The sequence below is a fragment of the Flavimobilis sp. BM9 genome (assembly GCF_058313055.1).
Genome location: NZ_JBZEMO010000005.1, coordinates 56350 through 114020 on the forward strand (window position 1 = coordinate 56350; position 57671 = coordinate 114020).

Sequence of the window (57671 nt, forward strand, 5' to 3'; positions counted from 1 at the left end):
CGCCGAGCTGCTCGAGGGCCGCTTCACGGGCCTGCGCGACACGACTGCCCGGTACGGCCACCTGCTGCGTTCCCTGCGTCCCGTCACGGTCGCGTCGCCGACGCTCGTGCCGCACGTCCTGCCCCCGACCCGGACGGTCGACCTCGTCGTCCTCGACGCGGTCCAGCACCTCCCGGCCGAGCTCCTCGTCCCCGCGCTCGCGCGTGGCCGTCAGGTCGTCGTCATCGGTGACGCCCGCTCGGCGTCGGGCGCGGCCGTGCGCGACCTCGCTCGCATTCTCCCGACGGTGCCGCTGCGAGCACAGGTGTCGTCGCGTGACCAGGAGCTCGTCGAGTTCCTCACGACGCACGGCTACGGCGACGTGCTCCGACCCACGCCGCTGCCCGTCTCGCGTGACCTGGTCGACTTCCAGACCGTCGACGCGTCGGGCATGCCCGACGCCGCGACGGGCACGGTCCAGACGACGCAGGGCGAGGTGGACCGGGTCGTCGAGCTCGCGATCGAGCACGCGCTCGTCCGGCCCGAGGAGTCGCTCGCGATCATCACGCTGAGCGAGCTGCACGCGGACCGGGTCCGCGAGGCGCTGCTCGGTGAGGTCCGCCGCAACCCGGCGCTCTCGTCGTTCTTCGACCCGGCGGCCCACGAGCCGGTCGTCATCGCGGACCTGTCCGCGGTCGCAGGTCTCTCGCGCGACGCCGTCGTCATGTCGGTCGGCTTCGGCCGCACCCCGCACGGTCGGGTCCTGCACCGCTTCGGTGCGGTGTCCGAGCCGTCGGGCGAGGCGATGCTCCTCGACGCGCTCGGCGTCTCGCGCGCCCGGCTGACCGTCGTCTCGTGCTTCGGGTACGAGGACCTCGACCCCGAGCGTCTGCGCAGCCCGGGTGCGCGTCTCCTCGGCGACCTCCTCGAGTTCGTCGAGCGGCGTGCGGCCGAAGGGCCGCGCTCGATGCTCGCCGGAGGCATCGAGACGGACCTCAACCCTGACCGCCTCGTCATCGACCTCGCCGAGCGCCTGTGGCGTGCTGGGCTCCTCGTCGAGACGGACTTCGGCATGCGTGGCGGAGAGCGGATCCCGCTCGTCGTCGGTCACCCGGACCTCCCGGACCGGATGCTCGTGGCCGTCCTGACCGACGACGCCGCGTACGTCGCGGAGCCGTCCGTCCGCGTGCGCGACCGTCAGCGTGCCGAGCGGCTCGAGGCGCTCGGGTGGACGGTCGTCCAGGTGTGGTCGGCTGCCGCGTTCCTCGACCCGGTCAAGGAGGCGAGCCGTATCCGGCAGGTCGTGCTCGACGTGGCCGCGAGCATGTTCGAGCAGCCGATGTTCGGTGGCCGTGATGCTGCGAACGTCCCGGTGACGCTCCCGGCGATCGTGGACCCGATCGAGCTCGAGACGCCCGTGGCGGCTGCGCCGGCCGCGGCCGTAGCACCGGGTGCCCTCGACTCTGTCCAGCCCGGGACCCTGGAGCCGGAGCGCGCCGAGGCTGAGCCGGTCGAGCCGGCGGAGCTGGGAGCCGAGGGAGCGCCCGAGGCGCCCTCCGCCCCGCACGTGGACGATGCCGCCGGGGCGGGACCCGTGTCCGGACCCGCCGACGGGATCGTCACGCCGTCGTTCGCCGCCGCGGTCTCCGGGGAGATCCCGCGCGCGAACCCGTACGCGCCCGGCTGGGCCACCCCGGCGTGGGCGCCCGTCTCGGGAGAGACAGCTGCCGACGCGTCGAGCGCGGCCTCCGCGCACGACGTGCCCGGCGGCGCCGCGCGCCCGGCTGACCCGGTGCTGTCGGCGGGTTCCGTCCGTTCGAGCGTGTCGGGGCGCAGCGCCGTGTCCGCGCTCTCGGCTGCGTCGACCGTGGCCGACGAGACGCCCGTCGCAGAGGCGCCAGCCCCTGTCGAGGCCGACGCCGCGTCGCCCGGCTCGGCGTCCGAGGTCGTCGAGGGTGCTCGGCACACCGGTCCGGACGCGGTGATGCAGGGCGGGTTCGCGATGGTCGGCGGGGTCCAGGTCGACCTCGTGACGGCGGCGTCAGACACGGCTGTCGAGTCCGTGCGCACCCCTCGCCCCGACGTGCAGCCTGGCCTGCCGATCAACGCGTACGGCGACAACGAGATCGACGAGCTCGCCGCATGGATCAGGTCGGACGGTATCGAGCGCGACGCCGAGCAGCTCGCGGGCGCCCTGCGCGCCGAGCTCGGGGTCGTGCGCCGGTCGAACCGTGTGGACGCGGCCGTGAACGCCGCTGTTCGTCGCGCGCTCGGCTCCTGACCCGCGAGGGCTGGGATGATGGGGGCGTGAGCCCGCACGATCCTCGACCTGACCAGCCTGTGCCCGTCCCACCTCCGGGGGGCGAGGGTGCCCGTCGCAAGCCCCGCCGCGTCGTGCGGAGGGGGACCGAGACGGCTGAGGTCTCAGGGATCAGCGCCGACGAGCGCGGCGAGGGATGGTCCGAGGGTGCCGGGCGCGAGAGCGACGACGCCCATCTGTTGCGAGACCTCCCGCCCCACTGGGGTGGCGCCGGCTACCGCGACTGAAGGTCGCGCGACGCGCAGCCCCGAGACATGACGAAGGAGCGAGCCGACCCCGCGCGGGGGCGGCTCGCTCCTTCGTTCGTGCTGTGTCCCTCAGAGGGAGGGCAAGTTCCCCGGCGTGGTGCTGGTCCCGCCACCGTTCTGCTGCTTGAGCAGGTCGCGGATCTCCTGGAGCAGCAGGATGTCCTCGGACGGAGCGGCCGGCTCCGCGACCTCGCCGCGCTTGCGGGCTGCCGCCAGCTTGTTGATGGGCAGGATGATCACGAAGTAGATGACGGCCGCGACGATGAGGAAGTTGATGATCGCGTTCAGCACGAGGCCGGGCATGAACACCGAGTCGTTGATCGTGAAGGAGCCGACCGACGACAGGTCAGGAGCCGCGAAGAACGCCGCGATGAGCGGGTTGATCACGCCTTCCTGGATCTTCGCGACGATGCCCGAGAACGCGGTGCCGATGATCACGGCGACGGCCAGCTCGATCACGTTGCCGCGGAGGATGAACTCCTTGAAACCGTTCAAGGTCTCCTTCATGCGTCGTCTCCCTCTGGGGTTCGTCAAGCCTTGGTGCGTCCTCGTGGACGTCCCTCTCGTCAGCATCATTGCACGATGACCGCGCCGACGTAGCCCGAGACGGAGGCGTCCACGAGGGCGAGGCCCTCGTCGGGTCGGACGGCGACGAGCACGGTCGTCGTCGCCGAGCCCGTCCCGGTCGCTGGCCCCAGGAGCCCGCTCCCGGACGAGGTCTCCCCGCCCGCGCGAGAGGGCAGCACGAGGGCGCTGCGGGCCACGATGCGCGTCTGCCCGTCGCCGTCGGCCGTGCGACCGCGCACGAGGTTCACCCGGTCGCCGGGCTTGAGCGCGGCCGCCACCGCGGGGTCGGTCAGGGTGACCGGGACGACGACGTCCCCATCACGTGCGAGCCCGTGCGCTGGCGAGCTCGCGAGCATCGACGGGCACAGGAGTGTCCCCGCAGGCAGGGCGACGACGAGGGTCTCGTCCTCGATCTCGCCGGGCGTGGTCACGGCGCAGGCCGGGCCGAGGTGCGTCGGCAGGCGGGCGATGGTCAGGGCGAGGCGCTCGCCGGGCGCGGTGTCCCGGGCGAGGGCGACGGCGGGACGCGTCGGTGCGTCGGGGACGCGCAGGGCGCCGACGACCGCGGCGGTCGTCGCGCCGAGCGCGAGGCACGTCGCGACGACGCGCCACCGCCACAGACGGGTGCGCAGGAGCTGCTGGCGGCGGGCTCTCTGTGCTGTTCGGTCAGGTCGGGGCGTGGCGTGCGGAGGCATGCGGCGACGCTAGGGCGGCGATGGTGTGCCGTGTCCGCCAGGCCACGGACGTGGGGACGACGGTCCCCGTGGGTCACCCTGTGGGCGACCGCGGGCTCAGGACGCAGCGGGCGTCGAGGACGAGCCGCCGGAAGGCTTCGACGGTGCCGCAGGCACCGAGCTCTTCGAGCCCGACCGCGAGTCGGTGCGGTAGAAGCCCGATCCCTTGAACGTCACGCCGACGGTGCTGAAGATCTTGCGCAGCCTGCCCGAGCACTCCGGGCACACGGTCAGGGCGTCGTCGCTGAACGACTGCTGGATGTCGAAGCTGTGACCGCACGCGGTGCAGGTGTACGCGTAGGTGGGCACTGGCGGAACTCCTCAAGGACGGCGACGTGTCGTGCTCCGAGCGGGGTGCCGGCGGGACCTCGGCTGCGCGCCGACCGGTCGGCCGCCTCTGGCACTCCAGCTCTCCGAGTGCTGATTCTAACGTGCCGGGCCCACGCCCGTTCTGACGGCTTCCTCACACCTCGATCGAGGCCACGGGCTAGGCTCGGCCTGTGCCCAGTCGTGCCCGCGTCCTTCGTCGTTCGCTCATCGCCCTCTCGGCGCTCGTCGTGATCGCCCTGGTCACCGCGAGCGTCGTCGTCGTCGGCGCCGTGCGCCGACCGTTCCCCGCCACGTCGGGAGAGGTGCCGATCGCCGGGCTCCAGGCCGAGGTCACCGTCGAGCGGGGACAGCAGGGCGTCCCGCAGATCACCGCGACGTCGAGCGCCGACCTCTTCCGCGCCCAGGGCTACGTCCACGCGCAGGACCGCTTCTTCGAGATGGACTACCGGCGGCACGTCACCTCGGGCCGGCTCGCGGAGCTCGTCGGGGACAACCCCGACGCGATCGCCGCCGACCGCGTCATCCGCACCTTCGGCTGGCGGCACGTCGCCGAGCAGGAGTGGGCGCTCCTCGACGAGACGACGCGTGCCAACCTCACCGCCTACGCGGCGGGCGTCAACGACTACCTCGCCGGGCGCGGTACGTCGTCGATCGCGCTCGAGTACACGGTCCTCGGCATGCAGGTCGACGTCTCGGCACCTGAGCCCTGGGACCCGATCGACTCGGTCGCGTGGCTCAAGGCGATGGCCTGGGACCTGCGCGGCAACTACGACGAGGAGCTCGACCGGGCGGCCACCTTCGGCATCGTCGGTGACGTCGATCAGGTCGAGCAGCTCTTCCCCCGCTACGCGAGCACCGGCAACGCACCGATCCTCGACCGTGACGAGCTGACTGCGCAGCACGCCGCCCGCACCGCGGGCCAGGGCCAGGCGCAGGGCAGCACGGGAGCGCGCACCGCTGCGGAGGGCGCCGCTGCGCACGACGACGTGCCGTGGGGCGACGCGTCGCTCCAGGACGCGGTCGCGACGGCCGCAGCCGCGCTCGCGGCCGTCCCGCAGACCGTCGCGCGCGGCGAGGGGACCGGCTCCAACTCGTGGGTCGTCTCGGGCGACCTCACCGCGACGGGCAAGCCGCTGCTCGCGAACGACCCGCACCTCGGGCTCGCGGCGCCCAGCATCTGGCACCAGGTCGGCCTGCGGTGCGCACCTGTGTCCGACGCGTGCCCGTACGACGTCTCCGGGTTCTCCTTCGCGGGCTTCCCAGGCGTCATCATCGGCCACAACGCCTCGCTCGCGTGGGGCCTGACCAACCTCGGCGCGGACGTCACCGACTTCTTCATCGAGGCGATCAAGGACGACACGTACCTGCGCGACGGCGAGTGGCAGCCGCTCACCCTGCGCGAGGAGACGATCAAGGTCAACGGTGGTGACGACGTCGTCATCACCGTGCGCGGCACCGCGCACGGACCCGTCGTCTCCGGCGAGCTCGGTGACGTCGTCGCCGCGCTGCGGACCCCGACCGGCACCGCACCCGGATCGGGCCAGACGTACGGCGTCGCCCTCGCCTGGACCGCCCTGTCGCCCGGCCGGACCGCAGACGCGGTCTTCGCGCTCAACCGCGCCGAGGACGCGGCCGACGTCGCCGCAGCCGCAGCACTGTTCGCCGTGCCCTCCCAGAACATCGTGTTCGCGACGGTCGACGGGCACATCGGCTACCAGGCGCCGGGGCAGATCCCCGTGCGCGCCACCGTCCCCGGGTCTGCCGCCTCCGACGGCACGTGGCCGCGACCCGGCTGGGACTCGCGCTACGACTGGACGGGATTCGTCGCCCCGGAGGACATGCCGGCCGTGCTCGACCCGGCCGAGGGGTTCATCGTCGCGGCCAACCAGGCTGTCGCCGAGCGCGGCGTCGGGCCGTTCCTCACCTCCGACTGGGACTACGGCTACCGCTCCGAGCGGATCCGCGCCCTCATCAAGGGACAGGTCGAGTCGGGCTCGCCCGTCACGGTCGAGGCGATGGCTGCGCTGCAGTCCGACGTGTGGAGCCCGTACGCCCACCTGCTCGTGCCGGCGCTCCTCGACGTCGATCTCGCGCCGGGCTTCCTCTCCGAGGGCCAGGACCTGCTGCGCGGCTGGGACCACGAGATGGACGCCGACTCGGCCGGCGCCGCGTACTTCGCGGCGGTGTGGTCGCACCTCCTCGAGCGGACGTTCGGCGACGATCTCCCCTCCTCGATGCAGTCGGCGGGCGGGAGCAGGTGGCTCGCGGTCGTCGACAGCCTCATGGCCGACCCGACGTCGCCGTGGTGGGACGACCGGCGGACGGTCAACGTCGTCGAGACACGCGACGAGATCCTCAAGGACGCGCTCGAGGGCGCACGCCTGGAGCTGACCACGACGCTCGGCAAGAACCCTGCCGAGTGGCAGTGGGGCAGGCTGCACCAGCTTCGCCTCGCCCACCCCGTGCTCGGCGGCGACAGCGTCCCTGCGCCCGTGCGCATGCTCGTCAACCCCGGCGCCGAGCAGCTTGCAGGAGGCTCGTCGATCGTCAACGCGACCGCGTGGGACGCCTCGGCGCGCCACACGGTCACCGGCGCGCGCGACTTCTCCGTGACGGCGGGCCCTTCCATGCGCATGGTCGTCGACCTCGCCGACCTCGACGCGTCACGGTGGGTGGTCGTCACGGGCGTCTCGGGTCATCCCGGGCACACGCACTACGCCGACCAGCTGGGCGCGTGGGTACGCGGGGAGACGTTCGCGTGGCCGTTCACCCCGGCTGCAGTCACAGGTGCGGCAGCATCGACCCTGGTGCTCGAGCCCGTCGAGTAGCCGGGGCAGGCGCCCAGGGGCACGGCGCGGGGCCCGGGCGGGCTCCGCGGCCGTCGGCGACGGGAGCGGACCGCTCCCGCGACCCACGAGGGTGCGAGCCTCCCGCTAGACCTGCGACGTCGCGGCGATCGCCGTCCAGCCCGACGGCGTCGCGATCGCGTCGACAGGGACGTCGTGCGGCTCGTGGGGGATCGGCCGCTCGGCGGCGTCGTAGATCTCCTCCGGGAACACCATCGCGACGACGAGCGCGTCCGGACGCTTGTGGCTCAGGGCGCGGTCGTACCACCCGCCGCCCTGGCCGAGCCGCATCCCCGTCGTGTCGACCGCGAGCGCGGGCGCGATCACGACGTCGGCCTCCTGGAGGGCCTCCGGGCCGTGCGACTCGGTTCCCGGCTCCGGCGGGCGGCCGGGCGCCCGCTCCTGGAGGTCGTCGGCCCCCGCGTAAGGTGCCCAGCCTCGCTCGAGCCCAGCGCCCAGCACGGGCAGCAGTATGCGCACCCCACGCTCGGCAAGACGCTCGATCAGCGGCAGCGTGCCGGGCTCGTGCGGGCGCGCGACGTATGCCGCGACGCACCTCACGTCGGCGAGCTCGTCGGCGGACGCGAGGACGTCGGCGAACGACTCTGCGGCCTCCTGCCGCAACCGCGGGGACCGCTGCTGACGGTTCGAACGGATGGCAGCCCGCAGCGCGTTCTTCGCGTCCTCGATCTCGAGGGCCGCGTGGATCGGGTAGGGCTGTGTCGCTCCGTTCATGCCTCCAGTGTCTCAAAGTTCTGTGTGCATCCGGTCAACTGCGGATCCCGAGGACCGCGGCTAGGCTCTCGGCATGGCGATCACCAAGGCAGTCATCCCTGCAGCAGGACTCGGCACCCGGTTCCTCCCCGCGACCAAGAGCACCCCCAAAGAGATGCTCCCGATCGTGGACAAGCCGGCCATCCAGTACGTCGTCGAGGAAGCCGTCGCAGCAGGTCTCGACGACGTCCTGTTCATCACCGGGCGGTCCAAGCGCAGCCTCGAGGACCACTTCGACGGGGTCCCCGAGCTCGAGGCCAACCTCGAGGCCAAGGGGGACGACACGCGGCTCGAGGCGGTCCAGGAGTCGACGCGGCTCGCGGACATCCACTTCGTACGCCAGGGCGAGCCGCTCGGCCTCGGGCACGCCGTGCTGCGAGCCAAGCACCACGTCGGCCGCCAGCCGTTCGCAGTTCTCCTCGGTGATGACCTCATCGACGCGCGCGACCCGATCCTCCCCGTGATGACGGCGATCGCCGAGCGCACCGGCGGGTCCGTCGTCGCGCTGCTCGAGGTCGACCCGGCGCAGATCTCCATGTACGGGTGCGCGGCCGTCTCGCCTGTCGCCGAGGTGGGCGACGGCCTCGACGTGCCCCCGGCCGACGTCGTCCGCATCGACGCGCTCGTCGAGAAGCCCGCGCCCGAGGACGCGCCGAGCAACCTCGCGATCATCGGGCGCTACGTCCTGAGCCCCGCCGTGTTCGAGGTCCTCGAGCACACGAAGCCTGGCCGAGGCGGCGAGATCCAGCTGACCGACGCGCTCGCCGAGCTCGCCCGCATGCCTGCTGACCAGGGCGGCGGCGTGTACGGCGTCGTGTTCCGGGGGCGGCGCTACGATACGGGCGACCGCCTGGACTACCTCAAGGCCGTGGTGCAGCTCGCGTGCGACCGTGAGGACCTGGGCGGCGACTTCCGTGACTGGCTCGAGGGCTACGTGAGGACGCTGCAGCCGTGATGCGATCGTGAGACCGGTCCAGACCCACCTCTCGGAGGCGCTCGCCGCGCTGCGCCCCGTGCCACCGCTCGACGTCGTGCTCGCGGACGCGGCGGGGTGCATCCTCGCCGAGGACGTCCTGGCGCCCGCGGACGTGCCCGCGCGCGACGTCGCGCTCCACGACGGATACGCCGTCCGGCACGACGACGTCTACGGCGCTGCCGACGGCGGCGCGGTGTCGCTGCCCGTCGTCCAGGACGTGTGGTCGGGTGCGGTCGAGCCCGTGCGGCTCGTGCCGGGGCAGGCGATCCGGGTGAGCACGGGCGTGCCCGTGCCGCTCGGCGCGGACACGGTCCTCCCGCTCGAGGTGACGGACCGCGGCACGGCGACCGTGCGCGTCCTGCGCCCCTCGCCGGCAGGCGCAGGGGTGCGCCACGCCGCGGCCGACGTCGTCGCGGGCCAGGTCGCGATCGCGGCAGGGGTGCGCCTGGGCGCCCGGCAGATCTCCCTCGCCGCGGCGCTCGGCCGCCAGCGGCTGCGGGTGCACCCGCGTCCGCGCGTCGTGATCCTCCCCGTCGGGTCCGAGCTCATCGAGCCTGGCCGCCGCGGCGACGGCGTCTACAACGCGAACGGGCAGGCGCTCGCGATCGCGGTGCAGGACGCGGGCGCGGTCGCGATCCCCGTCGCGGCGGTCTCCGACGACCGCGCGACGCTGCGAGAGATGATCGAGGACCAGCTCGTGCGCGCCGACCTGCTCATCACGACGGGCGGCCTGTCCGAAGGGACGCACGACACGCTCAAGGACGTGCTGGGGCCGCTCGGCACGGTGCGGTTCGACCACGTGGCCGTGAGCCCCGGCCGCCACCAGGGTTTCGGGATGCTCGGCGAGGGCGAGGGCCAGGTCCCGATCTTCGCGCTGCCCGGCCAGCCCGTCGCCGCCCAGATCTCGTACGAGGTGTTCGTGCGGCCCGCGCTGCGCGCGATGGCGGGCAAGGCCGACCTGTTCCGGCCGTCGGTCGCCGCGTACGCCGACGTCGCGTGGAGCAGCCCGGCCGACGTGCGGCAGTTCGTGCCCGCGCACCTCGTGGGGAGCCCCGACGAGGGATACCGCGTGACGCCGGTCGGCGACCCGGCGACGCTCGACCAGCTCTCGCTGTCGGCGCTCTCCGACGCGAACGCCCTCGCGGTCGTGCCCGAGCACCAGACGTTCGTCCAGCTCGGCGAGCGCGTCAACTGCCTGGTGCTCGAGGGATGACCCGCGGCTGGCCCGTGGTCCTGCGGGACGACGGCCCTGCGGGCAGCGTCGTCCTGCGCCCCCTGCGTCGTTCGGACGCCGCGGCCTGGACGGACATCCGCCTGCGCAACACGGCGTGGCTGACCCCGTGGGACGCGACCACCCCCGAGGGCCACTCGACCCCGCCCGGCACGTTCGCGTCCTACGTCGCCGCGCTGCGCCGGCTCGCGCGGTCGGGCACGACCCTGCCCTTCGGCCTCGAGGTCGACGGCGAGCTCGTCGGCCAGCTCACCGTCTCGAGCATCACGTACGGCTCCCTGTGCTCGGCGAGCATCGGGTACTGGATCGCGCGCGAGGCTGCAGGTCGCGGCGCCGTGCCGACCGCCGTCGCGCTCGCCGTCGACCACTGCTTCTCCGTGCTGCAGCTGCACCGGATCGAGGTCAACATCCGCCCCGAGAACGGACCGAGCCTGCGTGTCGTCGAGAAGCTCGGCCTGCGGGACGAGGGCCTGCGTGAGAGGTACCTCCACATCCAGGGGCGGTGGTGCGACCACCGCACGTTCGCCCTCACCGCGGAAGAGGTCCCGGGCGGGCTGCTGGCGCGCTGGCAGGCCGCGCGCGAAGGGCGTTAATGACAACGGTGTAAGACACGCCGCGCCGCGTGCGCGGCCAGCCGAGCGCCCTCGCATACCGTCTCAATGGTGGAACCAATTCCAGGCGGGGCCGGGATCCTGGCCCTTGTCGGGTTGTGGGTCGCCTACCTGCTGCCGCAACGGACGCGTCACCGCGACCTGCTCCTCGAGGCGAGGTCGGACGACCGCTTCTCGGGTGCGATGCGGATCCTCGCGGTCGCACGACCGGCTCGGACCTTCGTGACCGAGACCCGGGACTGCGGACCGGGACAGCTCAAGCACGATCAGCTGCTCACGGGCTCGATGCCCGCGGTCAGCGCAGCACAGATCGCCGGACGCGCGAAGGGAGCGCAGGACATGGATCGACCCACCACGGGTGCTCAGCGCGCGGTGTCGCCGGCCGGGCGTACCCGACCTGTGTCCGCACGCCCCGTCACGACCCCGCGCAGCAGCGACGCCGCCCGCGAGGCCGCGGCGATGCGCGCACGGCGCGCGGCCGTCGCCGAGCAGCGCGCTGCCGCTGCGAAGCGCCGTCTCGCCCTCACGCTCACGCTCCTGTCCGCCTCCGCGATCGCCTGGACCGCGGTCTCGGCGTTCTCGATCCACGTCGCGATCCCGTCGGTGCTGACGGCGATGCTCGGCGGCGTGCTCGTGCTCGGCCGCCGCGCGGTCGTCGCCGGGCGCCGAGCCGACGCGACCGTGGCGGTGAAGGCGCGCTCGGCGTCCTCCCCGGCGCAGGCGCGACCGTCCGTCACGGGGCGCGCCGTCCACGCGAGCGACGTCAGCACCCAGATGATCTCCTCGGACGCGGTCCGCGCGGTCGTCGCGCGCAGTGCCGAGGCTGCTGCGACGGCGTCAGCGACCGAGGTTGTCGCTGCCCCTGCGTCCGCAGAGGACGCTGCGACGACCACGGCGGTCGAGGTCGACGCTGCTCCCGCGCCCGAGAACGTCGTCGCGGAGGGCGGCGAGCTCGCAGGGTTCTCGCTGCCGCGCCCGACCTACACGATGAAGGCCGCGGCTCCGCGCCGCGAGCCGGCACCGCTCCACGAGGACGACGTGACGACGCCGAGCAACGCGTCCGAGCGGGCGAGCAGCGCGAGCGTCGCGAGCGCGGAGGAGTCCGAGACTGTCTCGACCGAGGGTCTCGGGCTCGACCTCGACGCGATCCTCGCTCGTCGGCGCGCGTCGGGCGAGTGAGTCGGAGCCACCCGGACGGGCGGCTCCTGCAGCCCGACGCGGATGTGCAAAGCACGTGGTGCAGGTGCTAACCTAGGTAACGCTTCACGGGGCTATGGCGCAGTTGGTAGCGCGCTTCGTTCGCATCGAAGAGGTCAGGAGTTCGAATCTCCTTAGCTCCACCGGAAGCCCAGAGGGACCGTCTCACCGAGACGGTCCCTCTGGCGTTCTCCGGCCACGTGGCCCCGGGACCGCGCCGTCAGAGGCGGTGGGCGCGGGCGACCACCTCGTTGCGCACCTCGCCCCCGTGCGTCGTCAGCCCGGCCCTGAGGCCCGCGAGGAGCGCCGCCCGCCGCGGGTGCAGGCCGTGCGCGGGATCGCGGCCCTCGACGATCGTGTCGCCCACGTTCGCGAGCTCGTGGAGGTACGGGAGGGTCGCGTTCGTGAGCGCACGTGTCGACGTGACCGGGACGGCGCCGGGCATGTTCGTCACCGCGTAGACGGTCGTCCCGTGGACGCGGTACGTGGGTGACTCGTGCGTCGTCGGGCGGGAGACCTCGGAGCAGCCGCCCTGGTCGATCGCGACGTCGACGAGCACCGACCCGGGGCGCATGCGTGCGACGAGCCCCTCGGAGACGAGGTGCGGCGCGCGAGCGCCCGGCACGAGCACGGCGCCGATCACGAGGTCCGCCTCGAGGAGCAACGGCTCGATCTCCCACGGGTTCGACATCGCGGTGCGCACGTGGCCCGACAGCTCGGCGTCGATCGCGCGCAGCGCCGCCGCCGAGATGTCGACGACGCACACGTCGGCGCGCATGCCTGCGGCGACCTGCGCGGCGTTGCGGCCCACCGTCCCGCCGCCGAGCACGACGACCTTGGCGGGCGGCGTCCCCGGCACGCCGCCCATGAGCGTGCCGCGACCGTGCGGCCGCATGAGCTCGACCGCGCCGACCTGCGCGGCGATGCGACCCGCGACCTCGCTCATGGGGGCGAGCAGGGGCAGCGAGCCGTCGGGCGCGGTCACCGTCTCGTACGCGACGGCGGTGACCTTGTGGTCGATCAGGGCGCGCGTCCCCGCGAGGTCAGCGGCTGAGTGCAGGTAGGTGAACAGGAGGAGCCCGTCGCGCATGAGGGGGTACTCCTGGGGCAGCGGCTCCTTGACCTTGCAGATCAGGTCGGCGCGGGCCCACACGTCGGCCGCGCCCGCGACGACGGTTGCGCCGGCCGCACGGTACTCGTCGTCGGAGAGAGCCGAGCCGACGCCAGCGCCCGACTGCACGACGACCTGATGGCCTGCGCTCGTCAGCGAGTGGACGCCGGCCGGCGTCACGGCGACGCGGTACTCGTGGACCTTGATCTCGGTCGGAACTCCGATGCGCACGCCAGTCCTCCGCTCACAGGAACCGCTCTTGCTCACACGGTAGACCTGCGTGGACGGACGCGGACAGCACGGAGGGCGGAACGCCGCAGCGCACCGCCCTCCGTACCTGTGCTCAGGCCGACGCTCCCTCGGGGGCGTTCGGGTCGCCGGTCGTCGACCCCTTGAACTGGCTCTCGTACAGCGCGTGGTAGACCCCGCGCCGCTCGAGCAGCTCGGTGTGCGAGCCCTGCTCGACGATCGCGCCGTGCTCCATGACGAGGATCGTGTGAGCGTCCCGGATCGTCGAGAGCCGGTGCGCGATCACGAACGACGTGCGGTCTGAGCGCAGCGCCGCCATGGCGTGCTGGACGAGCAGCTCGGTGCGCGTGTCGACCGAGGACGTCGCCTCGTCGAGGATGAGCAGCGACGGCTGCGCGATGAAGGCTCGGGCGATCGTGATGAGCTGGCGCTCGCCCGCCGACACGCTGCCGCCGTCGGCGTCGATGACCGTGTCGTACCCGTCCGGGAGCTGCCGGACGAAGCGGTCGACCATCGTCGCCCTCGCCGCCTCGACGACCTCCTCGTCGGTCGCGTCGAGCCGGCCGTACCGGATGTTCTCCCGGATGGTGCCCTCGAAGAGCCACGCGTCCTGGAGGACCATGCCCGTGCGTCCGCGCAGCTCGTCGCGCGAGAGGTCCCGGATGTCGACGCCGTCGACCAGGATGCGGCCGCCACCGAGCTCGTAGAAGCGCATGACGAGGTTGACGAGGGTCGTCTTGCCCGCGCCGGTGTGCCCGACGATCGCGACCGTCTGTCCCGGCTCGACCGTGAAGGACAGGCCCTCGATGAGGGGCTCCTCGGGGTCGTAGCTGAAGGACACGTCCTCGAAGACGACCCGGCCGTGGGCAGCCTCGGGGAGCGTGGCGCGCACGTCCTCCGGCTCCTGCTCGTCGGCGTCGAGCAGCTCGAACGTCCGCTCCGCCGACGCGACGCCGGACTGGAGCATGTTGGCGATCGAGGCCATCTCGCTCACGGGCTGCGTGAACTCGCGCGAGTACTGGATGAACGCCGTCGCGTCGCCGAGCGTGATGCTCCCCGATGCGACCCGGAGCCCACCTGCGACCGCGACGAGCACGTAGGACAGGTACGAGATGAAGGTCATCGCGGGCATGATCATGCCCGACACGAACTGCGCCCCGAACGACGCGGAGAACAGCTTGTCGTTGCGCGAGTCGAACTCCTCGAGCATCTCCTCGCCGCGGCCGTACGCCCGGATGAGCTCGAGGCCCGAGTAGGACTCCTCGACGTGCCCGTTGAGGGCGCCGGTGTGCTTCCACTGCGCTGCGAAGAGCTTCTGCGACCGCACACCGATCACGCCTGCGACGATCCCCGAGAGGGGCAGCGCGACGAGCGCGATGAGCGCGAGCTGCCAGGAGACGACGAACATCATCACGGTGATGCCCAGGACCGTCATGAGCGACGACACGAGCTGGGAGAACGCCTGCTGCAGCGCGGCCTGGATGTTGTCGACGTCGTTCGTCACGCGGGACATGAGGTCGCCGCGCTGGCGGGTGTCGAAGTAGCTCAGCGGGAGCCGGTTGAGCTTGCGCTCGATGTCCTCGCGGAGCCGGAAGACGACCCGCATGACGAGCCGGTTGAGCAGGAACCCGTTCGCCCACATGAGGAAGGACGCCACGACGTACATCGCGAGGACCAGGACGATCAGCTCGGCGAGCCGGCTGAAGTCGATGCCCTGTCCCGGGATCACGTCGGTCGCGGCGAGCATGTCCGCCTGGCGGGTCTCCCCGGTGGCGCGGAGCTGCTCGACGAGGACGTCCTTGGGGACGCCGGCAGGCAGCGACTTGCCGAGGAAGCCGTTGAAGATGACGTCCATCGCGCGCCCGAGGATGCGCGGGGCGACCACCGTGAGCACGACCGACCCGACGACGAGCACCATGACGATGCTCATGAGGACCTTCTCGGGAGCGAGCAGGCCGATGAGCCGCTTCGCGGAGGGCCAGAAGTGCTTCGCCTTCTTGGCAGGCGGCCCGTCGCCGAACATCCCGCCGTCGGCCTCGCCCGGCTGGAACTCCGTCTCGTCCTGGACTGCGACGTTCTCGTCAGCCATCAGGCCACCTCCTCCGCACTCATCTGGGACTCGACGATCTCGCGGTACGTGTCGTTGCTCTCGAGGAGCTCGTCGTGGCTGCCTGTACCGACGACCCTGCCGCCGTCGAGCACGACGATCTGGTCGGCGGAGCGGATCGTGGCGATGCGCTGCGCGACGATGATGACCGTCGTGTCCGCCGTCGCGTCCGCGAGCGAGGCCCGCAGGCGGGCATCGGTCGTGACGTCGAGCGCGGAGAACGAGTCGTCGAACAGGAGCACGCGAGGCTGTCCCACGAGCGCCCGGGCGATGCAGAGGCGCTGGCGCTGGCCGCCGGAGACGTTCGTGCCGCCCTGGGCGACGTTCTCCTCGAGCACGTCGGACTTCTCGCGGACGAAGTCCGCGGCCTGGGCGACGCGCAGCGCCTCCCAGAGCTCGTCCTCGGTGGCGTCGGGCTTGCCGAACCGAAGGTTCGAGGCGATCGTCCCGGAGAACAGGTAGGGCTTCTGCGGGACGTAGCCGACGAGCGTCGCGATCTGCTCGCGGGACAGGTCCTGGACCCGCGTGCCGCCGATCGACACGGTGCCTGACTGCGCGTCGAACAGGCGCGGGATCAGGGAGAGCAGGGTCGACTTGCCGGAGCCGGTCGACCCGACGATCGCCGTCGTGCGGCCCTGCGGGGCCACGAAGGACACGCGGTCGAGGACCGGCAGCTCGGCGCCGGGGTAGCCGAAGGTCACGTCGCGCAGCTCGACGTCGCCGCGCGAGGGCGTGGGCGCGTTCCCGGTCGCGACGAGCATCGTCGGCGCGGTGACGAGGAGCTCCTGGACGCGCTCGGCGGAGACTGCGGCACGCGGGATCATCATGACCATGAAGACGCCCATCATGACGGCGACCAGGATCTGCAGGAGGTACTGGAGGAACGCGGTGAGCGCACCGACCTCGATCAGACCCGCGTCGACGCGGTGGCCGCCGAACCACAGGACCGCCGCGGTCGCGAGGTGCAGGATCATCATGATCACAGGGAACATCAGGACGAACAGGTTGCCGACCCGCACCGAGACGTCGGTCAGCCGGAGGTTCGCCTCGCGGTAGCGCTCGGACTCGAAGGTCTCTCGGACGAACGCGCGGATGACGCGGATGCCGACGATCTGCTCGCGCAGCACGCCGTTGATCCCGTCGATGCGCTCCTGCATGACGCGGAACAGCGGGAGCAGCTTGACGACGAGGAACGTCACGACGACGAACAGGAGGGGCACGGAGACCCACACGAGCCACGAGAGCCCGGGGTCTTCACGGAGCGCCATGACGATCCCACCGACGCACATGATGGGCGTCGAGACCATGAAGTTGAGCGTCATCAGCACGAGCATCTGCACCTGCTGCACGTCGTTCGTGTTGCGGGTGATGAGGGTCGCGGTGCCGAACCGGCTCACGTCGAGCGTGCCGAGCGAGTCGACCTTGCGGAAGACGTCGCGGCGAAGGTCGCGGCCCACAGCCATCGCTGCGCGCGCACCGAAGTAGATGCCGGCGATCGCAGCGGCGACCTGGACCAGGCACACGAGGAGCATGCGCACGCCGGTCGACCAGATGAAGTCGGTGTCGCCCTGGGCGACGCCCTGGTCGATGATCCGAGCGTTGAGGCTCGGCAGGTAGAGCGACGCGATCGTCGCGACGGACTGGAGCACGACGACGGCCGCGACCCAGGCGTAGTAGGGGCGCAGGTACGCCAGCGCGAGGCGGAGCAAGGACACGAGGGCCTCCGGCAGGTGGCGGGGGTGGGGCTTTCGAGCGGCCCGGAAAGGCTACCTTCGAGCCTCCCACGAGCACCCGACATTTATCCCCGACCCAGGTATGGACCTAGGTTGTTCGTCCCGCGTCGCGTCCGGACGCAGGCGAGGTGGCCGCCGAGCGCGTCAGACCCAGGTGGGGAGCCACATGTGCGCACGCCAGAACCACGTCGGCACGTTCGCTGCGGTCCAGATCGGGTAGAAGAACAGGGAGACGACGCCGATGGCGATCGCGAGCCCCACGGCCGTGCGCCGAACGACCACCCGGCGTGAGGGTTGCCCCTCGGACCATTCCCACGCGACGACGAAGACGTAGGTGAGCGCGAGGTACACGAACGGCGCGAACGCGATCGAGTAGAACGTGAAGATCGTGCGGTGCGCGTAGCCGAGCCACGGCACCCATCCCGCGACGAGCCCGACGAGGACGGCGGTCGCGCGCCAGTCCTTGCACCGTAGGAGGATGACGACGGTCGCGGCCACGGCCAGCGCACCGAGCCACCAGATCAGCGGGTTGCCGATCGACGTGATGGCCTGGGTGCAGTGCTCCCAGCCGCACGTGCCGCCCGTCGGTACAGCCTCGCCGTACGCCTGGTCCTCGTAGTAGAAGGACGTGGGCCGCCACTGGATGATCCAGCCGAGCGGGTGCGCCTGGTAGGGGTGCGGTGACGTGAGCCCGTTGTGGAAGTCCCACATCCTCGAGTGGTACTCGAGCAGGGACCGCCACGACTCAGGCAGCCAGCCGACACCCTGACCGGGGTTGTCCTGCGCCCAGTGGCGCATGTAGGACGACGGGTTGCGGAACCAGCCGGTCCAGGACGCGAGGTAGGTCACGATCGCGATCGGCACCATCGTCACGGCGGCGGGGATCGCGTCGCGCAGGAGGGTCCCGATCGGCCAGCCGGTCACACCGACCGCGCGTCGCGCCGAGGCGTCCCACAGCACGACGAGGACGCAGTACGCGGCGAGGAAGTACATGCCGGACCACTTGGTCCCGATGCAGAGGCCGAGGGCGACCGCGGCCGCGAGCCGGTACCAGCGCACTCCGAGCCACGGCCCGCGCCGACCGAGCGGGCGTCGTGCGTCGAGCAGCGCGGCTGCTCGCGCGGCGAGCCGTCGCCTCGAGTCGAACCGGTCGGCGACGATCAGCGCGAACGCGACGACCGCCCAGAACATGACGAAGCTGTCGAGCAGGCCCGTGCGCGCGTGCACGATCCCCACGCCGTCGACGGCGAAGAGCCCGCCCGCGACGACGCCCGCGAGGGTCGAGGAGAACAGGCGGCGCGCGGCGCGCGCGAGCAGGAACACCGCGATCACGCCGACGACGGCGGTCGCGAGCCGCCACGCCCACGGGTTCTGCGAGCCGCCGACGCGCAGCCCGAGCGCGATCATCCACTTGCCGATCGGCGGGTGGACGACGTAGTCGGCCTTGTCGAGCCAGACGTCCTGGTTCCCCTGCTCGAAGAACGCGTTCGGGTCCTCGGGCCACTCGGCGTCGAACCCGGCGACGAGCAGGGTGTACCCCTGCTTGACGTAGTACGTCTCGTCGAAGACCAGCGTGCCCGGCCGGCCGAGGTGCCAGAAGCGCAGCACCCCTGCGGCGACCGCGACGAGGAGCGGGCCGAGCCAGCCCCAGAGGCGGTCGGACGCCGTCGTCCCGAGGCGCAGCGCGCGCTCGCCCAGCAGGATCGCCAGCAGCCGCTCGTGCGTCGACCGGGTCTCCTCCGGCGCGTCGGGGACGGGGTCCCACGTGGGGGGAGGGGCGGCTGCGCTCACGGACGCCATCGTAGGGGAGGGGCCGACGCCGTGGCAGGCTTGGCGCATGACCGGATCCCTCGTCCTCGCGGCCACCCCGATCGGCGACGTCGAGGACGCCTCCCCGCGCCTGCGCCGCCTCCTCGTCGAGGCGGAGGTCGTCGCGGCGGAGGACACGCGCAGGCTCCTCGCGCTCGCGGCGCGCCTCGAGCTCAGGGTCGCCGGCCGGATCGTCAGCTATCACGAGCACAACGAGACGGCGCGCGCCGACGAGCTGCTCGACGTCGTCGAGGGTGGCGGCACGGTCCTCGTCGTGACGGACGCAGGCATGCCGACGGTCTCGGACCCGGGCTACCGCGTCGTGACCCGCGCGGTCGAGCGCGGGTTGCGCGTCACGGCCGCGCCCGGGCCGTCCGCGGTGCTCACCGCGCTCGCAGTCTCCGGGCTCGCGACGGACCGTTTCTGCTTCGAGGGCTTCGCGCCGCGCAAGGCGGGCGACCGCGCCCGGACGTTCGGTGCGCTCGCGGACGAGCGGCGCACGATGGTGTTCTTCGAGTCGCCGCACCGGGTGCACGACACGCTCGCGGCGATGGCGGAGGCGTTCGGCGCCGACCGCCCGGCCGCCGTCTGCCGCGAGCTGACGAAGACGTACGAGGAGGTGCTGCGCGGCAGCCTCGCCGAGCTTGCCGCGCGCGCGGGCGAGGAGCAGCTGCGCGGGGAGATCTCGATCGTCGTGGCAGGGGCGCAGGAGCAGGCGCCACCCTCGGTCGAGGACCTCGTCCCGGCCGTGGTGACGCAGGTCGACGCCGGCACACGGCTCAAGGAGGCGGTCGCGGCGGTCGCGCAGCGCGCCGGGGTGCCCAAGCGAGACCTCTACGAGGCCGTGCTCGCCGCCCGCGCCCGCTGACCCGCGCGTCCCGCGGTGCGAGCGGGGCGCAGGTCGCGCCCGCCGCACTGCTGGACCAGACTGGGAGGACCGGAGTCTCGGCGGGAGGAGCGGGGTCATGCCGTTGTCAGGTTCGATCGCGGGCGGCACCGGTCGCCCGCTCGGGTTCTGGGTCAAGCTCGTCGACTCGCTGCTCGAGGAGTCGCTCGATGCGGATGCCGAGGAGTGGGGCGGGCTCTCGCGGAGGCACTGGCAGGTGCTCTCCGTGATCCGTGACGGTGCGAGCAGCACGGTCCAGGTCGATGCGGTGCTCGCACCGTTCGTGCACGCACCTGGCGGTACGGGCACGACGTCGTTGCTCGTCGACGACCTGCGGCACCGTGGCTGGGTCTCGGGTCAGGAGCACCTCGAGGGAGCGCCTGACGACGTCGGCTCGCTCGGCGTCACCGTCGTGGGCGAGGCGGCCTACGCGGAGCTGCAGGCGGTCATCGCGCACCGCCGAGACCTCGTGAGCAAGGGCATCGCTGCCCGCGACTACGAGGTGACGGTCGCGACGCTCGAGCGCGTCGCCCGCAACCTCGGGTGGCAGGGAGAGTCCCGGTGACGGACCGGGCAGCTCGGCGCGCCGTCCCGACGCGCGTGCGCGTCGGAGTCGCGGTGGTCGCGGGCCTGGTCGCGGTGGGCCTGCTCGTGGCTGCGCTCGCGGGCGCGTTCGGCAAGGACGCGGCCCCGCGCAGGCCGGTGGCTCCGGTGCCGGGTGCGGCGTCGTCGCCGCCCGTCGACGAGACGGGCACGCCGGCCGACCCGGAGACCACGCCCGAGCCGAGCCCGTCGCGGTCGACCGCGACGGCCGCCGACGTGCAGGTCGTCGCGACGGGGCTCGACGTCCCGTGGGGCGTCGCCGTCCTCCCGGACGGAGACCTCCTGGTGTCGTTGCGCGACTCGGCGAGGCTCGTGAGGGTCACGCCCGACGGGGAGCGCGCACGGGTCGACGGTCCGGGTGCCGACGAGCTGCGCGAGACGACCGTGCCTGGCGGCGAGGGCGGCCTCCTCGGCGTCGCCGTCGCGACGACCTTCCCGGCGGACGGATACGTGTACGTCTACCGGACCGGGGAGGAGGACAACGCGATCCTGCGCGGTGTCCTCGACGGCACGACCCTCGGTCCGCTCGAGATGCTCGTCGACGGCATCCCCCGGGCGGGCAACCACGACGGAGGCGCGCTCGCGTTCGGCCCCGACGGCCGCCTGTACGCCGGCACGGGGGACGCGGGCACCCCTGAGCACGCGCAGGACCTCGACAGCCTCGGCGGCAAGATCCTCCGGCTCGAGCCCGACGGCGCGGTGCCCGGCGACAACCCGCTGCCCGGCTCGCTCGTGTGGACGTCCGGGCACCGCAACGTCCAGGGCCTCGGGTGGGACGCGGACGGGCGCATGTACGCGTCCGAGCTCGGGCAGGACGCGTTCGACGAGCTCAACGAGATCGTCGCGGGCGCGAGCTACGGCTGGCCCGACGTCGAGGGCACCGGCGGCGAGGCTGCGGGCTTTGCTGACCCGCTCGTGACGTGGTCCACCGACGAGGCGTCGCCGAGCGGTATCGCGGTGACGGCCGACGGCGTCTACGTCGCCGCGCTGCGCGGCCAGCGCGTGTGGCGCGTCGACCTCGGCACCCTCGTGCGCGGCGAGCCTGCGACGCCGACCGTCCTGCTCGACGGCGTCGGCCGGGTCCGCAACGTCGTCGCGCTCCCCGGCGGGGACCTCCTCGTCGTCACGGGCAGCACCGACGGCCGCGGGGACCCGGGCGACGACGACGACCGGCTGCTGCGCGTCCGCCTCCAGGTCACCGAGGTTCCCTGACCCGTCGCTGCGCGGTCCGTGCCGCGCGCTCCGGTGCGCGGGACGCGGTCCCGCCCCGCGCCCGCCGGGTTCTAGGATGACGCCATGGCGCAGACCAAGTCCTTCTACCTGACCACGCCGATCTACTACGTCAACGACGCCCCCCACATCGGGCACGCGTACACGACGGTCGCGGCGGACGTCCTCACCCGCTGGCACCGTCAGCGGCAGGAGAGCGTCTGGTTCCTCACGGGCACCGACGAGCACGGGCAGAAGGTCATGAACACCGCCGAGGCGAACGGCGTCACTCCGCAGGAGTGGGCAGACCGCCTCGTCGAGTCCGCCTGGAAGCCGGTGCTCGAGACGCTCGACGCGCGCAACGACGACTTCATCCGGACGACGCAGGAGCGGCACGTCGACCGCGTTCAGGCGTTCATCCAGCGTCTCTTCGACGCGGGCGAGATCTACGAGGGCAAGTACGAGGGCTACTACTGCGTCGGCTGCGAGGAGTTCAAGCTCGAGGGCGAGGTCCTCGCGGGCGAGGGCGAGTACGCGGGCCAGAAGGTGTGCCCGATCCACTCGCGTCCCGTGGAGTGGCTCGAGGAGGACAACTACTTCTTCCGGATGAGCGCCTACACCGACCGGCTGCTGGCTCTCTACGAGGAGCACCCGGAGTTCGTGCAGCCCGCGTCCGCGCGCAACGAGGTCGTCTCGTTCGTCAAGAGCGGCATGAAGGACCTCTCGATCTCCCGCAACACGTTCGACTGGGGCATCCCGATCCCGTGGGACTCGTCGCACGTGCTCTACGTGTGGTTCGACGCGCTGCTCAACTACGCGACCGCCGTCGGCCTCGGCGACACCGAGGGGGAGGGCGCCGAGCGCTTCGCGCAGGTGTGGCCGCCGGACGTGCACCTCGTGGGCAAGGACATCCTGCGCTTCCACGCGGTCATCTGGCCCGCGATGCTCATGGCGGCAGGCCTGCCGCTGCCTACGACCGTGTTCGCGCACGGATGGCTGCTCGTCGGTGGCGAGAAGATGAGCAAGTCCAAGCTCACGGGCATCGCGCCGAGCCAGATCATCGACCACTTCGGCTCGGACGCGTTCCGCTACTACTTCATGCGCGCGATCTCGTTCGGCTCCGACGGCTCGTTCTCGTGGGAGGACATGTCCGCGCGGTACGCGGGCGACCTCGCCAACGGGCTCGGCAACCTCGCGTCGCGTGTCGCCGCGATGGTCGGCAAGTACTTCGGCGGCGTGCTGCCGGCGGCGGGCGAGCCGACCCAGCTCGAGCTCGACCTCGCTGCGGTCGCCGCGAAGGCAGCCGCGGACGCGGACGCCGCGATCGACCGCATCGCACCGCACGAGGCGATCAGCGCCGTCTGGACGCTCGTCGACGCCGCGAACCACTACATCACCGACACCGAGCCGTGGAAGGTCGCGAAGGACGAGACGCAGACCGGCCAGGGCGGCCGTCTCGCGACGATCCTCGTGACCGCGGCCGAGGCGCTGCGCTCGCTCGCCGTCCTGCTGCACCCGGTCATCCCGCAGGCGACCGAGCGGCTGTGGGAGTCCCTCGGCGCTGCGGAGAGCCTCGGCGCGCTCGACGCGCAGCCGGTGAACGGTGCGGGCACGTTCGGCACCCTCGTGGCGGGCACCACGATCACCAAGGGGGCGGTGCTCTTCCCGCGCCTCGACGAGCCTGAGGTCTGAGTGGGACGTCGCCGGGAGCGGGACCGGAGCTGGCCGCCGGACCCTGAGCCGCTCGGCGTCGAGGTCGTCGACAACCACACGCACCTCGAGTCGATCCATCACGTCCTCGACGGCTCTCAGCACGTGCCGACCGTCGCGGAGCACGTCGCCCGCGCGGCCGCGGCCGGGGTGACGCGCATGGTCCAGGTGGGCTGCGACCTGCCTGCGGCGCGCGAGACCGTCGCGATGCTCGACGAGCACCGCGAGCTGCTCGGCGCCGTCGCGCTGCACCCCAACGAGGCGCCGCTCCATGCCGGGATCCGCGAGGTCGCTCCCGACGGCCTCGACCCGCTGGCGCGCGAGCACCACGCGGTGCCGCTCGACGACGCGCTCGCGCAGATCGCGGCCCTCGCCCGCCACGAGCGTGTCCGCGCGATCGGCGAGACGGGTCTCGACTTCTTCCGGGGTGGGGAGCAGGCGCGCGAGGTGCAGCGCGCGTCGTTCCGTGCGCACGTCGCGCTCGCGAAGGAGCTCGGCCTCGCGCTGCAGATCCACGACCGCGACGCGCACCGCGAGGTGATCGAGCTGCTCGAGGCTGACGGCGCGCCCGAGCGCACGGTGTTCCACTGCTTCTCGGGTGATGCCGAGATGGCGCGGGTGTGTGCCTCGCACGGGTGGTTCCTGTCGTTCGCCGGGCCGGTGACGTACCCGGCGAACGAGCACCTGCGCGCGGCGCTGCGTGCCGTACCTCTCTCGCTCGTCATGGTCGAGACGGACGCGCCCTACCTGACCCCGCACCCCGTGCGGGGCCGCCCGAACGCGCCCTACCTGCTCCCGCACACGGTGCGCGGGATGGCGGCGGCGCTCGACAGCCCGGCTCACGACGTCGCGCGCGCGACGGCAGAGACGGCTGTGCGTGTCTACGGCGACTGGTGACACGTCGTGCCCGTGCTCAAGTTGTCCACGTTTGTGCCGATAGGACTCACGTCACGTGCGGGACGTGTGTTGCCCTGACCCCGGCCGCCGGGGTTGAATCGTCGGAACGTCCCCGTCCGCACGCGGGACCGACTGCCGCGCGAGGAACGAGAAGGAGAGCGACGACCGTGCCACTTGCCCCTCGACGTGCCCGGCGCGCGCGCCGCGCTAGCAGGAGCGGAGCGGGCCTCAAGGTCGTCGCGCAGGCGGGCGTCCTCACGTTCCTCGTCACCGGGACCGTCGCGTTCGCGCAGGCCTCCGGCAGCGCTCCGGAGCCGTCCGACGCCGAGACGATCGCCGCTGTCACCGACCTGACCGAGCGCTCCCGCGAGGTCGCCTCGCGTTCGTCGGCGCGTGCGCAGACCTTCACGGTCGTCGTGCGGGGCGAGAAGACCGTGGCCACCACGTCCGCGGCGACGGTGGGCGCTGCACTCTCCGAGCTCGGTGTCGTCCTCGCCGACGACGAGGGAGTGTCGGTCGACCCGACGACTCCTGTCTCTGCGGGGATGGAGGTCGTCGTCGACAAGGTCGTGCGCTCGACCGTCACCGAGGTCGAGGTCGTCGAGCACGACTCCGAGGAGCAGCCGGACGACGCGCTCGTCGAGGGCACGAAGATCGTCGAGACGACGGGGCGCGACGGTCGCTCGTCCGTCACGTACATCGTCGAGGAGGTCGCGGGGACCGTCGTGTCCCGCACCGCGGTGACGAGCGTCGTCGAGGCCGAGGTGCGCGACGAGGTGGTGCGTGTCGGCACCCTTGAGATCCCCGATGCCGGTGCGAAGGTCCTCAGCCCGTCGCAGGCTCGTGCGCTCGCCAAGTCGATGGTCGCCGACCGCGGCTGGGACGGTGAGCAGTTCGCGTGCCTCGACAAGCTCTGGAAGAAGGAGAGCGGCTGGCGCGTCACCGCGGCCAACTCGAGCTCGGGCGCGTACGGGATCCCGCAGGCGTACCCCGGCACGAAGATGGGGTCCGTCGCGGCGGACTGGCGGACGAACGCGAAGACGCAGATCACCTGGGGCCTGAACTACATCTCAGGACGGTTCGGTACGCCGTGCGGCGCCTGGAACCACTCGCAGGCACGCGGCTGGTACTGATCCTTGACCCGTTCGACCCGTCCGCTCGTCTCGGGCGCCATCGTCCTGGGCGTCTGCGCCCTGACGGTCGGCAGCCTCCAGCTGCTGTCGCCCCTCGGTGACCTGGCCTGGGGCGACCCACCGCCCGCCGTGGTCGCGTCCGACGACGCGCTCGTGGGTGAGGGCGCCGGGCTCGGCCGCTCCGACGGTGCGGTTTCCCGCGCCGAGGTGCGCGGCGCCGCGCCGGTCGACGTGACCGTCTCTCTCGACGGTGCCGAGCTCCCGGTCTCGACGACGGCGACGACCGTCACCGACCTCCTCGTCTCGCAGGGCATCGTGCTCGACGGCTACGCGACGTCGCACGACCTCGACGCGCCTGTCGAGGCCGGCATGCGCGTCGTCGTCGCCAAGGTCGAGTGGGGCGACGAGACCCTGGAGACGGAGGTCCCGTTCGAGACGGTCGAGGTGGAGGACTCCAGGCTTGCGGAGGGTGAGCGGGTCGTGCGCACCGCAGGTCGCGCGGGCACCGCCGTGACGACGTTCCTCGTCTCGCGGATCGACGGCGTCGAGGTGTCCCGCAGCGAGGTCGTCTCGCTCGTCACGTCGGCGCCGGTCGACGAGGTCGTCCGCGTCGGGACGGCCACGAGCCCGTCGCCGACGCGCACGCCGGCTGCGACGCGTGAGCCGACGCCGACCGAGGGTCCTGCGCCGTCGGCCGCGCCGCCGTCGGACCCGGAGCCCGCCGCGGACCCGACGTCTGAGCCGAGCGCGAAGCCCACCTCGAAGCCCAGCGCGAAGCCGGCTCCGACGCCACCCTCGTCCGACGCCCCCTCAGGCACGCCCGGCACCACCGCGGCGAGCGCCAAGGAGCTCGCGCGCGGCATGGCCGCCGACCGTGGCTGGACGGGCGACGAGTACGCGTGCCTCGTGAGCCTCTGGCAGAAGGAGAGCCGCTGGAGCTACAAGGCGGCCAACCCGAGCAGCACGGCGCGAGGTATCCCGCAGGCGATCATGAGCCTGCACTTCGGCGCGGGCTGGCGCGAGAGCGCCGCTGCGGAACGCTACCTGTCGACCCCGAGCGTGCAGATCGCGTGGGGCTTGAGCTACATCGCGAACCGCTACGACGGCCCGTGCGGCGCCTGGAAGCACTCGCAGGCGAAGAACTGGTACTGAGACTCTCGTCACCTCGGTCTTGACCTGCGCGGACGTCGTGCGGTGCGCTTCCGGCGGATTCCTGGGGGTTGGCGCATGATCACGAATCGGTTACGTTAGATCGTCCGCACGTCGTGGACGGGGCCCCGCAACAGCGCGCAGGCCACGTAGACGACCTGCCGCCGAGAGGGCGCCAGGAGCGACAGCGGACCCGGGACGACGCCCACGGGCTACCCGGAACGGCCGGATCAGCAGCCGACCGTCGAGACAGCGTGCGCGTGGCGCACCGGACGTCGCCCCCCACACAGAAGCCCCCAGCAGGGGACGGCTGTGCTGCGGCGTCCGCCTCCGGGGCATCGACGGCCGCGCTCCTGTGCCCGGGGAGCTCGACGTCTGGAACCTGATGCACAACCCCTACCTCCGGTCCGCTGACGCGGCCGACGCCACGACCGCCCCCCTGCAGGTCGTCGACAGCACTCGTACCGCCCGCGCGCGACGACGCCACCGACGCCGCGGAGCCGCGCTCGTCGCAGGCGTCGCGGCGCTCGCGGTCATGGGGGCGGGAGCCGCGGTCGCGAGCGACGCCCACAAGAGCGTCACGCTCGACATCGACGGCGACGTCACGAAGGTCTCCACCTGGAGCGGCTCGGTCGCCGGCGTCCTCGCCGAGCGCGGCCTGACGCTCGGTGAGCACGACATCGTCGCCCCCACGCCGGAGGCGGCCCTCAACGACGGGACCGAGGTCACCGTGCGTCTCGCGCGCCAGGTCACGATCTCCGACGGTGACACCGAGAGCACCGTCTGGGCGACCGGCACGGACGCGGGCGAGGTCCTCGACACGCTCGCCGCGCGCGGCGAGGACGTCCACCTCGTCGCCTCGCGCTCGTCCGACCGCACCGCGCTCCCCGTCGAGCTTCCCTCGGACGAGGCCGTCAACGTGGTCGCAGACGGCAAGGTCGTCGCGCTGGCCGCAGGTCCGTCGAACGTCGACGAGGCGCTCGCCGCTGCGGGCATCACCCTCGGTGACCTCGACACCGTCGCGGTCGACGAGCGCGAGGACGACGGCAGCGAGCTCGAGCCGGGCGTCGTCGGGACGGTGTCGGTCGTCGTGACGCGGCATGCCGTCGAGGAGCGCACCAAGGTCTCCACGATCGAGCACGAGACCAAGACCGTCGAGGACTCCGCGCGCTACGAGGACCTCCCGGTCGTCGTCCGCACGAAGGGCAAGGACGGCGAGCGCACGCGGACCTACACGGTCACGCTCGTCGACGGCGAGGTCGTCGACCGCGTCAAGACGGGCGACGAGGTCACGCGGAAGCCGGTGACCGAGGTCCGCGTCAAGGGCACGAAGGACCGCCCGGCCGAGGAGCCGACGAGCTCTGGCGACGGGAAGTCCACGAAGTCGCAGGGCAAGGCGCCGACCTCGGGCGTGTGGGCCAAGCTCGCCGCGTGCGAGTCGGGCGGCCGCCCGAACGCCGTCTCGGCGAGCGGGGCGTACCACGGCCTCTACCAGTTCTCCGTCGCCACGTGGCGCTCGGTCGGCGGCTCTGGCCTGCCGTCCCAGGCGACCGCCGCGGAGCAGACGAAGCGCGCCAAGATCCTCCAGGCCCGCTCGGGCTGGGGCCAGTGGCCGCACTGCTCGTCGAAGCTCGGCCTGCGCTGAGCGAGCACGACCTCGGCCGGGGCCGCACGGGACACCGTGCGGCCCCGGCCCTTTTTTCTGCCGTCGCCGTACCGCGTAGGCTCGTGCCCATGACCGAGACCCCTGCCGCGCTGCTCGGCCCCGCACAGATCAGGGCCCTCGCGGAGCGTCTCGGCGTCCGCCCGACCAAGACCCTCGGGCAGAACTTCGTGCACGACGGCGGCACGGTCCGCAAGATCGTGCGTGCGGCCGGGGTGCAGGTGGGGGAGCGTGTCGTCGAGATCGGTCCCGGTCTGGGCTCCCTGACGCTCGGGCTGCTCGAGACGGGCGCCTCGGTCGTCGCGGTCGAGATCGACCCCGTGCTCGCGGCCGAGCTGCCCGCGACGGTCGCGGCCCACCAGCCTGACGCCGTCGAGCGGTTCGACCTTGTGCTCCAGGACGCGATGACCGTCACGGAGCTGCCGGGGCCGCCTCCCGTCGCGCTCGTCGCCAACCTCCCGTACAACGTCTCTGTCCCGGTGCTGCTGACGTTCCTCGAGCGGTTCGACTCGCTCGAGCGGATCCTCGTCATGGTCCAGGCGGAGGTCGCGGACCGTCTCGCGGCGCCGCCTGGCTCGCGGACCTACGGGGTGCCGTCGGTCAAGGCGGCCTGGTCCTGCAGCGCGCACCGCGCCGCGACGGTCGGCCGCACGGTGTTCTGGCCCGTGCCGAACGTCGACTCGGCGCTCGTGTCGATGACGCGACGCGAGCCCCCGACAACGCGTGCCTCGCGTGCGGAGGTGTTCGCCGTGGTCGACGCCGCGTTCGCGCAGCGCCGCAAGACCCTCCGCTCGGCGCTCGGCGCCGTGACGGGCGACGCTGCTCGCACGGAGGAGGCGATCCGCGCGGCCGGGGTCGACCCGACGGCGCGCGGCGAGCGCCTCGACGTGACGGACTTCGCTCGGGTGACGGAGCAGCTGATCGATCACGGTCTGACCGTGTCCGGTCCGCGCGAGAGGCAGCGGTGACCTGGCGGGGTGGCCTGCGTGCGGCCGACGAGCCGGGCGGCACCGTCTCTCGCCCGGAGGGTCGCCCGGTCGTGGTGCGGGCCCCGGGCAAGGTGAACCTGGCGCTGCAGGTGAGCCCGCTCGGTGACGACGGCTACCACCGCGTCCTGTCCGTGTTCCAGGCGGTGTCGCTCGTCGAGGAGGTCGAGGCGAGCCTTGCGGAGGGACTGTCGCTGACCGTGACGGGACCACAGGCGGACCTCGTCCCGACGGACGACACCAACATCGCGTGGCGTGCCGCACGGCTCGTGGCAGAGCGTGCCGGGGTGGACCCGGACGTGCACCTGCACCTGCGCAAGGGAGTCCCGGTCGCGGGTGGCATGGCGGGCGGTTCGGCTGACGGGGCGGCCGCCCTCGTGGCGTGCGACGCCCTGTGGGGCACGGGCCTGAGCCGGGACGAGCTTCACGAGCTCGCGGGCGAGCTCGGCTCGGACGTGCCGTTCGCTCTCCTCGGGCACACGGCGGTCGGTACGGGGCGCGGTCACCTCGTGACCCCGGCGATGACGCGCGGCGAGTTCTGCTGGGCGTTCGGGCTGCGGCACGCGGGCATGTCGACGGGTGCGGTCTACTCGACGTTCGACGATCTCCAGCGCGCGGGGACGATCACCGACTCGTTCGACGAGGAGCCTGCGACGGCGATGATGCACGCCCTGCGTGCGGGCGACGCGCACGCGCTCGGCGCGTGCCTGCGCAACGACCTCGAGCCGGCGTCTCTCGAGATCGCGCCCGAGCTCGGCGAGACGATGGAGGTCGCGCGCGCTGCTGGTGCGCTCGGCGTCGTCGTCTCCGGGTCAGGGCCGACGGTCGCGGCGCTGGCTCGGTCGCGTCAGCACGCGCTCGCGATCGCGGCGGCGATGACGGCGGCCGACGTCGTGGACGACGTCGCGACGGCGGTCGGGAACGTGCCCGGGGCGCGGGTCGTGTCCGCGGGCGTCTGATCAGTCGACGAGCTCGGAGAGCTCGAGCCAGCGCGCCTCGAGCTCCTCGATCTCTGCCTCGAGCGCGCGCAGCTTCTCGGAGTGGACCGCGAGACCGGTGAAGTCGCTCTGGTCGTGCTTCGCCATCGTCGCGTGGACCTGCTGGACCTGGCTCGCGAGCTTGGTCAGGCGGCGGTCGATCGCGCCGATCTCCTTCGTCACGGCGCGCAGGTCTGCGCCCGACAGCCCACCGCCGGATCCCTCGGACGGCGCGGCCGTCGTGGCGGTGCGGGGCCGGGCCGCGTCCTGAGCCTTGCGCAGCTCGAGGTACTCGTCGACGCCGCCGGGCAGGTGGCGCAGGCCGCCGTCGATCACCGCGTACTGCTGGTCCGTGACGCGCTCGAGCAGGTAGCGGTCGTGCGAGACGACGAGGAGGCAGCCGGGCCAGGAGTCGAGGAGGTCCTCGATCGCGGCGAGCATGTCGGTGTCCATGTCGTTCGTCGGCTCGTCGAGCACGAGGACGTTCGGCTCGTCGAGCAGGATGAGCAGAAGCTGGAGGCGGCGCCGCTGCCCGCCGGAGAGGTCCTTGACGGGCGTCGAGAGCTGGGCGTTCGTGAAGCCGAGGCGCTCGAGCAGCTGGCCTGGCGTCATCTCCTTGCCGCCGGCGAGGTAGGTCGTGCGCTTGGTCGCGACGACGTCGCTCACGCGGTCCTCCCACACGTCGGCCAGCTCGGCGAGCTCCTGCGTGAGGGTCGCGAACTTGACCGTCTTGCCGTGCTTGACGCGCCCCGAGGTCGGCGTCAGCTCGCCCGTGACGAGCTTGAGGAGCGTCGACTTGCCTGCGCCGTTGACGCCGAGCAGCCCCGTGCGCTCGCCGGGCGCGATGCGCCACTCGACGCCCTTGATGACCGGGGTGTCGCCGTAGGCTAAGCCGGCGCCGACCAGGTCGACGACGTCCTTGCCGAGGCGTGACGTCGCCATCCGTGCGAGCTCGACCGAGTCGCGCACGGGCGGTTCGTTCGCGATGAGCTGGTTGGCGGCCTCGATGCGGAACTTGGGCTTGGAGGTGCGCGCGGGAGCGCCGCGGCGCAGCCAGGCGAGCTCCTTGCGCATGAGGTTCTGGCGCTTGGACTCGGTCGCGGCGGCCATGCGGTCCCGCTCGACGCGCTGCAGGACGTACGCCGCGTAGCCGCCTTCGAAGGGCTCGACGATCCCGTCGTGGACCTCCCACGTCGCCGTGCACACCTCGTCGAGGAACCAGCGGTCGTGCGTGACGACGAGCAGCCCGCCCGCGTTCGCGCTCCAGCGGCGGCGCAGGTGCGCGGCCAGCCACGTGATGCCCTCGACGTCGAGGTGGTTGGTCGGCTCGTCGAGGAACAAGACGTCGTCGTCGCCGGTCAGGAGCGCGGCGAGCGCGACGCGGCGGCGCTGACCGCCCGAGAGGTCTCCGACGCGGCCGTCCCAGGGGAGGTCGCCGAGGAGCCCGGAGATGACGTCGCGCACCTTCGCGTCGCCGGCCCACTCGTGCTCGGGGGTGTCGCCGACGACGGCGTGCGCGACCGTGAGGTCGGGGTCGAGGGTGTCGGACTGGTCGAGCATGCCGATCGTCACGCCGCCGCGGACGGTGACACGTCCTGAGTCCGGGGTGGCGATGCCGGCGAGGAGCCGCATGAGGGTCGACTTCCCGTCGCCGTTGCGCCCCACGACGCCGATGCGGTCGCCCTCGTCGAGGCCGAGGCTGACCGACTCGAGGACTGTGCGGTGGGGGAAGGCGATGCGCAGGTTCTCTGCGCCCAGGAGATGAGCCACCCCGGTAGCCTACGTGGCTCGCGCGGGCCCCTCGGTGTCCTCGAACTGGGCCAGGACGACGCGCAGGAGGCCGGCGAGACGCGCGCGTCCGGCGGGGTCGAGGTCGCTCAGGAGCTCGTTCTCCTCGGCGAGGAGGGCGGCGAACGCGGAGTCGACGAGCGTGAGGCCGTCCGTGGTGAGCCGCACGATCACCCCGCGGCGGTCCTCGGCGGAGCGGTGCCGCTCGACGAGGCCGCGTGCCTCGAGCCGGTCGATCCGGTTCGTCATGGTGCCGCTCGTCACGAGCGTCTGCGTGATGAGGGCACCGGGGGAGAGCTGGTAGGGCGCGCCTGCGCGGCGGAGGGCGACGAGGACGTCGAACTCCCAGTGCTCGAGGCGGTGAGCAGCGAAGACGGCGCGGCGGGCGCGGTCGAGGTGCCTGGTGAGGCGGGCGACGCGCGAGAGGACCTCGAGCGGGCCGACGTCGAGGTCGGGGCGCTCGCGGTTCCAGGCGGCGACGATGCGGTCGACCTCGTCGGGGCGGTTCGTGCTCGAGGCGTTGCCGGGCACCTCGGCACGGTCGAGCTCGCGTGCGCGGGTCTCGCGGGAGGTGTCCATCCCGACAGATTACCTTGACGTCGAGATATCTCGGAGGGCGCCGGGACAGCTCGCGAGAAGCGTCTGTCCATCAGGCGGGATCCCTGTCCTAGCCCTTAGTCCCAGGGAATGTGACGTACTCCTCAGTAACGTCTTGGTCAACGGCAAGTCAGGCCCCTGGGTCGGGCTGGAGCCGACAACCGAGCGCGCACGCCTCCTAGGCCCCGCTCGGCGCGACCAAGGAGGACGTAGTGAAGGACTTTCTGGACCAGCTGACCCTGCCGCCCGCGGTGGAGGCAGCCCTGAGGGCGTGCAAGAACATCACGGTGCCGGCGACGCGTGCCGACCTGTTCGCGATGTCCATGGGCCCCGACGAGGGTGTCGACACGTTCGACGTCGTGTTCCAGGTCCCCGGGAACGGTGTGGTCAAGGAGGCGGACGTCGTCCGCTGCACCAACGGCATCGCCGTGAACTACCCCGAGGACTACATGCGGCGTCGTGACCCCGACTGCATGCGCATCGCGGACGACCGCCCCACGGACAAGCCGCGCTTCCGCGACGTCTACGGGCACGACTTCGCGACGACGAAGCAGGAGACGCTCGACTGGCTGTCCCAGCAGGACCTCATCGTCGTCCCGTTCAAGGCTGGTGGACTGACCTACGGCTCGCCCTCCCTCGCGATCGTCCCCGCGAACTGCGCGTTCTTCGCGACCGCGCTCGTCGACCTCCAGGGCTTCGTGACGCTCGAGGAGCTCGGCGCGTTCACGCCGCGCTCGATCATGTACGCGGCACCGCCCTTCCGGCACACGCACTTCGCGGGCCGCCAGGTCGTCGTCCACGACCGCACGGAGACGCTCCACGAGATCTTCGCGTACAACCTCTACCCGGGCCCGTCCGCCAAGAAGGGCGTGTTCTCGGCGCTCCTCGACATCGGCGAGCAGGAGGGCTGGATCACCGCCCACGCCTCGTCGGTCCGCGTGACCACGCCGTACGAGAACGAGACCGTCATCATGCACGAGGGCGCCTCGGGCGGCGGCAAGTCCGAGATGTGCCAGGACATCCGTCGTCAGCCCGACGGCCGCATCCTCCTCGGCACGAACGTCGTGACGAACGAGCCGTACTACATCACCCTCAACGAGTCCTCCCACCTCGCACCCGTCACGGACGACATGACGCTGTGCCACAAGGACCTCCAGAAGGGCGACGGCAAGCTCGTCGTCGCTGACGCCGAGGACGGCTGGTTCGTCCGCGTCGACAACCTGCAGGCGTACGGCGAGGACCCGCACTTCGAGAAGGCGTGCATCCAGCCGGACACCCCCCTCGTGTTCTTCAACATCCACGGCGTGCCCAACGCGACGTGCCTCCCCTGGGAGCACGAGCTCGACTCGAACGGCAAGCGCTGCCCCAACCCGCGCGTCGTCATCCCGCGTCGCATGATCAAGGACGTCATCAACAAGCCGATGGCGATCGACGTGCGCACGTTCGGCGTGCGCATGCCGGCCGCGACCCGGTTCGACGCGACCTACGGGATCATGGGCATGATGCACATCGTCCCGCCGGCGCTCGCCTGGCTGTGGCGCCTCATCGCGCCGCGCGGCGACAAGAACCCGTCGATCGGCGAGTCGAAGACGCAGACGGACAAGCTCAAGCACGGAGGCATGGTCTCGGAGGGCGTCGGCTCGTACTGGCCCTTCTCGACCGGCACGAAGGTCGCTGCCGCGAACCTCCTCCTCCGCCAGCTCGTCGACGCGGACCGCACCCGCTACGTGCTGACCCCGAACCAGCACATCGGCGCCTACAAGGTCGACTTCGGCGCCGAGTGGCTCACGCGCGAGTACCTCGCGCGTCGTGGTGGCGGCCGCATCAACCCGGACAACCTCACCCCCGCGCGCTGCCCGCTGTTCGGCTACGCGCTCAAGGAGGTCAAGATCGACGGCCAGCTCATCCGGCCGACGTTCCTCCAGCCGGAGTTCCAGTCGCAGGTCGGCACCGACGCGTACGACGCCGGCGCGAAGATCCTCACGGACTTCTTCAAGAGCGAGCTCGTGCAGTTCATGACCGACGACCTCGACCCGCTGGGTCGCCAGATCATCGAGGTGTGCCTGCGCGACGGGTCCCTCGACGAGTACCTGGCGCTCACCCCGCTGTACGTCTGAACGCCCTGGTCGCGCGCGCCTTCGAGGCCCGCGCGACCAGGCCTACCTGTCCCGTCGCAGGGCCCCGCGAGAGCGGGTCGGCGGGCTTCGCAGGCCGGGCGGGTCGCATGACCCGCCCGGCCTGTCGTACGTCAGACCGGGTGGTCCTCGACGAGGGCGGGATCCTTCTCCATGCCGGCGAGGCCGTTCCAGGCCAGGTTGACGAGGTGCGCGGCGACCTCGTCCTTGCGCAGGTTGCGCGAGTCGAGCCAGTGCTGCCCCGTCAGGGCGACCATGCCGACGAGCATCTGCGCGTACACGGGCGACGACCTCGGGTCGAGGCCCCGCTTCTTGAACTGGGCGCCGAGCAGGTGCTCGACCTGCATCGCGACGTCGCCGATGAGGCTCGAGAACGTGCCCGTCGCCTGGGCGACGGGCGAGTCGCGCACGAGCACGCGGAAGCCGTCCTCGTTCTTCTCGATGTAGTCGAGCAGGGCGAGCGCTGTCCGTTCGACAAGGAGCTTCGGGTGCCCGCCCGCCTCGAGGGCGCTCGTGAGCGCGCCCGTGAGCGACTCGACCTCCCGGTCGACCACGACCGCGTACACGCCTTCCTTGCCGCCGAAGTGCTCGTACACGACCGGCTTCGAGACGTTCGCGCGCGTCGCGATCTCCTCGATGCTCGTGCCGTCGAAGCCCTTCTCGGCGAAGAGCTGCCGGCTCACGGCGAGGAGCTGCTCGCGACGCTCCTTGGCGGTCATGCGGGCCCGAGGCGGCTTCCTGTCGATGGACACGCCCCCATCATGCCGGGAACGAGGGCCGCGCGGGAGAACCAGCGGAACCTGGCAGACTAGACGGGTCGGTGGCCCTGGTCACCGGTCCGCCCTGGTGTAACGGCAGCACGCCGGCCTTTGGAGCCGTGCAGTTCAGGTTCGAATCCTGAGGGCGGAGCCCTTCGTCCGCGCGGGTAGACGCGGGGCAGCGGTAGAGTGGCGAGGCACGGGCCCGTCGCGGCGCGTGCGCCACCCTGACCCCACGCGACCGGAGTCCATGTGACCACCGCTGTGAGCACCGCACGTCCCGCCGCCGTCGTCGTCCTGGCTGCAGGCCAGGGCACGCGGATGCGCTCCGCAACACCCAAGGTCCTCCACGCCCTCGCCGGGCGCACCATCCTCGGCCACGCCCTCGCAGCGGCGACCTCGCTCGACCCGGAGCGGGTCGCCGTCGTCGTGCGGCACGAGCGCGAGGCCGTCGCGGCCGAGGCTCTCAGCCGCGTCCCCGGCGCGCTCGTCGTCGACCAGGACGAGATCCCCGGGACGGGTCGCGCCGTGCAGTGCGCCCTCGCCTCGCTCGACGCCGCGGTCCAGGCGGCCGCGGCCGCGACGGGCACGCTCGAGCCCGGTGCCGCCGGCCCGCTCGGCGTCGACGGCCCGGTCGTGGTGCTCGCGGGTGACGCCCCGCTGATCGACGCCGAGACGCTCGCCGACCTGCTCGCGCAGCACACGTCGGGGGGGCACGCGGTGACGGTCCTCACGGCGGTCGTGGACGACGCGACCGGCTACGGCCGGATCCTGCGGGACGACGACGGAGGTGTCGCCGGGATCGTCGAGCACAAGGACGCGACCGACGAGCAGCGTGCCGTCCGCGAGATCAACTCCTCGATGTACGTGTTCGACGCGGCCGTCCTGCGCTCGGCGCTCAGCCAGCTGGGACAGGACAACGCGCAGGGCGAGGTCTACCTGACCGACGTGCTCGCGATCGCGCGGGCCGACGGCGGCCGCGTGCGCGCCGTCCAGGCCGCGTCCGCGATGACCGTCGAGGGCGTCAACGACCGCGCCCAGCTCGCGGTCCTGCGCGCCGAGCTCAACCGCCGCGTGCTCGAGCAGCACATGCTCGCCGGTGTGACGGTCGTCGACCCGCGCACGACGTGGATCGACGTCGACGTCGAGATCGGCCAGGACGCGACGATCCTTCCCGGCACGCAGCTCCTCGGTGCGACGACGATCGGGGCGGGTTCGACGATCGGCCCCGACACGACCCTCCAGGACGTCGAGGTCGGCGAGCACGCGACGATCATCCGCACGCACGGCTCGCTGTCGCAGATCGCCGACGGCGCGTCGGTCGGCCCCTTCGCCTACCTCCGCCCGGGCACCCGCCTGGGCACCGACGGCAAGATCGGCACGTTCGTCGAGACGAAGAACGCCTCGATCGGAGAGGGATCCAAGGTCCCGCACCTCACGTACGTCGGGGACGCGACGATCGGCGAGCACACCAACATCGGTGCCGGCTCGATCTTCGTGAACTACGACGGCGTCAACAAGCACCGCACGACCGTCGGCGCCTACGCGCGCACCGGCGCGAACAACAAGTTCGTCGCCCCGGTCACCGTCGGCGACGGCGCCTACACGGGCGCCGGTGCGGTCATCCTCCAGGACGTCCCGCCCGGCGCGCTCGCCGTCTCCAACGCCCCGCAGCGCACGATCGACGGGTGGGTCGCGCGCCGTCGTGCCGGGACGTCCTCCGCGCAGGCGGCTGAGCTCGCGCTCGCCGCCCAGGACGAGACCACGTCGCTCGCGCCCCAGGCGCGCCACGAACGCCTCCAGGCCGCCTCGCCCGAGGCCCCACCGACTCCACGCAGCGACCACAACCCCCACGAAGGAGACAGCGCACGATGACCGGGATCATCTCCCACGCCGACGAGAAGAGGCTCGTGCTCGTCTCCGGTCGGGCCCACCCCGACCTCGCTCGTGACGTCGCCGCAGAGCTCGACATCGACCTCGTGCACACGACGGCCTACGACTTCGCGAACGGCGAGATCTACGTGCGCTACGCCGACAGCGTCCGCGGCGCCGACGTGTTCGTGCTGCAGAGCCACACCGCTCCGATCAACCAGTGGATCATGGAGCAGCTCATCATGGTCGACGCGCTCAAGCGCGCGTCCGCGAAGACGATCACGGTCGTCCAGCCGTTCTACGGGTATGCCCGTCAGGACAAGAAGCACAAGGGCCGCGAGCCCATCTCGGCGCGCCTCATGGCCGACCTGTTCAAGACTGCCGGGGCTCACCGCCTGATGAGCGTCGACCTGCACACGTCGCAGACCCAGGGCTTCTTCGACGGCCCTGTCGATCACCTGTGGGCGATGCCGCTCCTCATCGACTACGTCCGCACGCGCGTCGACATCTCGAACGTCACGGTCGTCTCGCCCGATGCCGGTCGCATCCGCGTCGCCGAGCACTGGGCCTCGAAGCTGGGTGGCGGCCCGCTCGCGTTCGTGCACAAGACTCGCGACACGAGCCGTCCCAACCAGGCGGTCGCGAACCGGGTCGTCGGTGACGTCGTCGGCCGCACGTGCGTGCTCGTCGACGACCTGATCGACACCGGCGGTACGATCGCCGGCGCCGTCCGCGTGGTCCTCGAGGCGGGTGCGAAGGATGTCATCGTCGCCGCGACGCACGGCGTGCTCTCCGACCCGGCCGCGCAGCGGCTCTCGGAGTCCGGCGCCCGCGAGGTCGTCGTCACCGACACCCTGCCGATCATTCCCGAGAAGCGTTTCCCGCAGCTCACGATCCTCTCGATCGCCCCGCTCATCGCTCGGGCGATCCGCGAGGTGTTCGACGACGGATCCGTGACGAGCCTCTTCGACGGCAACGCCTGACCCGTCCCGTGCACCGCGCCGCGCCGGGATGGTTGCGGCGCGGTGTACGATGGACAGGTTGCCTCGGCGAGGGACGCAGGACGGGCTCCGCAGGAGCCTCCCGACGAACCGCCACGCTGTGAAGCGTGGGTGCAGGACGGGACCGGTCTGACCGGTGTGGCTGTCGCTCCGTGATCGACTGGGCGGTCGCACCCACGCGCGTCCGTCATGTGCCCCGCGCCGATGCACCGCCTGCCGGGCGTCTCCCACTGCGTCCGGTCCGCACTCTTCCCAGGAGCAGTTCCGTGTCTGACATCAAGCTCACCGCAACCCTGCGCACCGACTTCGGCAAGGGCGCCGCCCGCCGCACGCGCCGCGAGGGCCTCATCCCCGCCGTCCTCTACGGGCACGGCACCGACCCGCTGCACGTGTCCCTCCCGGGCCACGAGACGTTTCTCGCGCTCAAGCACTCGAACGCGCTCTTCTCGATCGACGTCGAGGGCGACGAGAAGCTCGCGATCGTCCGCGACGTCCAGCGCGACCCGGTCCGCCAGGTCATCGAGCACGTCGACCTGCTCCTCGTGAACAAGGGCGAGAAGGTCAGCGTCGAGGTCAACATCGTCGTCATCGGCGAGCCGACCCCCGCGACGATGCACGTCGTCGAGCGTCAGACGCTCGAGATCGCCGCCGACGCGACCGACCTGCCCGAGTCGCTCGAGGTCGACATCACCGGTCTCGAGGCCGGCGCCGTGGTCCGCGCGCAGGACGTGACGCTCCCGGCCGGTGCCGAGCTCCTCACCGACCCGGAGTCGGACATCGTCCTCGTCTCCGAGGTTCGCACCGAGGCTGCCGCGGAGACCACCGAGGCCTGATCCTCCTTCGACGCAGCGCCCGGTACCGTCAGGTGCCGGGCGCTTCGTCATGACAGTCCACCCACGATCGCGAACGGAGAACTCGATGAGCGCCGACCTGTGGTGCGTCGTCGGCCTGGGCAACCCCGGGCCGCAGTACGCGGGCAACAGGCACAACCTCGGGCAGATGGTGCTCGACGAGCTCGCACGTCGCACCGGTGCGACCTTCTCCACGCACCGGACGCGCAACGTCGTCGGTGAGGCACGCCTGGGCGTCTTGCCCGGCGGGGCGCCCGGGCCGCGCGTCGTGCTCGCCAAGCCCACGAGCTACATGAACACGTCCGGCGGGCCGGTCAGCGCGCTCGCCCTGTACTTCGGCGTCTCGCCGGAGCGCATCGTCGTCGTGCACGACGAGCTCGACATCCCGTTCGGCGACGTCCGGCTCAAGCTCGGCGGGGGCGAGGGCGGGCACAACGGGCTGCGGGACATCACCAAGGCGCTCGGCACGAAGGACTACGTGCGGGTGCGCGCGGGCGTCGGCCGCCCGCCAGGCCGTATGGACACCGCGGACTTCGTGCTCAAGGACTTCTCGGCGACCGAGCGCAAGGAGCTGCCGTTCCTGCTCGACACCGCCGCCGACGCGGTCGAGGCTGTCGTCACCGAGGGCATCGTCGCGGCGCAGAACCGGATCCACGCGCGTCCCTGACGCACCGCGATACTTCACCCGCCCCGACCCCCGGTGTCACCCTGCGGTCATACCGCTGCCCCGTTCGCGCGCACGGTGCGCCCCGGTACGTTCGATGTTGCGAGGCGTCCGCCCTCGTTCCGAGCGTCGAGGAGGACTGGGCATGAAGGTGCTGGTCACAGGTGACCGTGGCTATCTCGGCTCAGTCCTCGTCCCCATGCTCAGGCGTGCCGGGCACGACGTCGTCGGCGTCGACAACGGCTGGCGTGACGTGCCGCCGACCAAGCGCTCTCCCTACCCGTACGAGCAGCGCGACGGCGACGTCCGTGACCTGGACGCAGCGGACCTCGCCGGGGTCGGCGCGGTCGTCCACCTTGCCGGGACCGCGTCGACGCCGCAGGACGACTGGTCGGCGGGCGTCGTCCAGGCCCAGCTCGTCGACATGGCGCGCGCCGTGTCGAGCGCTGCCGCCAGGGCGGGCGTGGAGCGCCTCGTCATGGTGTCGAGCCGCGACGTCTACCACGGCAGGCCTGCGACGACGACGACGGGAGCGCCGCTCCTCGACCGTTCGTCGCCGCCGGCGAGCGCGAGGATCTCTGCCGAGGACGCCTTCCGGCTCTCGGCGTCGCCCGCCGCGTCCGTCGCGGTGCTGCGGCTCGCCACGCTCTACGGTGCGTCTCCGCGCCTGCGGCTCGACGACGAGCTCAACCGCGCGGTCGTCGCCGCGATCGTCGACGGCGCCGTCGCGGTCGATCACGACGGGAGCAGGCAGCGTGCCTTCCTCCACGTCAAGGACGCATGTCGCACGATCGTGCACGCGCTCGTGCGTCTCGGGCAGACCACGACAGCGGGGAGCGACACGATCGACGTCGGCCGCCCCGAGGACGTCCTGACCCTGCGCGACGCGCTCGAGCTCGTCAGCGTGATCACCGGCGCGCCGGCGACCTTCGGCACCGCGCCCGACAGCGGGGAGGTGCTCCCCGCCGACCTGGGCCGCCTCACGCAGGTCTGGCCAGGGCTCGCGCTGCGGTGGACGCTCGCCCACGGCATCCGCGACCTGTGCCGGGATCTCACGACGAGCCACGTCGACGCAGAGTGGGTGCGCCGGACAGCGTCGGCCCGCGCCGTCCACGAGGAGGACGTCGGCGCCGCGGGCGCCGCGAGAGCGGCGGTTCCCCGGAAGCCTCGAGCCACCACCGGGCTGCGGCACCACCGCGGGTGAGAAACGGGCGGGTACGGGTGGCACCAGGGTGACGCCCGCTGCACAGGCCCCCCCGCCTCGGCACAGTGGACGGAGACGTCACACACGCCGGGGGAGAACCATGACGACGACCGACAGCTCGACCGAGCAGCCTGCGACGCTCGACGCGGACGGCGGGCGTCGCCTGTCGATCGCGATGATCGGCACGCGCGGTGTTCCCGCCCGCTACGGCGGCTTCGAGACTGCGGTCGAGGAGGTCGGCGCGAGGCTCGCGGCACGCGGGCACGAGGTGCGCGTCTACTGCCGCAACGGCAACTCCGAGGTACGGCGCGAGCATGCGGGCATGACGCTCGTGACGCTCCCTGCGGTGCGCCACCGAGCGCTCGAGACGCTCAGCCACACCGGCCTGTCGGTCATGCACCTCCTGACCCGCCGCACGGACGTCGCGTTCGTCTTCAACGCCGCCAACGCGCCCTTCCTGCCGGCGGTGCGCGCAGCACGTATCCCCGTCGCGACGCACGTCGACGGGCTCGAGTGGAAGCGCACCAAGTGGAGCGCACGCGGCCGCGGCTACTACCGCTGGGCCGAGGGTGCCGCGGTGCGCCGGTCGGACGCGCTCATCGCCGACGCGCAGGGGATCGCGGACTACTACACCGAGGAGTTCTCGGCCGAGACGCGACTGATCGCGTACGGCGCGCCGATCGTCGACGCTGGCTCGGACCGCCTCGCCGAGCTCGGGCTCGAGCCCGGACGGTTCCACGTCGCCGTGGCTCGTTTCGAGCCGGAGAACCACGTCCACCTCATCGTCGAGGGCTACGTCCGGTCCGCTGCGCGCCACCCGCTCGTCGTCGTCGGCTCCGCCCCGTACACGGACGCGTACACGCAGCAGGTGCACGCTGCCGCGGGCGGCGATCCTCGGGTGCGCTTCCTCGGTGGGGTGTGGGACCAGGAGCTGCTCGACCAGCTCTACGCGAACGCCGCGACCTACCTGCACGGCCACTCGGTCGGCGGGACCAACCCATCCCTGCTGCGCGCTATCGGTGCGGGGACCGCGACGATCGCGTACGACGTGAGCTTCAACCGTGAGGTGCTCGGGGACGCGGGCTGGTACTTCGACGACCCGGCCGGGGTCGCCCGTACGGTCGAGGCTGCCGAGGCCTCCCCGGACGACGTCGAGCGACGCGCGGCCGCCGCGCGCCGGCGCGCCCGGGACTACAGCTGGGACGACGTCGCGGACCGGTACGAGCGACTCGCGCTCGACCTTGCCGATGGCCGGGTCCCAGGAAAGCAGGACGGACGGCGTGCCTCGGCGTCGTCCCCGAGCCGGCAGAGGGTGTCGCGATGAGTGCTCAGGTCCAGGGGGCGACGTTCCGGGAGACCTACGGACGCCTCGCGCAGGCGCAGAAGGGTGTCGCGCGGTCCGCGCCCGCGTACTCGCGGTACGTCAACCGTCGGCTCGGCCGTGTCCTCGCTGCGTGGGCGTACGGTCGTGGGCTCACCCCCAACCAGGTGACCGGCATCAGCGCTCTGTTCACCTTCACGGGACTCGGCGTCCTCGCGGCCACGACACCGAGCTGGTGGGTAGGCGTGGTCGTGTCCGCGTGCCTCGTCGTGGGCTACGCGTTCGACTCGGCGGACGGCCAGGTGGCGCGTCTCAGCGGGACCGGGAGCAGCGCGGGGGAGTGGCTCGACCACATGGTCGACGCGACCAAGGTCGCCGCGCTGCCGCTCGTGCTCGCAGTCAGCTTCTACCGCGCCGAGGTGGTGCCGACCGTCTGGCTGCTCGTGCCGCTGCTCAACGCGGTCGTGAGCTCGGTGCTGTTCTTCGGGATGATCCTCACGGAGCAGATGCGCAAGGCGCACGGTGTGCGTTCGGTCGCGCCGACGGGCGGGAGCGGCCCAGACCTGAGGGCCCTCCTGATGACGCCTACCGATTACGGCGTCCTGTGCCTCGTCTTCCTGCTGCTGGGTGCGGTTTCCGTGTTCGCAGCCGTGTACACCGTGATCGTCGCGCTGACCGCGGCGTTCCTCGTCGCCGCGGGGCGCAAGTGGTTCCGTGAGATCGCGGCGCTCGGTCGCATGGGGTAGGACACGTCGGCGCCCGGCAGAGCCGGGGCGACGAGGACGCGGGCCAGCCAGCCGAGCGCCCGCACGACGAAGCCTCCGGGGGAGTGGACCCCCCGGAGGCTTCGTCGCGTCTGGGGACGCCGCACGTCGTGCGGTCGCTCGGCGGCGATGTATGGCCCCGGAGGGCCGCGGCTCACGTGTGATCTGCACCACATCTGGCCCCGCTCGCCGCGGTCGGTCCGGCGGGGCGGCGCGGCTGCCGGGGAGGGTGTGGCGCTGTGTCGCTCGGGAGGGTGATGTGCGTCGCTGCAGGTACCGGCCGGACGCGCCCCTCGAGCAAGGCTTCACGCCGCGCTCGATCGCGCGCGGGACAGGCTGTCTGTGAGCGCCGGCCCGCATCTCGTGCAGGCGCTCGGCAGCGCCGATCGGACTCACTTGTCCGATTTGCCCTCAACGTACCGCGGGGGTCGCCGATCGGAAGGGTGGAAACACCCACCTGGGTTGAGGCAACCCCCGCCTGCACCCCTGACAGGTCGGCCACGTCCCCCCTGCCGTGCCGACAGATTGCGAAACATCAGTGCGCAACCCCATCCCCTCAAGGTCTGCGGCAGCACGCGCCGTCCTCACCGGCTCGGTCGTGCTCGCTCTCGTCACGCCGTTCGCCGCGACCTCCGTCCCGGCCTTCGGCGCCACCACGAGCTCGGTGTCGACCGCGTTCTCCGCCCCCGCGCCGCGCCTCGACAACGTCCGCCTCGAGACCCCCATGACCGTCCTCGACTCGGTCGCCGTCGCATCCAACGGCACCGCGCGCGTCGACCTCTCGGCGCTCCCCGACAACGTCGTCGCCGTCGACCTCGTCGTCGAGGGTCGCTGGGCCTGGAAGGCCACGAACATCTCGGTCGCCGCAGGCGACATGACCGCCGCGGCCAAGGCCTCGCCCGTCCTGACCACCCCCGTCCAGAACCTCGGTTCCGCCCAGACGTCGATCACGCTCGACGGCAAGCGTTATCTCACGGTGCACAGCTCCGTCGCCTCGGTCCGTGCGACCGTCCGGGTCGTGGGCTACACGGTCGAGACGCAGCCCACCGAGCAGACCACGACGCTCGCCGCGCCGCTCACGGTGCTCAACGCCGGGACCGTCGCCTCGAACGGCACGGCCCGTGTGGATCTCTCCGCCCTCCCTGACAACGTCCTCTCGGCACGCCTCGTCGTCGAGGGCCGCTGGGCCTGGAAGGCCACGAAGATCTCGGTCGCCGCCGGTGACATGACGGCCGCCGCCAAGGCGTCGCCGGTGCTGACCACCCCCGTCCAGGACCTCGGCTCCGCCGAGACCTCGATCGCGCTCGACGGCAAGGACTACCTCACGGTGCACAGCTCGGACGCCTCGGTCCGCGTGACCGTCAAGGTCCTCGGCTACACCTACCTCGGCTTCCCGGCCGACAGCGCCGTCCAGGCTCCCGCGCCGGAGCCCGCCCCCGCGCCTGCGCCGGAGCCGACGCCCAGCCCCGCGCCTGCGCCGGAGCCGACGCCCACACCCACGCCGACGCCCACCCCCGCGCCCACGCCGACGCCCACCCCCGCGCCTGAGCCGGCGCCCGCGCCCGCGCCTGCGCCCGCCGAGCCGCAGCTCCCGACCGAGTCGACCGTCGGCCTCCCCGCCGGAACCCCGCTCACGGTCTACAAGGGCAACATGACGATCTGGGAGCCGAACACCGTCATCGACGGCATGGACATCCAGGGCATCGTGAAGGTCCGCGCCGACAACGTGACGATCAAGAACTCGATCATCCGTGGTGCTGCCACCCCGGCGACGGCCATCACCCACTTCGTCTGGAACACCGAGGGCAACAAGAACCTCGTCATCAAGGACACGACGATCGCCTCCCAGGCGCCGTCGCCCTACGACAGCGCGGTCCTCGGCTACAACTTCACGCTCGAGCGCGTGAACATCCACACCGTCGTCGACCAGGTGACGATCATCGGCGACAACGTGACCATCAAGGACACGATGCTGCACGGCAACAAGTGGTACGCGAACGACCCCAACCACAACGGTGGCCCGTCGCACGACGACAACATCCAGATCCAGGCCGGCAAGAACATCAAGATCGTCAACTCGGTCCTCAAGGGCACCTACAACGCCGCGATCCAGATCACCCAGGCGCGCGGCAAGGTCGGCAACCTCACCGTCGAGGACAGCTTCCTCGACAACGGTGGCTGCACCGTGAACATCGCCCAGATGAACAACGGCCCGCTCGAGGGCGTCGTCTTCCGTGACAACGTCTTCGGCAACGGCCAGCGGATCGACGGCTGCGGCATCATCCGCCCGGTGACGACGACCATCGTCTCGGACAACAACGTGTTCGCTGACGGTCGCGCCTTCGTGCTCAAGCGCGGCTGACCCAGCACGACCGACGACAGGAGCCCTGGTCCACCCGGACCAGGGCTCCTGTCGTCACCGCGCCCCTGACCGGGGGGAAGCAGTCAGGAGCGGCGGTAGGCCTCGTGCCGCACACCGAGGGAACCCGCGACGAGCCCGGGCCCCCGCGCGAGGTCTCGCCAGGCCGCAGCATCCGTCGCGACGTCGCGGGTCACCCTGCCGGCGACCCACCGGGCGGCCCCTCGCCCGGTGACGACGAGGCCGCGCGCCGCAGCAGCGCCCCGCACCCTCGCCCTCGCTGCGGCGCCGTGCGTGAACGCGAGGTTGACGTCGACCGAGCGGTTCGCGTGCCCGTAGACGCGGGCGACGACCCAGCGGCGCGTGTCCCGCTCGGGCGGTACCAGGTCGACGACGACGGACTCGCCGCACGCGACGACCCGTCCGCCCGCCTGCGTGATCCCGCGGGTGAAGAGCGTGTCCTCGCCGCCGCGCATCCCGACCTCCGGGTCGAACGCCACCCCGAGCGCCGCGACCCCTGCGACGTCGACGAGGAGGTTGCCGGACGGCGCGCTGCGGCGCGGCGTGCCGGTCGCGAGGTTGCTCCGCTCGAAGAACCTGCCCGCGACGCTCCACGCCGACGGCTCGGCGACGAACCCGGGGACGATCCGCCCGGCGACCGCCTCGGCGCCCGTGCGCTCCCAGGTGTCGACGAGGGGACCGATCCAGCTCTCGCCCGGCACGCCGTCGTCGTCGATGAACACGACGAGGCCGTCGGCCGAGGCCTCCGCGATCGCGCGAGCGCGGACTGCCGCGATCCCGGGCCGCGGCTCGTGGACGTAGCGGACAGGGAGCGCGGCGCTCGCGGCGACGGCGGCGACCACGTCGTGCGCCCCGCCGTCCGGATCGTTGTCGATGATGAGGATCTCGGTGCGGTCCGCGAGCGACGGCGACCCGAGCACGTGCGGGGCGATCATCCCGAGGAGGGGCTCGAGCAGCTCGTTGCGACGGAACGTCGGGACGGCGACGTGGATCCTCGGCCGTTCCCCGGTACGGATGGGCGTGCTGCCGTGCGGCGGGGCGCTCAGCGGCTCGACCGGCTGCGATCCGGCCGCTCGCGTCGCCCGGCGCCCAGGGGCCGCACCGCGCGCCGTGCCGAGCACTGCGAGGATCTGCGCGCCGTACCGGTGCGTCGAGAACCGGTCGAGCGCGTCCGCACGGCCCGCCCGCGCCATCCGTGTCGCCTGCTCCGGGTCGTCGAGCAGCTTGGCGACCGCCCGCGCGAGCCCCGGGGCGTCGCCCGCAGGCACGAGCATGCCCGTGCGCCCGTCGTCGACCACCTCGACGAGGCCCTGCGTCGCCGCGGCGACGAGGGGGCGGCACGCGAGCAGCGTCTCGACCGCAGCGTTGCCGAAGGACTCGCGCCACGACGGGGCGACGACGACGTCGGCCCGGTCGATCACTGTGCGCGCCGGGCTCACGTACCCGTGGAAGGTGACCGCGCCGCGCAGGTCGGGCTCGCCCGCGCGCTGCTCGAGCTCGGCGACGTACCACTCGTAGCCGCGGAACGCCGAGCCGGCCACCTCGAGGCGCACGTCGCGGCCCTCGCGGCGCAGGTGCGCGACGGCCTCGAGCGCGACGTCGATGCCCTTGTGCGGCGAGAGCCGGCCGACGATCGCGACGACTGCCGGGTCCTGCGGGCGGCGGATGCGCGGGCCAGTGGGCTCGGGACCGCGATCGGGCACGCCGTTGTGCACCACCGCGATACGGCGCTCGAGCGCCGGCATGACGTCCGTCAGGGTGCGCGCCGTCGCGCGCGAGTTCGCGATCACCCGGTCCGCGAGCAGGAGAGGCGATGCGAGCAGACGCCGCACCGTGCGTCCCGAGGACTCCTCCGCCTCGTGGACGTGCGACACGACGGGGACGCGCGCGAGGCGCGCGCTCACGAGCCACGTCGGCACGACGACCGTGTTGACGAGCAGCACGTCAGGTCGGGCGCGAAGCAACGAGCGGTGCCCGGCGACGATCGCGCGCAGGCCGGCGAGCGCGTAGCCGACGAGCCCGCGAAGGCTCATCGTCGACCTGCGCAGCACCGGGCACGGCTGCACGACGACTCGCGCGCCCGTCTCGACGAGCATCGGCACGAGCGGACCGTCCTCCGGGACGGTGACGAGGACCGACCAGCCCGCCTCGACCACCGCGACGACGGTCTCGAGCAGCTGCAGGTCGCTGCCGTACTGGTCGGCGGAGGGGTGCGCGATCATCAGGCGGGGCACGGTGAGACCTCGGACGCAGGGAACGGTGGATGTCCGCGAGTCTAGGGAAGCCCCGCACCGCGTGACGGGGGCGCCGGCCGATCTCACCCCCGCACTCACGCCGTCGTCGCCCGCGCACGGCGGGTGCGCGGGTTCGCGTCGCGCCGTCGCCCCCGGGCGCAGGCGGGGTCGCCCCCGGTTCACCCGTCGACCGGGAGGCTGGCACGGACCGCGGAACTAGACTTCCAGCGGCCAGGAAACGCAGGGGACGGGGAGCACGTGGACGAGCTCGGACGGTCGGCCGCGCGCGGCGCAGGCATCACCTTCGCCGCACAGATCGCGCGGGTCGGCATGCAGATGGCGTCCGTCGTCGTGCTCGCGAGGCTCCTCACGCCGACCGAGTACGGCGTGATGACGATGGTCCTCGTGTTCGTCGGGGTCGGCGAGATCTTCCGCGACCTCGGCCTGTCGACCGCAGCGATGCGAGCCCCGACGATCACGCACGCGCAACGCTCCAACCTGTTCTGGGTCAACACCGCCATCGGTGCGGGCCTCGGGATCCTCATGGTCGTCGCAGCCCCGCTCGTCGGCGCGATCTTCGACGAGGACGCCGTCGTCCCCGTCGCGCGCGCCGTCGGCGTCGTGTTCCTCCTCAACGGGATGGCGAGCCAGCTCCGCGCAGACCTCGTCCGCACCATGCGCTTCGGTGCGCTCGCGGTGGTCGACGTCGTGTCGCAGGCGGCGGCGATCGTCGTCGCGGTCGTCCTCGGCCTCGCCGGGGCGGGGGTGTGGGCGCTCGTGGGCCAGCAGGTCCTGCAGTCGCTCGTGCTGCTCGTCATGCTCGCCACGACCTGCCGGTGGGTGCCGAGCCGGCCGCGGCGCGGCGTGCCGATGGGCGAGTTCTGGCACTTCGGCTGGAACCTCGCCGCGTCCCAGGTCGCCGTGTACATCGGCAACAACATCGACAACTTCGTGATCGGCTCGCAGCTCGGCACCGCCCAGCTCGGCACGTACGACCGCGCCTTCAAGCTCGTGATGACCCCTGTCGCGCAGGTCCGCGCGCCCACGACGACGATCGCGCTGCCCGTGCTGTCACGGCTCCAGGGCGACCCGCCCCGCTTCGCGCGGTTCCTCGCGCGCGGGCAGATCGCGATCGCGTACCCCGTGATGATCGGCGCTGCGCTCCTGGTGGGCACCGCCGACCCGGCGACGCAGATCCTGCTCGGCAGCGGCTGGGTCGGGGTCGAGCCGCTCGTCCGGCTCCTCGCGACGACCGCCGTGATGCAGACGCTCGCGTACGTCGGGTACTGGGTCTACCTCTCGCACGGCCTCTCGGACCTCCTGCTGCGGTTCACGGTCGTCACGATCGCGGTCAAGGTCGTGCTCGTCGTCGTCGCGAGCCACTGGGGTCTCGTCGGGGTCGCGGTCGGGTACACGCTCGCGCACACGGTCGAGTGGCCCCTGTCGATCCTGTGGCTCTCGCGCCGTGCCCCGATCCCGACGCGCACGCTCATGCTCGGCGCCGTCCGGGTGCTGCTCGTCGGCGGGACGCTCGCAGGGACCGCTCACGTCGTCTCGGGACTGTTCGTGCGCGTGTGGCCGGCGACGCTCGCAGGCGTCGGCGCGGGCCTCCTGTCGCTCGCGCTCCTCGCCCTCGTGGTGCCTCGTGTGCGCAAGGACGTCGTCGAGGTCGCGGCGATCGTGCGCACCGCGCTCGCTCGGCGCCGCCGGTAGCGGAGACGATCAAGGGCTGCGGCCCGTCCCCCGGGAGGGGACGGGCCGCAGCCCTTCGTCGTGCGGCCGTGGGCCGCGTCAGCTCGCGCTCGCCTTGCGGGGCCCGCCGCGTCGGCTCTCGGTCGCCGCGTCGTCGGGCGTCGGCACCGAGCGCCGCGAGCGCTGCCGCCGAGCCGCGACGCTCAGGCTCGACGGCTCGCTCGCGACATACCCGCGCGGGGTGTCGGCGTGGCTCGGGTCGGCGAAGTTGACGACGACGCCGAGGCAGCGCGCCCCGACCGTATCGAGCGCGGTGAGCGCGGTGCTCACCTGGGTGCGGCGGACGCGGCCCGAGCCGACGACCATGACGGCGCCGTCGGTCCGCCGGGCGAGGACGACACCGTCGGCCACCGGCAGGATGGGCGGGGCGTCGAGCACGACATGGTCGTAGCGCTTGCCCGCCTCGTCGATGAGCTCCTGCATGCCGGAGGAGTCGATCAGCTGTGCGGGGTTCGGCGGGATGTCCCCCGCGACGAGGACGTCGAGCCCGGGGTGGCCCCACGGCTGCGTGAGGTCCTCGAGCGAGGCCGAGCCCACGAGGATCGTCGTGAGGCCGACCGACGGCTCGAGACCTGTGACGCTCGCGATCGTGGGGCGGCGCAGGTCGGCGTCGACGAGCAGCACGCGACCGCCCTTCTCGGCGAGCGCGATCGCCACGTTGAGCGCGACCGTGGACTTGCCCTCGCCCGAGACGGACGACGACACGACGAGGGTGCGGAGCTGGCTCGCCGCACCGATGAACTGCAGGTTGGTCTGGATGCGCCGGAAGGACTCGGCGCCTGCGCCGTGCGGCTCGCCGAGGATCGTGACCTGGTCCCGGCGGGAGCGCTCGCGCGGCACGATCCCGAGCAGGACGCGGTCCTGGTGGGACGGGACGTCCTTGATGCCGCGCACGCGAGTGTCGAGCACCGTCAGCAGCAGGGCGAGCGCGACGCCGACGGCGAGCCCGCCCGCGCCGCCGAGCGCGACGTTCATCTTGGTGTTCGGCGTGAACGGCACGGTCGGCACGACGGCGTCGGCGACGACGGTCATCGTCACGGACGGGGTGTTCTCGGCGCCCGACGGTGCGATCGACTCGACCGTGCTGGCGAGGTTCGCCGTGACGGCGTCTGCGATCTTCGCGGCGGTCTCGGGCTCCCTCGACGTCGCGCTGATCTCGACGAACATCGTGTCGAGCGGGGTGGTCGCGGTGATCGTGCGCGCGAGGGTCCGTGCGCTCATGCCCAGGTCGAGCTCCTCGATGACCGGGTCGAGCACCGCGGGCATCGTCGCGAGGCGCGCGAAGGACTCGACGAGGTTCTGGGTGTACATCGTGCCCTGCACGAGCTCGCTGACGGTCTCGCCGCGGGCGAGGGAGACGAACGTCGTGGTCGACGAGCGGTACGTGGGGACCGTGGACTTGGCGAGCCCGAAGCCCGCCCCCGCGCCGAGGATGGCGAGGAGAGCGATGACCAGCCAACGCTTGCGCAAGGCCGAGACGTATTCCATCAGATCCACATGCACCCCAAGCTCATCACCCGGCGCGGCGCTCTTCTGACGAGTGCGGGAGCCGGGACGGGACCGCCTGTCCGGGCCCTGGGTCGATCGAACCACGCCCGCGGGACGCGCGGCCACACGACGGGCCTCAACCACCCCCTGAACCACCCGGTCAGCCCCCGGAAGGCGCGCCTACCTGCGGCGTCGCGGGTCGCGGTGCGGCGGCGGGGACGCCCACCAGCAGCGTGCGCAGGCCGCTGAGCGTCCCCCGCACGGCGGGCAGGACGCACGTCCAGGGGCGCAAGAGCTGGCGCCTGCCCCCGCGCAGCACGACCTGCTGCGCGTAGCGCGGGGAGTGCAGCGCCCACCGGAGACGGTCGAGTCCGGTGAGGTTGCGTGCCGCGAAGACGAGCCGGTTGCGGCAGTTGAAGTAGTAGTACAGCGACGACTTGGTCGGGGTCCCCGCACCCGTCTGCGTGCCACCCGCGTCGTGGACGCAGCGCAGGTCGCGCGCGACCCCGACGCGGCCGCCGGCCGCGTGCCAGCGCCACGCGAGGTCGACGTCCTCCCAGTACAGGAAGAAGTCGCTCGCGAAGCCGCCCAGACGGACCCACGCGCTGTGCGCCATCGCGACGCACGCCCCCGTGAGCCACTCGACGCTCGACGACGCCGCGGCGACCGTCGGCATCCCCGTGCGACGGTCCACGTAGCCCGTCGTGAACGCGGGCCGGCCGTCGCCGCGGAACATCTGCGGGACGAGGAGAAGGTCGTCGTCCGCCTCGACCCGGCTCGCGAGCTCGTCTGCGTGCTCGACCGACAGGCGCGCGTCCGGGTTGAGCAGCACGACCGCCGACGGCTCGGCGACCGTGCGGGCCGCGGCGACCCCCGCCGCGCAGCCGTCCCCGAAGCCCAGGTTGCGGTCCGGCTCGATGAGGACCCAACCGCGCTCGTGCGCGAGAGCTCGCACGCGGGCGCGCTCAGCGGACGTGGTCGGGTTGTCCACCACGACGACGGTCCAGCCCGGCGTGCTCGCGCGGTCCCACGCGTCGAGGTTCTCCGCGAGCAGCTCGGACGACCCGTAGCTCACGACGACAAGTGCTCGGCTCATGCCCCCTCCAGGTCCCGAGATCCGTTTTCTGAGCACCGATCACGCTAGCCGCGCGCGTCCGCGGCGGACGGGCTCGCCCTGGGTGAAGGTCGGGTGACGCACGGGTGAGGTTGGGCGAGACCTGTGCGTCGTGCCCGGGAGCGGGGCGCACGATTCAGTCACCCGCCAGCCGCGTGCCGGCGGGGTCGCTCGGGGGAGGACACAGGATGGATCAGCACAAGATCGACGCACCGCGGGGGCGGACGACGGTCACGGCAGGCGTCGCGATCGTCGCGATGGCCTTCGCGCTCGGTGCGTGCACCGGGCAGTCGCAAGACGCACCGACCAGCGCGACCAGCACCGTGACGTCGTCGACCGCGCCCGCAGGGTCAGGGGCCACGTCCGGCTCGGCGCAGGCCGAGGTGCCTGCGCCCCCTGCTGACCTGCCGACCGAGCCGTCGGACCCGAAAGACGCTCCCGAGCCGCTCGGCCCGGTCGAGCGCAAGAAGGCGAAGCCCGTCCCGCTCGACACGAAAGCCACGGTCGCGAAGGGGGTCGTCGCCCGGGTCACGAAGGTCGAGGAGGTCGAGGGCGAGGCGACGCTCCCCGGCGAGGTCGCGGGGGACGCCCTGCGCGTGACCATCACGATCGCCAACGACACCGACGAGGCGCTCGACCTCTCGAGCGCGATCGTCAATCTCTTCCATGGCCCGGACGACACGCCCGCCACCACCCTGTCGGGGCCGGGCGCTGAGCCCTTCCCCGTGACCGTCGCGGCGGGAGCCAAGGCCTCCGGGACGTTCGTCTTCCGGGTCGCCGAGCGCGGCGTACCCATCCACGTCGAGGTCGACGTCGCCGCCGACCTCACGATCGTGGCCTTCGAGGGAGACGCGTGATGCGCCCTTCAGGCCCCACCTCTGCTCAGACTCCACGAACCGCGCACGACCGCGACGCACAGAAGCTCGAGGCCATCATGATCCGTCACCACCGTCCCCGGAGGGCCGCACTCGCGGCCTTCGTGGCGCTCGCGTTCCTGCTGTTCGGGGCGCTCGTGCCGAGCACAGCCCAGGCGACGCCCACCTACGACACCGGGACAGGCGTCGTCGGACCGCCGCGCACCTCGAAGCCTGAGGTGGCCGGCTCCGCGAGCCTGCCGACCGCTCAGATCAACGGTGTCGCGTGGTCGCAGGTCGTCGTCGGGAACACGGTCTACGTGGGTGGCGAGTTCACGTCGGCCCGCCCGCCGGGCGCAGCTGCGGGGACGAGCGAGCAGGCTCGCGGCAACCTCATGGCGTTCGACGTCCGCACGGGCGCACTCCTGCCCTGGGCGCCGAAGGCCAACGCCCAGGTCCGCTCCCTCGCGCTCTCGCCCGACGGCTCGACCCTCTACGCGGGCGGCAGCTTCACGTCGATCGACGGTCAGACCCGCTACCGCGTCGCGGCGTTCAGCACCGCGACCGGTGCGCTCCTCGGCTTCCGTCCCGTCGTCAACACGACGGTCCTGAGCGTCTCCGTGTCGCAGGACGCCGTCTTCCTCGGCGGCTCGTTCACGAACGTCAACGGCCTCGCGCGGTACAAGGCGGCGTCCGTCGCTCTGGGCACCGGGCTGACGACGCTCCCGTTCAACCCCGCGATCGACAACCGCGGCGTGCAGGCGGTCGAGGTGTCGCCCGACGGCGCCGCCGTCGTCGTCGCCGGCAACTTCACGTCCGTCGGTGGGTCCTCCAACCCGGGCTACGGCCTCGCCCGGTTCGACGCCGCGACGGGCGAGCTCCTGTCGCTGCCCGCCAACACCCAGATCCGCAACGCCGGCGACGAGTCGGCGTTCCTCTCGCTGTCCAAGGACGACAAGAACTTCTACGGCACCGGGTACCACTTCGGTGACGGCGGCAACGTCGAGGGCGTCTACGCGGTCTCGTGGGAAGACGGCACGCTCCAGTGGGTCGAGGACTGCCACGGCGACTCGTACGGCGTCACGCCGTTCGAGGACGCGGTCTACGTCGCGTCCCACAAGCACTACTGCGGCAACAGCGGCGGGTTCCCGCAGACGAACCCGTGGCGGGTCAACCGCGGCTCGGCCCTGACCAAGACCGCGACGGGCACGAACATCCCCGACATCTACGGGTACCACGACACCCAGGGTCAGCCGCACCCCGAGATCCTCGACTGGTTCCCCGACCTCAACACGGGCAGCTACACGGGTCAGGGTCAGGGCGCCTGGTCGATCGCGGCCGGCAGCGGCTACGTGATCATGGGCGGCGAGTTCACGCGTGTGAACAACACCGCGCAGCAGGGCCTCGCCCGCTTCGCCTCTCGGAAGACCACCCCGGACACGGACGCGCCCCGCTACGGCGGCGCGCAGTCGGCGCTGCGTGCGGTCTCGCCCGCATCAGGGACGGTCGTCGTCTCGTGGCCCGCGAACTTCGACCGCGGCGACGAGGAGCTGACGTACCGGCTCGTGCGGAACGACACGAGCACCGTCCTGCAGGAGCGGACCGTGACCGCGTCGTTCTGGAAGCGGCCCACGATGTCGTTCGTCGACACCGGCCTCACACCCGGCTCGACGACGCGCTACCGCGTCCGCGCGACGGACGCCACGGGCAACAGCGTCTGGTCGGAGTGGGTGACCGTGACGGTCGCTTCGAGCGGCTCGCTGTCCACGTACGCCCGCACGGTCGCCGAGGACGGACCGTCCAGCTACTGGCGCCTGTCCGAGGCGAGCGGCACGACGGCCGCCGACCTCACCGGGACGCGCGCCCTGACGACGCACGCCGGGGTCACGATGGGCACCGCTGGGGCGATCACGGGGGACAGCGACACCGCGATGACCTTCTCCGGGTCGAGCAACGGTGACGCCATCCACTCGACGAACGAGCCCGCACCGGTCGAGTTCTCGGCTGAGGCGTGGATCAAGACGTCGACGAACCGTGGTGGCCGCATCATCGGCTTCGGGTCGGCCACGTCGGGCACGTCGGGCACGTCCGACCGTCACGTCTACATGGACAATGCTGGGCGCCTGCACTTCGGCGTCCAGGCGAACGGTCGCAACGTCGTCTCGTCGCGCTCGTCCTACAACGACAACGCCTGGCACCACGTCGTCGCGACGATGAGCCAGGCTGACGGGCTGGCCCTCTACGTCGACGGCGTCCGGGTCGCCAGCCGCGACGACGTGCGCATCGCCGACGCCTACAACGGGTACTGGCGCCTCGGCGGCGGCAGCCTCTCCAGCTGGACGAACGTGCCGTCGAGCGTGTGGTTCGCCGGTGCGATCGACGAGGCCGCCGTCTACGACGGCCGCGTCCTGACGCCCCAGCAGGTGCGCGAACACTTCGAGGCTGCCGGCCGCACGGTGCCGGTGTACACCGCTCCGACCGACGCCTACGGCGCGGCGGTCGCGTCGGCGGACCCGCTGCTCTTCTGGCGCTTCGCGGAGACCTCGGGCTCGGCCGTAGCCGACTCCGGGCGCCTCGGCAGGTCCGGCACGTTGTCCGGGAGCGCCGTGCGCGGCGAGGACGGCGCCATCAAGGACCTGGCGAACCCGTCGATCCGGTTCACGACCCGCGCGCACGTGTTCGATGCGCAGGCGCAGGCAAACCCGACCCGGTTCTCGACCGAGGCGTGGTTCAAGACCGCGACGACCCAGGGCGGGCGCATCGTCGGGTTCGGCAACTCGACAGGCACCACGTCCTCGAGCTACGACCGGCACACCTACATGCAGGACGACGGACGACTCGTCTTCGGCATCTACCGCGGCGCCGAGTACCGCGTGACGTCGACACAGGCGTACAACGACGGGCAGTGGCACCACGTCGTCTCGACGCTCGGCGACGCGGGCATGCAGATGTATGTCGACGGCGTGCTCGTCGGCACCAACCCGCAGCGTCTCCCGGAGAGCTACACCGGGTACTGGCGCGTCGGCGGCGACAACACGTGGGGCTCGACCTCGCAGACCCTCGTCGGCTCGGTCGACGACGTCGCGGTCTACGGTCGACAGCTCGACGCGGAGACGGTCGCGCTGCACCACGCGCTCGGCACGACCGGCGAGGAGCCGAACGCGGTACCGACCGCGTCGTTCACGACCGACGCGACCGACCTGGCGGTCGCGGTCGACGCGTCGGCGTCTGCGGACACCGACGGGACGATCGAGGCGTACGCGTGGACGTTCGGCGACGGTGCGACCGGTACCGGCCGCACGGCGACGCACACGTACACCGAGGCCGGCACGTACACGATCACCCTGACGGTGACGGACGACCGCGGGGCGACCGCGGAGACCACCCACGACGTCACGGTCACGGCCCCGGTCCCGAACGTGGCGCCGGTGGCGGTGTTCTCGTCGGAGGTGGACGGGTTGTCGGTGGATGTCGATGGTTCGGGTTCGTCGGACTCGGACGGGTCGGTGGCGTCGTACGCGTGGGACTTCGGTGATGGCGGTTCGGGTTCGGGTGCGACGGCGTCGCACACGTTCGCGGAGGCTGGTTCGTACACGGTGAGGTTGACGGTGACGGACGACGACGGTGCGACGGGCACGGTGACGCACGAGGTCGTGGTCGAGGCTCCGCCGGTGACGGAGGACCTGGCGGTCGATGCGTTCGGTCGGTCGGTGTCGTCGGGCTGGGGTTCGGCGACGACGGGTGGTGAGTGGTCGGTGACGGGCACGGCGTCGACGTTGTCGCGGTACTCGGTCGCTGGTGGTGAGGGTCGGATGTCGTTGACTGCGGGTGCGACGCGGTCGGCGTATCTGCGGTCGGTGTCGGCGACGACGGCGGAGGTCCAGACGACGGTGTCGATGGATCGTCTGCCGGCGGGCAACTCGTTCTTGACGGTTGCTGGTCGTGCGGTCGGCACGAGCGGGTATGTCGCTCGGGTGCGGGTGGCGACCGACGGTGCGGTGCAGCTGCACGTGGGTCGTGGGATCTCGTCGGTCACGGCGCTGGCCGGTGGTGTGGTCGACGGGTTGACGCTGGTGCCTGGGGAGAAGCTGCGGGTGCGGTTGCAGGTGACGGGGACGTCGCCGACGACGGTGCGGGCCAAGGTGTGGCGTGAGGGTGACGCGGAGCCGGCGACGTGGCGGGCGAGCGTGACGGACTCGACCGCTGACCTGCAGGTCGCCGGTGGGGTGGCGGTGCAGGCGTACGTCGGTGGGGCTGCTGGTAGCCCGGACGTCCTCGTGGCCTGGGACGACCTCTGGGCCGGTGCCCCGGACGGCTTCGAGCCGCAGGAGCCTGCGCCGAACGTGGCGCCGGTGGCGGTGTTCTCGTCGGAGGTGGACGGGTTGTCGGTGGATGTCGATGGTTCGGGTTCGTCGGACTCGGACGGGTCGGTGGCGTCGTACGCGTGGGACTTCGGTGATGGCGGTTCGGGTTCGGGTGCGACGGCGTCGCACACGTTCGCGGAGGCTGGTTCGTACACGGTGAGGTTGACGGTGACGGACGACGACGGTGCGACGGGCACGGTGACGCACGAGGTCGTGGTCGAGGCTCCGCCGGTGACGGAGGACCTGGCGGTCGATGCGTTCGGTCGGTCGGTGTCGTCGGGCTGGGGTTCGGCGACGACGGGTGGTGAGTGGTCGGTGACGGGCACGGCGTCGACGTTGTCGCGGTACTCGGTCGCTGGTGGTGAGGGTCGGATGTCGTTGACTGCGGGTGCGACGCGGTCGGCGTATCTGCGGTCGGTGTCGGCGACGACGGCGGAGGTCCAGACGACGGTGTCGATGGATCGTCTGCCGGCGGGCAACTCGTTCTTGACGGTT

General features: G+C 72.1%; 42 protein-coding genes and 2 tRNA genes (2 of these 44 only partly in view). 30 read left to right on the forward strand and 14 right to left on the reverse strand.

The annotated features are described in order from the left end of the window. On the forward strand, window positions 1-2260 hold the final stretch of the coding sequence (locus tag AC4F3Q_RS09910; protein WP_491040033.1) for a hypothetical protein. The gene continues 2630 nt to the left of window position 1, outside the view; the window shows 2260 of its 4890 coding nt (coding positions 2631-4890); its start codon lies beyond the left edge, outside the window; its stop codon occupies window positions 2258-2260. A 356-nt stretch (window positions 2261-2616) separates the two neighbouring features. On the opposite strand, the gene mscL is transcribed toward AC4F3Q_RS09910, so the two are convergent. The 3 genes from mscL to AC4F3Q_RS09925 all read right to left on the reverse strand — a co-directional run bounded on the left by mscL (window position 2617) and on the right by AC4F3Q_RS09925 (window position 4157). Beyond that, window positions 2617-3054 carry a large conductance mechanosensitive channel protein MscL gene (gene mscL, locus AC4F3Q_RS09915; RefSeq protein ID WP_491039818.1) on the reverse strand — a complete coding sequence of 146 codons (438 nt, stop codon included), beginning with the start codon at window positions 3052-3054 and terminating at the stop codon, window positions 2617-2619. Between the two features lie 65 nt (window positions 3055-3119). Then, window positions 3120-3809 (reverse strand): CpaB family protein, encoded by a 690-nt coding sequence (locus AC4F3Q_RS09920; protein ID WP_491039819.1) that lies wholly within the window; start codon window positions 3807-3809, stop codon window positions 3120-3122. 96 nt (window positions 3810-3905) lie between these two features. Beyond that, a complete protein-coding gene (locus tag AC4F3Q_RS09925) occupies window positions 3906-4157 on the reverse strand; it encodes an FmdB family zinc ribbon protein (RefSeq protein ID WP_168447684.1) in 252 nt (83 codons plus the stop codon). Between the two features lie 191 nt (window positions 4158-4348). On the opposite strand from AC4F3Q_RS09925, the gene AC4F3Q_RS09930 reads away from it, so the two are divergent. Then, the gene (locus tag AC4F3Q_RS09930; protein WP_491039820.1) at window positions 4349-7006 is read left to right on the forward strand and encodes a penicillin acylase family protein; all 2658 of its coding nucleotides are present in this window, start codon (window positions 4349-4351) and stop codon (window positions 7004-7006) included. A 105-nt stretch (window positions 7007-7111) separates the two neighbouring features. Here AC4F3Q_RS09930 and AC4F3Q_RS09935 read toward each other — a convergent pair whose 3' ends face one another. Continuing rightward, the gene (locus AC4F3Q_RS09935) at window positions 7112-7759 is read right to left on the reverse strand and encodes a 5-formyltetrahydrofolate cyclo-ligase (RefSeq protein ID WP_168447686.1); all 648 of its coding nucleotides are present in this window, start codon (window positions 7757-7759) and stop codon (window positions 7112-7114) included. Between the two features lie 73 nt (window positions 7760-7832). Between AC4F3Q_RS09935 and AC4F3Q_RS09940 the strand changes: the two genes are divergently transcribed. From AC4F3Q_RS09940 to AC4F3Q_RS09960, 5 genes are all read left to right on the forward strand, one after another. Next, on the forward strand, window positions 7833-8753 hold the full coding sequence (locus AC4F3Q_RS09940) for a UTP--glucose-1-phosphate uridylyltransferase (RefSeq protein WP_491039821.1): 921 nt from the start codon (window positions 7833-7835) through the stop codon (window positions 8751-8753). Window positions 8754-8760: 7 nt separating this feature from the next. Then, window positions 8761-9987 carry a molybdopterin molybdotransferase MoeA gene (locus AC4F3Q_RS09945; RefSeq protein WP_168447688.1) on the forward strand — a complete coding sequence of 409 codons (1227 nt, stop codon included), beginning with the start codon at window positions 8761-8763 and terminating at the stop codon, window positions 9985-9987. Next, window positions 9984-10598: a GNAT family N-acetyltransferase gene (locus AC4F3Q_RS09950; protein WP_491039822.1), complete on the forward strand. Its 615-nt coding sequence runs from the start codon at window positions 9984-9986 to the stop codon at window positions 10596-10598. The genes AC4F3Q_RS09945 and AC4F3Q_RS09950 overlap by 4 nt, the downstream gene beginning before the upstream one ends. 69 nt (window positions 10599-10667) lie before the next feature. Next, window positions 10668-11795 carry a hypothetical protein gene (locus AC4F3Q_RS09955; protein WP_491039823.1) on the forward strand — a complete coding sequence of 376 codons (1128 nt, stop codon included), beginning with the start codon at window positions 10668-10670 and terminating at the stop codon, window positions 11793-11795. Window positions 11796-11883: 88 nt separating this feature from the next. Further along, window positions 11884-11956, forward strand: a tRNA-Ala gene (locus AC4F3Q_RS09960). 77 nt (window positions 11957-12033) lie between these two features. On the opposite strand, the gene ald is transcribed toward AC4F3Q_RS09960, so the two are convergent. The 4 genes from ald to AC4F3Q_RS09980 form a co-directional block, all read right to left on the reverse strand. Beyond that, window positions 12034-13155, reverse strand: a complete 1122-nt coding sequence (gene ald / locus AC4F3Q_RS09965) for an alanine dehydrogenase (RefSeq protein ID WP_491039824.1) — start codon at window positions 13153-13155, stop codon at window positions 12034-12036. 112 nt (window positions 13156-13267) lie between these two features. Continuing rightward, window positions 13268-15262, reverse strand: coding sequence for an ABC transporter ATP-binding protein (locus AC4F3Q_RS09970; protein WP_491039825.1), 1995 nt, complete (start codon window positions 15260-15262; stop codon window positions 13268-13270). Further along, window positions 15262-16995: an ABC transporter ATP-binding protein gene (locus AC4F3Q_RS09975; RefSeq protein WP_491039826.1), complete on the reverse strand. Its 1734-nt coding sequence runs from the start codon at window positions 16993-16995 to the stop codon at window positions 15262-15264. The genes AC4F3Q_RS09970 and AC4F3Q_RS09975 overlap by 1 nt, the downstream gene beginning before the upstream one ends. Before the next feature lie 162 nt (window positions 16996-17157). Continuing rightward, a complete protein-coding gene (locus tag AC4F3Q_RS09980) occupies window positions 17158-18813 on the reverse strand; it encodes a dolichyl-phosphate-mannose--protein mannosyltransferase (RefSeq protein ID WP_491039827.1) in 1656 nt (551 codons plus the stop codon). A gap of 37 nt (window positions 18814-18850) precedes the next feature. Here AC4F3Q_RS09980 and rsmI point away from each other — a divergent pair, with 37 nt between their 5' ends. The 10 genes from rsmI (at window position 18851) to AC4F3Q_RS10030 (ending at window position 30017) form a co-directional block, all read left to right on the forward strand. Beyond that, window positions 18851-19690, forward strand: a complete 840-nt coding sequence (gene rsmI / locus AC4F3Q_RS09985) for a 16S rRNA (cytidine(1402)-2'-O)-methyltransferase (protein WP_491039828.1) — start codon at window positions 18851-18853, stop codon at window positions 19688-19690. A gap of 97 nt (window positions 19691-19787) precedes the next feature. Continuing rightward, on the forward strand, window positions 19788-20273 hold the full coding sequence (locus AC4F3Q_RS09990; RefSeq protein ID WP_491039829.1) for a hypothetical protein: 486 nt from the start codon (window positions 19788-19790) through the stop codon (window positions 20271-20273). Next, entirely contained in the window at window positions 20270-21523 is a 1254-nt protein-coding gene (locus AC4F3Q_RS09995) for a PQQ-dependent sugar dehydrogenase (RefSeq protein ID WP_491039830.1), read from the forward strand. The genes AC4F3Q_RS09990 and AC4F3Q_RS09995 overlap by 4 nt, the downstream gene beginning before the upstream one ends. Before the next feature lie 84 nt (window positions 21524-21607). After that, the gene (gene metG, locus AC4F3Q_RS10000; RefSeq protein WP_491039831.1) at window positions 21608-23212 is read left to right on the forward strand and encodes a methionine--tRNA ligase; all 1605 of its coding nucleotides are present in this window, start codon (window positions 21608-21610) and stop codon (window positions 23210-23212) included. After that, on the forward strand, window positions 23213-24127 hold the full coding sequence (locus tag AC4F3Q_RS10005; RefSeq protein WP_491039832.1) for a TatD family hydrolase: 915 nt from the start codon (window positions 23213-23215) through the stop codon (window positions 24125-24127). Window positions 24128-24294: 167 nt separating this feature from the next. Next, complete coding sequence (locus tag AC4F3Q_RS10010; protein ID WP_491039833.1) at window positions 24295-25260, forward strand: resuscitation-promoting factor; 966 nt, start codon at window positions 24295-24297, stop codon at window positions 25258-25260. Between the two features lie 3 nt (window positions 25261-25263). Further along, complete coding sequence (locus AC4F3Q_RS10015) at window positions 25264-26412, forward strand: resuscitation-promoting factor (RefSeq protein ID WP_491039834.1); 1149 nt, start codon at window positions 25264-25266, stop codon at window positions 26410-26412. A 382-nt stretch (window positions 26413-26794) separates the two neighbouring features. Next, window positions 26795-28054, forward strand: coding sequence for a resuscitation-promoting factor (locus tag AC4F3Q_RS10020; RefSeq protein WP_491039835.1), 1260 nt, complete (start codon window positions 26795-26797; stop codon window positions 28052-28054). Between the two features lie 89 nt (window positions 28055-28143). Continuing rightward, a complete protein-coding gene (rsmA, locus tag AC4F3Q_RS10025; protein ID WP_491039836.1) occupies window positions 28144-29040 on the forward strand; it encodes a 16S rRNA (adenine(1518)-N(6)/adenine(1519)-N(6))-dimethyltransferase RsmA in 897 nt (298 codons plus the stop codon). Further along, window positions 29037-30017, forward strand: a complete 981-nt coding sequence (locus AC4F3Q_RS10030; RefSeq protein WP_491039837.1) for a 4-(cytidine 5'-diphospho)-2-C-methyl-D-erythritol kinase — start codon at window positions 29037-29039, stop codon at window positions 30015-30017. Before rsmA ends, AC4F3Q_RS10030 begins: the two co-directional genes overlap by 4 nt. Here the strand turns inward: AC4F3Q_RS10030 and AC4F3Q_RS10035 are convergent, their stop codons facing one another. After that, window positions 30018-31805 carry an ABC-F family ATP-binding cassette domain-containing protein gene (locus tag AC4F3Q_RS10035; RefSeq protein WP_491039838.1) on the reverse strand — a complete coding sequence of 596 codons (1788 nt, stop codon included), beginning with the start codon at window positions 31803-31805 and terminating at the stop codon, window positions 30018-30020. Window positions 31806-31814: 9 nt separating this feature from the next. Further along, complete coding sequence (locus tag AC4F3Q_RS10040) at window positions 31815-32402, reverse strand: MarR family winged helix-turn-helix transcriptional regulator (protein WP_168447704.1); 588 nt, start codon at window positions 32400-32402, stop codon at window positions 31815-31817. A gap of 230 nt (window positions 32403-32632) precedes the next feature. Here AC4F3Q_RS10040 and AC4F3Q_RS10045 point away from each other — a divergent pair, with 230 nt between their 5' ends. Next, complete coding sequence (locus AC4F3Q_RS10045; protein ID WP_491039839.1) at window positions 32633-34537, forward strand: DUF4914 family protein; 1905 nt, start codon at window positions 32633-32635, stop codon at window positions 34535-34537. A 131-nt stretch (window positions 34538-34668) separates the two neighbouring features. On the opposite strand, the gene AC4F3Q_RS10050 is transcribed toward AC4F3Q_RS10045, so the two are convergent. Further along, window positions 34669-35274 carry a TetR/AcrR family transcriptional regulator gene (locus AC4F3Q_RS10050; RefSeq protein ID WP_491040034.1) on the reverse strand — a complete coding sequence of 202 codons (606 nt, stop codon included), beginning with the start codon at window positions 35272-35274 and terminating at the stop codon, window positions 34669-34671. A 118-nt stretch (window positions 35275-35392) separates the two neighbouring features. Here AC4F3Q_RS10050 and AC4F3Q_RS10055 point away from each other — a divergent pair. The 9 genes from AC4F3Q_RS10055 (at window position 35393) to AC4F3Q_RS10095 (ending at window position 45352) form a co-directional block, all read left to right on the forward strand. Continuing rightward, window positions 35393-35464 (forward strand) — tRNA-Gln (locus AC4F3Q_RS10055). A gap of 113 nt (window positions 35465-35577) precedes the next feature. Then, window positions 35578-37188, forward strand: coding sequence for a bifunctional UDP-N-acetylglucosamine diphosphorylase/glucosamine-1-phosphate N-acetyltransferase GlmU (gene glmU / locus AC4F3Q_RS10060; RefSeq protein WP_491039840.1), 1611 nt, complete (start codon window positions 35578-35580; stop codon window positions 37186-37188). Then, on the forward strand, window positions 37185-38168 hold the full coding sequence (locus tag AC4F3Q_RS10065; protein ID WP_168447707.1) for a ribose-phosphate diphosphokinase: 984 nt from the start codon (window positions 37185-37187) through the stop codon (window positions 38166-38168). The genes glmU and AC4F3Q_RS10065 overlap by 4 nt, the downstream gene beginning before the upstream one ends. Window positions 38169-38452: 284 nt before the next feature. Next, window positions 38453-39019 carry a 50S ribosomal protein L25/general stress protein Ctc gene (locus tag AC4F3Q_RS10070; RefSeq protein WP_491039841.1) on the forward strand — a complete coding sequence of 189 codons (567 nt, stop codon included), beginning with the start codon at window positions 38453-38455 and terminating at the stop codon, window positions 39017-39019. An 85-nt stretch (window positions 39020-39104) separates the two neighbouring features. Continuing rightward, a complete protein-coding gene (gene pth / locus AC4F3Q_RS10075; protein WP_491039842.1) occupies window positions 39105-39704 on the forward strand; it encodes an aminoacyl-tRNA hydrolase in 600 nt (199 codons plus the stop codon). Window positions 39705-39846: 142 nt separating this feature from the next. Further along, complete coding sequence (locus AC4F3Q_RS10080) at window positions 39847-40905, forward strand: NAD-dependent epimerase/dehydratase family protein (protein WP_491039843.1); 1059 nt, start codon at window positions 39847-39849, stop codon at window positions 40903-40905. A gap of 100 nt (window positions 40906-41005) precedes the next feature. Then, on the forward strand, window positions 41006-42229 hold the full coding sequence (locus tag AC4F3Q_RS10085) for a DUF1972 domain-containing protein (protein WP_491039844.1): 1224 nt from the start codon (window positions 41006-41008) through the stop codon (window positions 42227-42229). After that, entirely contained in the window at window positions 42226-42972 is a 747-nt protein-coding gene (locus AC4F3Q_RS10090) for a CDP-alcohol phosphatidyltransferase family protein (protein WP_491039845.1), read from the forward strand. Before AC4F3Q_RS10085 ends, AC4F3Q_RS10090 begins: the two co-directional genes overlap by 4 nt. A 556-nt stretch (window positions 42973-43528) precedes the next feature. Beyond that, complete coding sequence (locus AC4F3Q_RS10095) at window positions 43529-45352, forward strand: right-handed parallel beta-helix repeat-containing protein (protein ID WP_491039846.1); 1824 nt, start codon at window positions 43529-43531, stop codon at window positions 45350-45352. An 83-nt stretch (window positions 45353-45435) separates the two neighbouring features. Here the strand turns inward: AC4F3Q_RS10095 and AC4F3Q_RS10100 are convergent, their stop codons facing one another. Then, window positions 45436-47604, reverse strand: coding sequence for a glycosyltransferase (locus AC4F3Q_RS10100; protein WP_491039847.1), 2169 nt, complete (start codon window positions 47602-47604; stop codon window positions 45436-45438). A gap of 258 nt (window positions 47605-47862) precedes the next feature. On the opposite strand from AC4F3Q_RS10100, the gene AC4F3Q_RS10105 reads away from it, so the two are divergent. Further along, window positions 47863-49317 (forward strand): lipopolysaccharide biosynthesis protein, encoded by a 1455-nt coding sequence (locus AC4F3Q_RS10105; RefSeq protein WP_491039848.1) that lies wholly within the window; start codon window positions 47863-47865, stop codon window positions 49315-49317. A gap of 78 nt (window positions 49318-49395) precedes the next feature. On the opposite strand, the gene AC4F3Q_RS10110 is transcribed toward AC4F3Q_RS10105, so the two are convergent. Together AC4F3Q_RS10110 and AC4F3Q_RS10115 are read right to left on the reverse strand one after the other, a co-directional pair. Further along, window positions 49396-50844, reverse strand: coding sequence for a tyrosine-protein kinase domain-containing protein (locus AC4F3Q_RS10110; protein ID WP_491039849.1), 1449 nt, complete (start codon window positions 50842-50844; stop codon window positions 49396-49398). A gap of 160 nt (window positions 50845-51004) precedes the next feature. Then, window positions 51005-51940, reverse strand: coding sequence for a glycosyltransferase family 2 protein (locus AC4F3Q_RS10115; RefSeq protein WP_491039850.1), 936 nt, complete (start codon window positions 51938-51940; stop codon window positions 51005-51007). Between the two features lie 206 nt (window positions 51941-52146). Here AC4F3Q_RS10115 and AC4F3Q_RS10120 point away from each other — a divergent pair, with 206 nt between their 5' ends. Both AC4F3Q_RS10120 and AC4F3Q_RS10125 read left to right on the forward strand, forming a co-directional pair. Beyond that, window positions 52147-52815: a hypothetical protein gene (locus AC4F3Q_RS10120; RefSeq protein WP_491039851.1), complete on the forward strand. Its 669-nt coding sequence runs from the start codon at window positions 52147-52149 to the stop codon at window positions 52813-52815. A gap of 77 nt (window positions 52816-52892) precedes the next feature. Beyond that, on the forward strand, window positions 52893-57671 hold the 5' portion of the coding sequence (locus AC4F3Q_RS10125; protein ID WP_491039852.1) for a PKD domain-containing protein. Its footprint extends 378 nt past the window's final position; only the first 4779 of its 5157 coding nucleotides appear in the window; the start codon lies at window positions 52893-52895; the stop codon falls past the right edge of the window.

Bases quoted from the DNA above. Each gene is read 5' to 3' on its own strand.
- mscL (WP_491039818.1), bottom strand. From the start codon at position 3,054: ATGAAGGAGACCTTGAACGGTTTCAAGGAGTTCATCCTCCGCGGCAAC.
- AC4F3Q_RS09920 (WP_491039819.1), bottom strand. From the start codon at position 3,809: ATGCCTCCGCACGCCACGCCCCGACCTGACCGAACAGCACAGAGAGCC.
- AC4F3Q_RS09935 (WP_168447686.1), bottom strand. From the start codon at position 7,759: ATGAACGGAGCGACACAGCCCTACCCGATCCACGCGGCCCTCGAGATC.
- AC4F3Q_RS09940 (WP_491039821.1), top strand. From the start codon at position 7,833: ATGGCGATCACCAAGGCAGTCATCCCTGCAGCAGGACTCGGCACCCGG.
- AC4F3Q_RS09950 (WP_491039822.1), top strand. From the start codon at position 9,984: ATGACCCGCGGCTGGCCCGTGGTCCTGCGGGACGACGGCCCTGCGGGC.
- AC4F3Q_RS09970 (WP_491039825.1), bottom strand. From the start codon at position 15,262: ATGGCTGACGAGAACGTCGCAGTCCAGGACGAGACGGAGTTCCAGCCG.
- AC4F3Q_RS09980 (WP_491039827.1), bottom strand. From the start codon at position 18,813: ATGGCGTCCGTGAGCGCAGCCGCCCCTCCCCCCACGTGGGACCCCGTC.
- rsmI (WP_491039828.1), top strand. From the start codon at position 18,851: ATGACCGGATCCCTCGTCCTCGCGGCCACCCCGATCGGCGACGTCGAG.
- AC4F3Q_RS09990 (WP_491039829.1), top strand. From the start codon at position 19,788: ATGCCGTTGTCAGGTTCGATCGCGGGCGGCACCGGTCGCCCGCTCGGG.
- metG (WP_491039831.1), top strand. From the start codon at position 21,608: ATGGCGCAGACCAAGTCCTTCTACCTGACCACGCCGATCTACTACGTC.
- AC4F3Q_RS10020 (WP_491039835.1), top strand. From the start codon at position 26,795: ATGCACAACCCCTACCTCCGGTCCGCTGACGCGGCCGACGCCACGACC.
- rsmA (WP_491039836.1), top strand. From the start codon at position 28,144: ATGACCGAGACCCCTGCCGCGCTGCTCGGCCCCGCACAGATCAGGGCC.
- AC4F3Q_RS10040 (WP_168447704.1), bottom strand. From the start codon at position 32,402: ATGGACACCTCCCGCGAGACCCGCGCACGCGAGCTCGACCGTGCCGAG.
- AC4F3Q_RS10050 (WP_491040034.1), bottom strand. From the start codon at position 35,274: ATGACCGCCAAGGAGCGTCGCGAGCAGCTCCTCGCCGTGAGCCGGCAG.
- AC4F3Q_RS10065 (WP_168447707.1), top strand. From the start codon at position 37,185: ATGACCGGGATCATCTCCCACGCCGACGAGAAGAGGCTCGTGCTCGTC.
- pth (WP_491039842.1), top strand. From the start codon at position 39,105: ATGAGCGCCGACCTGTGGTGCGTCGTCGGCCTGGGCAACCCCGGGCCG.
- AC4F3Q_RS10080 (WP_491039843.1), top strand. From the start codon at position 39,847: ATGAAGGTGCTGGTCACAGGTGACCGTGGCTATCTCGGCTCAGTCCTC.
- AC4F3Q_RS10085 (WP_491039844.1), top strand. From the start codon at position 41,006: ATGACGACGACCGACAGCTCGACCGAGCAGCCTGCGACGCTCGACGCG.
- AC4F3Q_RS10090 (WP_491039845.1), top strand. From the start codon at position 42,226: ATGAGTGCTCAGGTCCAGGGGGCGACGTTCCGGGAGACCTACGGACGC.
- AC4F3Q_RS10110 (WP_491039849.1), bottom strand. From the start codon at position 50,844: ATGGAATACGTCTCGGCCTTGCGCAAGCGTTGGCTGGTCATCGCTCTC.
- AC4F3Q_RS10115 (WP_491039850.1), bottom strand. From the start codon at position 51,940: ATGAGCCGAGCACTTGTCGTCGTGAGCTACGGGTCGTCCGAGCTGCTC.
- AC4F3Q_RS10120 (WP_491039851.1), top strand. From the start codon at position 52,147: ATGGATCAGCACAAGATCGACGCACCGCGGGGGCGGACGACGGTCACG.